Source organism: Nitrospira sp. Kam-Ns4a (assembly GCF_965152595.1).
Map to the genome: position 1 here is coordinate 2,473,438 of NZ_OZ224218.1, position 56,846 is coordinate 2,530,283.

The 56,846-nt window shown below is 67.8% G+C and carries 50 protein-coding genes and 1 tRNA gene (1 of these 51 running past the window's edge); 6 read left to right on the top strand and 45 right to left on the bottom strand.

All coding sequences use genetic code 11. From position 1 onward, the window contains the following. Positions 1–218: 218 nt before the first annotated feature. The 6 genes from ACWHYQ_RS12380 to ACWHYQ_RS12405 form a co-directional block, all read right to left on the bottom strand. On the bottom strand, positions 219–497 hold the full coding sequence (locus ACWHYQ_RS12380; RefSeq protein WP_447972432.1) for a MoaD/ThiS family protein: 279 nt from the start codon (positions 495–497) through the stop codon (positions 219–221). Positions 498–544: 47 nt separating this feature from the next. After that, on the bottom strand, positions 545–802 hold the full coding sequence (locus ACWHYQ_RS12385; protein WP_447972433.1) for a hypothetical protein: 258 nt from the start codon (positions 800–802) through the stop codon (positions 545–547). After that, positions 789–3,614 carry an FAD-binding and (Fe-S)-binding domain-containing protein gene (locus ACWHYQ_RS12390; protein WP_447972434.1) on the bottom strand — a complete coding sequence of 942 codons (2,826 nt, stop codon included), beginning with the start codon at positions 3,612–3,614 and terminating at the stop codon, positions 789–791. The genes ACWHYQ_RS12385 and ACWHYQ_RS12390 overlap by 14 nt, the downstream gene beginning before the upstream one ends. Before the next feature lie 100 nt (positions 3,615–3,714). Next, entirely contained in the window at positions 3,715–4,530 is an 816-nt protein-coding gene (scpB, locus tag ACWHYQ_RS12395) for an SMC-Scp complex subunit ScpB (protein ID WP_447972435.1), read from the bottom strand. A gap of 72 nt (positions 4,531–4,602) precedes the next feature. Continuing rightward, complete coding sequence (locus ACWHYQ_RS12400; RefSeq protein ID WP_447972436.1) at positions 4,603–5,379, bottom strand: segregation and condensation protein A; 777 nt, start codon at positions 5,377–5,379, stop codon at positions 4,603–4,605. Positions 5,380–5,473: 94 nt separating this feature from the next. Next, positions 5,474–6,583, bottom strand: a complete 1,110-nt coding sequence (locus ACWHYQ_RS12405) for a pentapeptide repeat-containing protein (protein WP_447972437.1) — start codon at positions 6,581–6,583, stop codon at positions 5,474–5,476. Between the two features lie 127 nt (positions 6,584–6,710). Between ACWHYQ_RS12405 and ACWHYQ_RS12410 the strand changes: the two genes are divergently transcribed. Beyond that, positions 6,711–7,358: a S16 family serine protease gene (locus ACWHYQ_RS12410; RefSeq protein WP_447972438.1), complete on the top strand. Its 648-nt coding sequence runs from the start codon at positions 6,711–6,713 to the stop codon at positions 7,356–7,358. 160 nt (positions 7,359–7,518) lie between these two features. On the opposite strand, the gene ACWHYQ_RS12415 is transcribed toward ACWHYQ_RS12410, so the two are convergent. Then, complete coding sequence (locus ACWHYQ_RS12415) at positions 7,519–8,016, bottom strand: hypothetical protein (RefSeq protein ID WP_447972439.1); 498 nt, start codon at positions 8,014–8,016, stop codon at positions 7,519–7,521. Between the two features lie 182 nt (positions 8,017–8,198). Beyond that, complete coding sequence (locus ACWHYQ_RS12420; protein WP_447972440.1) at positions 8,199–9,143, bottom strand: PKD domain-containing protein; 945 nt, start codon at positions 9,141–9,143, stop codon at positions 8,199–8,201. Positions 9,144–9,461: 318 nt separating this feature from the next. Between ACWHYQ_RS12420 and ACWHYQ_RS12425 the strand changes: the two genes are divergently transcribed. The 3 genes from ACWHYQ_RS12425 (at position 9,462) to ACWHYQ_RS12435 (ending at position 12,211) form a co-directional block, all read left to right on the top strand. Beyond that, complete coding sequence (locus ACWHYQ_RS12425; protein ID WP_447972441.1) at positions 9,462–9,833, top strand: cupredoxin domain-containing protein; 372 nt, start codon at positions 9,462–9,464, stop codon at positions 9,831–9,833. A gap of 142 nt (positions 9,834–9,975) precedes the next feature. Then, complete coding sequence (locus ACWHYQ_RS12430) at positions 9,976–10,689, top strand: TenA family transcriptional regulator (protein WP_447972442.1); 714 nt, start codon at positions 9,976–9,978, stop codon at positions 10,687–10,689. A gap of 37 nt (positions 10,690–10,726) precedes the next feature. Next, positions 10,727–12,211: a class I SAM-dependent methyltransferase gene (locus ACWHYQ_RS12435; RefSeq protein WP_447972443.1), complete on the top strand. Its 1,485-nt coding sequence runs from the start codon at positions 10,727–10,729 to the stop codon at positions 12,209–12,211. A gap of 98 nt (positions 12,212–12,309) precedes the next feature. On the opposite strand, the gene ACWHYQ_RS12440 is transcribed toward ACWHYQ_RS12435, so the two are convergent. The 3 genes from ACWHYQ_RS12440 to recG are packed head-to-tail and all read right to left on the bottom strand — an operon-like array spanning position 12,310 to position 16,158. Next, a complete protein-coding gene (locus tag ACWHYQ_RS12440) occupies positions 12,310–13,269 on the bottom strand; it encodes a Ppx/GppA phosphatase family protein (RefSeq protein ID WP_447972444.1) in 960 nt (319 codons plus the stop codon). Further along, the gene (locus ACWHYQ_RS12445; protein ID WP_447972445.1) at positions 13,266–13,589 is read right to left on the bottom strand and encodes a hypothetical protein; all 324 of its coding nucleotides are present in this window, start codon (positions 13,587–13,589) and stop codon (positions 13,266–13,268) included. Before ACWHYQ_RS12445 ends, ACWHYQ_RS12440 begins: the two co-directional genes overlap by 4 nt. A gap of 19 nt (positions 13,590–13,608) precedes the next feature. Continuing rightward, positions 13,609–16,158 carry an ATP-dependent DNA helicase RecG gene (gene recG, locus ACWHYQ_RS12450; RefSeq protein ID WP_447975562.1) on the bottom strand — a complete coding sequence of 850 codons (2,550 nt, stop codon included), beginning with the start codon at positions 16,156–16,158 and terminating at the stop codon, positions 13,609–13,611. A gap of 212 nt (positions 16,159–16,370) precedes the next feature. On the opposite strand from recG, the gene rpmB reads away from it, so the two are divergent. Both rpmB and ACWHYQ_RS12460 read left to right on the top strand, forming a co-directional pair. Beyond that, positions 16,371–16,562 carry a 50S ribosomal protein L28 gene (gene rpmB / locus ACWHYQ_RS12455; RefSeq protein ID WP_447972446.1) on the top strand — a complete coding sequence of 64 codons (192 nt, stop codon included), beginning with the start codon at positions 16,371–16,373 and terminating at the stop codon, positions 16,560–16,562. A gap of 296 nt (positions 16,563–16,858) precedes the next feature. Next, positions 16,859–17,296 carry an FKBP-type peptidyl-prolyl cis-trans isomerase gene (locus ACWHYQ_RS12460; protein ID WP_447972447.1) on the top strand — a complete coding sequence of 146 codons (438 nt, stop codon included), beginning with the start codon at positions 16,859–16,861 and terminating at the stop codon, positions 17,294–17,296. A gap of 113 nt (positions 17,297–17,409) precedes the next feature. Here the strand turns inward: ACWHYQ_RS12460 and ACWHYQ_RS12465 are convergent. From ACWHYQ_RS12465 to ACWHYQ_RS12630, 34 genes are all read right to left on the bottom strand, one after another. Further along, positions 17,410–17,484 (bottom strand) — tRNA-Gly (locus ACWHYQ_RS12465). A gap of 66 nt (positions 17,485–17,550) precedes the next feature. Continuing rightward, the gene (tyrS, locus tag ACWHYQ_RS12470) at positions 17,551–18,762 is read right to left on the bottom strand and encodes a tyrosine--tRNA ligase (protein WP_447975563.1); all 1,212 of its coding nucleotides are present in this window, start codon (positions 18,760–18,762) and stop codon (positions 17,551–17,553) included. 17 nt (positions 18,763–18,779) lie between these two features. Beyond that, entirely contained in the window at positions 18,780–19,244 is a 465-nt protein-coding gene (locus tag ACWHYQ_RS12475) for a ComEA family DNA-binding protein (RefSeq protein WP_447972448.1), read from the bottom strand. An 81-nt stretch (positions 19,245–19,325) separates the two neighbouring features. Beyond that, positions 19,326–20,735, bottom strand: a complete 1,410-nt coding sequence (gene lpdA / locus ACWHYQ_RS12480) for a dihydrolipoyl dehydrogenase (protein WP_447972449.1) — start codon at positions 20,733–20,735, stop codon at positions 19,326–19,328. Next, a complete protein-coding gene (gcvH, locus tag ACWHYQ_RS12485) occupies positions 20,732–21,118 on the bottom strand; it encodes a glycine cleavage system protein GcvH (protein WP_447972450.1) in 387 nt (128 codons plus the stop codon). The genes lpdA and gcvH overlap by 4 nt, the downstream gene beginning before the upstream one ends. Before the next feature lie 142 nt (positions 21,119–21,260). Then, positions 21,261–22,901: a tetratricopeptide repeat protein gene (locus ACWHYQ_RS12490; protein WP_447972451.1), complete on the bottom strand. Its 1,641-nt coding sequence runs from the start codon at positions 22,899–22,901 to the stop codon at positions 21,261–21,263. Continuing rightward, on the bottom strand, positions 22,898–23,320 hold the full coding sequence (gene ndk, locus ACWHYQ_RS12495) for a nucleoside-diphosphate kinase (RefSeq protein ID WP_447972452.1): 423 nt from the start codon (positions 23,318–23,320) through the stop codon (positions 22,898–22,900). Before ndk ends, ACWHYQ_RS12490 begins: the two co-directional genes overlap by 4 nt. 127 nt (positions 23,321–23,447) lie before the next feature. Next, on the bottom strand, positions 23,448–24,482 hold the full coding sequence (gene mtnA / locus ACWHYQ_RS12500; RefSeq protein ID WP_447975564.1) for an S-methyl-5-thioribose-1-phosphate isomerase: 1,035 nt from the start codon (positions 24,480–24,482) through the stop codon (positions 23,448–23,450). Beyond that, positions 24,479–25,738 carry a glycosyltransferase family 4 protein gene (locus ACWHYQ_RS12505; protein WP_447972453.1) on the bottom strand — a complete coding sequence of 420 codons (1,260 nt, stop codon included), beginning with the start codon at positions 25,736–25,738 and terminating at the stop codon, positions 24,479–24,481. Before ACWHYQ_RS12505 ends, mtnA begins: the two co-directional genes overlap by 4 nt. Before the next feature lie 22 nt (positions 25,739–25,760). Continuing rightward, on the bottom strand, positions 25,761–26,840 hold the full coding sequence (locus ACWHYQ_RS12510; protein ID WP_447972454.1) for a DegT/DnrJ/EryC1/StrS family aminotransferase: 1,080 nt from the start codon (positions 26,838–26,840) through the stop codon (positions 25,761–25,763). A gap of 2 nt (positions 26,841–26,842) precedes the next feature. Next, complete coding sequence (locus ACWHYQ_RS12515; protein WP_447972455.1) at positions 26,843–27,481, bottom strand: PIG-L deacetylase family protein; 639 nt, start codon at positions 27,479–27,481, stop codon at positions 26,843–26,845. Between the two features lie 73 nt (positions 27,482–27,554). Further along, positions 27,555–28,241: a WbqC family protein gene (locus ACWHYQ_RS12520; RefSeq protein ID WP_447972456.1), complete on the bottom strand. Its 687-nt coding sequence runs from the start codon at positions 28,239–28,241 to the stop codon at positions 27,555–27,557. Between the two features lie 43 nt (positions 28,242–28,284). Beyond that, positions 28,285–29,874, bottom strand: coding sequence for a PHP domain-containing protein (locus ACWHYQ_RS12525; RefSeq protein ID WP_447972457.1), 1,590 nt, complete (start codon positions 29,872–29,874; stop codon positions 28,285–28,287). A gap of 17 nt (positions 29,875–29,891) precedes the next feature. Next, a complete protein-coding gene (locus ACWHYQ_RS12530) occupies positions 29,892–31,073 on the bottom strand; it encodes a glycosyltransferase family 4 protein (protein ID WP_447972458.1) in 1,182 nt (393 codons plus the stop codon). Between the two features lie 16 nt (positions 31,074–31,089). Beyond that, entirely contained in the window at positions 31,090–32,331 is a 1,242-nt protein-coding gene (locus ACWHYQ_RS12535; protein ID WP_447972459.1) for a glycosyltransferase family 4 protein, read from the bottom strand. Positions 32,332–32,490: 159 nt separating this feature from the next. Further along, positions 32,491–34,452, bottom strand: coding sequence for an asparagine synthase (glutamine-hydrolyzing) (asnB, locus tag ACWHYQ_RS12540; RefSeq protein WP_447972460.1), 1,962 nt, complete (start codon positions 34,450–34,452; stop codon positions 32,491–32,493). A gap of 23 nt (positions 34,453–34,475) precedes the next feature. Next, positions 34,476–35,231, bottom strand: coding sequence for a glycosyltransferase family 2 protein (locus ACWHYQ_RS12545; protein ID WP_447975565.1), 756 nt, complete (start codon positions 35,229–35,231; stop codon positions 34,476–34,478). Between the two features lie 10 nt (positions 35,232–35,241). Further along, the gene (locus tag ACWHYQ_RS12550; RefSeq protein WP_447972461.1) at positions 35,242–36,876 is read right to left on the bottom strand and encodes a hypothetical protein; all 1,635 of its coding nucleotides are present in this window, start codon (positions 36,874–36,876) and stop codon (positions 35,242–35,244) included. Beyond that, a complete protein-coding gene (locus ACWHYQ_RS12555) occupies positions 36,866–38,674 on the bottom strand; it encodes a methyltransferase domain-containing protein (RefSeq protein ID WP_447972462.1) in 1,809 nt (602 codons plus the stop codon). The genes ACWHYQ_RS12550 and ACWHYQ_RS12555 overlap by 11 nt, the downstream gene beginning before the upstream one ends. Beyond that, positions 38,661–39,380, bottom strand: a complete 720-nt coding sequence (locus tag ACWHYQ_RS12560) for a methyltransferase domain-containing protein (RefSeq protein ID WP_447972463.1) — start codon at positions 39,378–39,380, stop codon at positions 38,661–38,663. Before ACWHYQ_RS12560 ends, ACWHYQ_RS12555 begins: the two co-directional genes overlap by 14 nt. Next, positions 39,377–40,489, bottom strand: a complete 1,113-nt coding sequence (locus tag ACWHYQ_RS12565; protein ID WP_447972464.1) for a glycosyltransferase family 4 protein — start codon at positions 40,487–40,489, stop codon at positions 39,377–39,379. The genes ACWHYQ_RS12560 and ACWHYQ_RS12565 overlap by 4 nt, the downstream gene beginning before the upstream one ends. Position 40,490: 1 nt before the next feature. Beyond that, positions 40,491–41,441, bottom strand: coding sequence for a class I SAM-dependent methyltransferase (locus ACWHYQ_RS12570; RefSeq protein WP_447972465.1), 951 nt, complete (start codon positions 41,439–41,441; stop codon positions 40,491–40,493). Positions 41,442–41,479: 38 nt separating this feature from the next. Continuing rightward, positions 41,480–42,196: a class I SAM-dependent methyltransferase gene (locus ACWHYQ_RS12575; protein ID WP_447972466.1), complete on the bottom strand. Its 717-nt coding sequence runs from the start codon at positions 42,194–42,196 to the stop codon at positions 41,480–41,482. Then, positions 42,193–43,344 (bottom strand): glycosyltransferase family 4 protein, encoded by a 1,152-nt coding sequence (locus tag ACWHYQ_RS12580; protein ID WP_447972467.1) that lies wholly within the window; start codon positions 43,342–43,344, stop codon positions 42,193–42,195. Before ACWHYQ_RS12580 ends, ACWHYQ_RS12575 begins: the two co-directional genes overlap by 4 nt. An 87-nt stretch (positions 43,345–43,431) precedes the next feature. Further along, complete coding sequence (locus tag ACWHYQ_RS12585) at positions 43,432–44,829, bottom strand: MBL fold metallo-hydrolase (protein ID WP_447972468.1); 1,398 nt, start codon at positions 44,827–44,829, stop codon at positions 43,432–43,434. A gap of 56 nt (positions 44,830–44,885) precedes the next feature. Continuing rightward, positions 44,886–46,763, bottom strand: coding sequence for an asparagine synthase (glutamine-hydrolyzing) (gene asnB, locus ACWHYQ_RS12590; RefSeq protein ID WP_447972469.1), 1,878 nt, complete (start codon positions 46,761–46,763; stop codon positions 44,886–44,888). After that, complete coding sequence (locus ACWHYQ_RS12595; RefSeq protein ID WP_447972470.1) at positions 46,751–47,965, bottom strand: glycosyltransferase family 4 protein; 1,215 nt, start codon at positions 47,963–47,965, stop codon at positions 46,751–46,753. Before ACWHYQ_RS12595 ends, asnB (ACWHYQ_RS12590) begins: the two co-directional genes overlap by 13 nt. 31 nt (positions 47,966–47,996) lie before the next feature. After that, the gene (locus ACWHYQ_RS12600) at positions 47,997–49,430 is read right to left on the bottom strand and encodes an oligosaccharide flippase family protein (protein WP_447972471.1); all 1,434 of its coding nucleotides are present in this window, start codon (positions 49,428–49,430) and stop codon (positions 47,997–47,999) included. Next, positions 49,427–50,086, bottom strand: a complete 660-nt coding sequence (locus ACWHYQ_RS12605) for a methyltransferase domain-containing protein (RefSeq protein WP_447972472.1) — start codon at positions 50,084–50,086, stop codon at positions 49,427–49,429. The genes ACWHYQ_RS12600 and ACWHYQ_RS12605 overlap by 4 nt, the downstream gene beginning before the upstream one ends. Then, on the bottom strand, positions 50,083–50,865 hold the full coding sequence (locus ACWHYQ_RS12610; RefSeq protein WP_447972473.1) for a class I SAM-dependent methyltransferase: 783 nt from the start codon (positions 50,863–50,865) through the stop codon (positions 50,083–50,085). Before ACWHYQ_RS12610 ends, ACWHYQ_RS12605 begins: the two co-directional genes overlap by 4 nt. Next, positions 50,849–52,552 carry an ArnT family glycosyltransferase gene (locus ACWHYQ_RS12615; RefSeq protein WP_447972474.1) on the bottom strand — a complete coding sequence of 568 codons (1,704 nt, stop codon included), beginning with the start codon at positions 52,550–52,552 and terminating at the stop codon, positions 50,849–50,851. The genes ACWHYQ_RS12610 and ACWHYQ_RS12615 overlap by 17 nt, the downstream gene beginning before the upstream one ends. Before the next feature lie 55 nt (positions 52,553–52,607). Then, entirely contained in the window at positions 52,608–54,089 is a 1,482-nt protein-coding gene (locus tag ACWHYQ_RS12620) for an O-antigen ligase family protein (protein WP_447972475.1), read from the bottom strand. Between the two features lie 101 nt (positions 54,090–54,190). Beyond that, positions 54,191–56,329: a GumC family protein gene (locus ACWHYQ_RS12625; RefSeq protein WP_447972476.1), complete on the bottom strand. Its 2,139-nt coding sequence runs from the start codon at positions 56,327–56,329 to the stop codon at positions 54,191–54,193. Between the two features lies 1 nt (position 56,330). Then, positions 56,331–56,846, bottom strand: the end of a protein-coding gene (locus ACWHYQ_RS12630) for a polysaccharide biosynthesis/export family protein (protein WP_447972477.1). It continues 681 nt past the right edge of the window; 516 of the gene's 1,197 nt are visible here — the last part of the coding sequence; the start codon falls outside the window, past its right edge; its stop codon occupies positions 56,331–56,333.

Genomic DNA, 56,846 nt, shown 5'->3' on the forward strand with positions numbered 1-56,846 from the left:
GAGGCGGATCAAGGGATCAACAAGCGGAACGTTCCCGGCGGAAGGGAAGGCCAGGCAGGTCGCTCCAGGAAAAGCCCAAACTCAGTCAGACCCAAATGGTGGTCCGATGTGTCAGGCTTCGTCCGCCGTCGCCTCGGACCTCTGCGAGCGACGACTGGTTTGCACTGTATCGTAGGAAACCCGGAAAGTCAATCCTCGACCAAAAGAATCCTCGCACCTCACGGATTGTGCCAGGTCGCTCCGTCGTAGGACGGATTGAACTGGTGGGTGAGCTTCACGACGTCGCCGTCCTGCACCTTCGAGTCCTGCGTGCCGACCTTCCGGTTCACGGTCACCAGCAGCTCCCCCTTCTCCAGGAAGGCCATCAGCGGACCGAGCCGATCTGCATGGGCCTGCAACAATCCCCTGACCGTCGTCGGTCCCGCCACCTCCAGCCGGTATTCGGACTCGTCCAGGCTCTGCCTCAGCGTTTCGCCGAAGAGCATCACGGTCACCATCGCACCTTCTCCGTTCCCGAAGACTCCGCAAATTCCCCATCACGCGGCTAACGGGATCGTTCTGAGACGGTCAGCTCCCGGTGACACCGGAAGCAGTCCGGCCGCTTCGGGTGCCGCCCCGGCAACGGCCTGCTGCCAGACGCCGCATGGCAGCGCACGCACTCCTTCTCCGACGCGACGGCGCGGTGCTCCGGCGTGTCCGGCACGGGCGGATTCTGGTCCCGGGGAGACGGGAGCATGGACACGAACAGGATCACCAACCCTGCGCCCAGGACATAGAGGAGATCCGCCTTACGAACGGTCATGGGCCCCCGGATCGCCCCCGTCGGCATCGCGGAGAAGCTGCGCGATGTGCTTGACTTCCACAGCCCCCCTCAGGCGGTCGTTGAGCTGGATCATGCAGGCCGGACAGCTCGTCGCGACGACGTCCGCGCCGCTCTCCTCGATCGCCCGCCGCTTCCGCTCGAAGATCCGCCGCGCGGTCTCGTAGTCCTTCAGGATATAGGTTCCGGCGCCGCCCGCGCAGCGATCGGCGTCCTGCATCTCGACGAACTCCACGTCCGGGAGCGAGGCCAGGAGCTGGCGCGGCTGCCGCGTGACCCCAGCCGCGCGGAGATGGCAGGACGAATGGTACGTCACCTTGCGTCGGCGGCCCTGTCCCTGTGCCGGGCCGGGTGGCTTCTGTCTCTCGGCCACGAACTCGGTAATGTGCTTGACGCGCGGAGCGAGCTGGCGGGCCGCGTCTTCCTCGGGCTGCCCAGCGAACAAAGCTGAATAGTCCTTGAGCATCAAGGTGCACGAAGCACAGCCCGTGACGACCGTCTCGTAGGGCGCCAGGGACCGGAGGTTGAACCGGGCGCCCACTTTGGCCAGCTCCCGATGACCGTAGGTCTCGATCGGTGTACCCGAGCAGCGCTGCGGCGGGAGATCCGGTTCGACGCCGTGTCGCCGGAGGAGGGCGATCACAGCATCCCCCACCCCGTCGTCCAGGTAGTTGGCCGCGCACCCGTGAAAGTACGCGACCCGGCTCCGCGGCGCCCCGTCTGGCGGCACAAACCCGGGATACCGCTCCCTGAGCAGGCGTCGGGCGAGCCGCGGTAGGACCATCTCGCGCGGCAGCCGTGCCGTCTCGGCGATGCTCCGGAACAACGGCCGGGTCAGCCGCTCCAGCCAAGCCCGCGGCCGCGGCCGGTCCCACAGCGGCTGCGTCGCCGCGGCGAGCTTGACCAACGGCTCGAACAGCCAGCGGCGGGCGTGCAGCGCGAAGAGGAGGCCCGCCGCTCGGTTCGGGTGCTCGGCCCGCCGCCGCAGGATCAGCTCGGCGACGTCCACGCCCGCGGGGCAGATCGTCCGGCATGACTTGCAATTGAGGCAGGCCTCCACGACCCGCTTGGAGTTCAGATAGCTGTACTCCCGGGCCGTGACGATCTCGAACCAGCCCCGCGAACTCATGTCTTCGGATTGGAACACGTCGTACACCGGGCAGACGGCATTGCACTTCGCGCAGGTCGCGCAGGGCTTCGCCAATCGGACGTAATCAATGTGATCCGTGAACGGCCGGTCGCTCAGCTTCACGCCCGGGTTCAGTACACCGCCGGGATCGAGGCTCCGCTTGACCTCGACGAAGAGCGCATACAGCTCCTCGCCGAACATCCGGCGGACGAACTCCGCCCGTACCCGGCCGTCCCCGTGCTCGCCGCAGATCGAGCCCCTGAAGCGCGTCAGGACCGTGTCGTGGATCTCCCGATAGCCCTCCACCATCCGGGCGAAATCCTCCGGATCGTTCAGATCGAGGAGCGGCACGATGTGCGCGTTGCCGTTGCCGATGTGGCCGAAGACCGCCACCGGCACCTGCTGATGCCGGAAAAATCCCTCGAGGTACCGGATGAGCTCGCTGATGCGCTCCGCGCGCACCACCACGTCGTCCACGTAATTGATCGGCTTCTTCTTCCCGTCATAGCGGTACAGGGTCGGGTACAGGGCCTTTCTCGCCTTCCACAGGGCCTCTCGCTGCTCCCGCTCGAACGCGATCACCGGGTCGGCCGAGAGCCGGAACCGCCGGCAGATGACCGCGACCCGCCCCGCTTGCTCGCGGATCGCGGCGCCGGTCGGCGCCTCATCCAGCTCTACCAGCAGGGTCGCGGCCGCGTCGGACGGGATGCCGTGCCGGTCCCGTCCGATCAGGTCCAACGTGTTGGCGTCCATGACCTCCAGGGCGCTCGGCTCCAACGTGAGGAGAGAGGGCACTGCCTCGCCCACGTCTTCGAGATGACGAAAATGGATGAGCGCGGTCGCGCTCGCCCGGGGCCGCTCCACGAGGCGAAGCGTCGCCTCGCTGATAACGCCCAGCGTCCCTTCGCTTCCGACGAATAATTTCGGGAGATCGAAGAGCCCGTGCTCGAGCCCGTCCATGAGGCCGAACAGGTTATACCCAGAGCTGTTCTTGGTGACGGTCGGCCGCTTCGCCCGAATCAGGTCGCGGTGCTCCTGGACCAACCTCAGCACAGTCCGCAACGCCGGGCGGGCGGTCAGCAACCGTTCCAGCGCGGGATCGCCGAGCTCGTAGCGCCGCGCCTCCACCCAACTCTCGTCGGCCAGGCAGACTCGCAGCGCGTGCACGTTGTCTTTGACCGAGCCGTACCGGAGCGTGTGCGGGCCGGAGGAGTTGTTGGCAAGCATCCCCCCCAGCTTGCACATGTCCCCGCTGGAGGGATCGGGGCCGAACAGCAATCCGTCGCCAGCCAGCCGCTTGTTCAGCTCGGCGAACACGATGCCGGGTTGCACCCGGGCCCAGCGCTCGTCCCGGTTCACCTCCAGGATTCGGTTCATTCGCGAGATGTCCAGGATGATCCCGGACCCGATGGCGGATCCCGTAAGGTTGGTTCCGGCCGCCCGCGGGGTCAGCGGGACGCCGGACCGCGCCGCGTAGGCGACCGTCGCGGCAATGTCCTGCTCGGTCTCCGCGAGCACGACCGCTTGCGGCACGATCCGGTACAGGCTCGCATCCACCGCGTAGGCGGTGCGGCTCGGCTCGTCGTCCAGAACCTTGTGGACGCCGAGCGCGCGGCGGAGATCCGCGGCGATTGCGCGCCGTTTCTCAGGGAGGAGCAACTCCATCGCCGGCCTCTACGAGCTTAGCGCCATTGTAGTCGGACGGGTGTGGGAGGAACAAGGGCGGGCAGTGGTCGGTGGCACAGGCACGGCGCGAGCGCGGGGCTCAGGCGCGCTCGACCGGTTCGGGGGACAGATCCTCCATCTCGCCATCCGCGGGGACCGCCTGGCTCCGCTCCCCGTCGGTGGCGCTCGCGGCGTCGCCTGGGCCGCTCTCCTGTGTCCCGCTGATCTGCAGGGGCTCTTCGCCGATGGGCAGGTCGGTTGGCTCGGACTGGCCCAGCTCCTTGAACTCGTGGAGCGGCGGCAACTCCGACAGATCGCGTAATCCGAAATGCTGGAGAAAATACTTGGTCGTGCCGTAGAGGATGGGACGGCCCGGCTCGTCCTTGCGGCCGACGATCCGGATGAGCTTCCGCTCCAGGAGGGTCCGCAGCACGCCGGACACCTCGACCCCGCGGATCTGCTCGATCTCAGCGCGCACGATCGGCTGCTTGTACGCGATGATGGCCAAGGATTCCAGGGCCGAGCGGGAGAGCTTGGGCGCCTGCTTGGCCCGCTCCAAGTGCTTCAGCCAGGGAGCAAGCTCTGGTCGCGTCACGAGCTGGTAGCCGCCGGCCAATTCAACAAGCTGGAGTCCTCGCCCCTCCCCGCGGTAGTCCTCCTGGAGTCCTCGCACGGCCTCCTGGAGGTCCGCCTTCGAGGCCCCTTCCAGGACGGACCGCAGCCGATCCAGGCTCACCGGCTCGTGGGAAACGAACAGCACCGCCTCGACGATCGCCTTGAGCTCCCGAAGCGCCAGGGACTCTGGCCGACTTGCTCCGTTTCCATTCCGTGTGGCACCGTTCCCGTTAGCCGAGGCTTCCGGTTCGGACGGATCCGAGATGGCCGCGCTCGTCGCTCGCTCAAGTGTCTCACTCATGGTCTGATCCTCCATGTTTCCAGGATCGAGCCCGCTCGGAGACCAGAGGCCGGCTCTCCCGTCAGGGTCAGCCTATGGTTCGACGGGCTCCACCGCGCACAAGGCCTCATCGGCCGACGGAGAAAAGGCCCGGGAGACCAGAATCGGGCCGAATAACTCCCCCTGGAAGACGCGAACCACGCCAAGCCGGACTAGCTCAAGCAGGGCCAGGAAGGTGACGATGATGTGCAGCCGTTGGGTCTGCCCCTCGAACAGCGCCTGGAACATCACGGCTTCCTTGCTGGACAGGACGTCCAGGATGGCGCTCATCCGGTCGTTCACCGTCAGGTTTTCTGGCAGAATCTCCAGCCATGGCCGGTTGGAGGTCCTCGCCAGGACGCTCTGGAGTGCGTCTACGAGATCGAACAGCGTCAGCTCCTCAAGGAGCGCCTCCTGCGAGCGGACCGGGCGCGGCTCAGGCTGCTCCCGCGCGTAGACCTGACGCCAGACCCGCTCGCGTTCGTCAAGCAGGCCGGCGGCTTCCTTGAATCGCTTGTACTCAAGCAAGCGTCGTACCAATTCATCCCGGGGATCCAACGTCTCCTCGTCATCCTCCGTGGTCTGGTCCGGCGGGAGCAGCATCCTCGACTTGATATGGATGAGCGTCGCCGCCATGACCAAAAACTCGCCGGCGACCGCGAGGTTGAGCGACTTCATAACGCTCAAGTAGTCGAGGTATTGCTGGGTGATCAGCGCGATCGGAATATCGTAGATGTTCACTTCGTTTTTCTTAATGAGGTGCAGGAGCAGATCCAGCGGCCCCTCGAACTGCTCCAGCCGCACCTGGTAGGGAATCTCCATTTGGTCCATAGGCCTTCCCCGCTCCCGCCCGAAAAGTCCCTCACTTATACCACCCTATGGGGCGGGAAGCAAGGACAATTCAATATATTGTGGGCCGCGACTCCTACTGCCGCCTCATAAAGAGCAAAAGGACGACCGTAAAGGCGAACAGCGTGGCAGCGATCGCATAGAAGACGCGGGGGTCCTGCAGCCCTCGAGGCGTGGTGGGCACCTGGCTAACCTTGGTCCGGGCGAAGCTTGGCTCGACCTCAAACATGACCTTGGAGAAATCATCCAGGGCCTGGAACTGGGCGTCGGAGAAATCTGCACGCCCGCGAAACGTAGTCCGGCGGAAGTAGGCATCCTGCTCGAAGACCGTGAACAAGAAGAACGCTTCGCGCTCGAACAGCGCCTCGGAAAAATCGAGGATGCCCCGGAAGCGACTGCCAGAGAATCCCGCGCCCATTTTGAAGTAGGCCCGTGAGAAGCCGGCATCTTTGTCGAACGTCACTTCGAGAAACTCGGCTAAGCCGTTAAAGCCAGCCCGCGTGAAGGTGGCCGTTTCAGCGAATCGGGACCGGTGAAACCGCGAATGGATCCCGAAGGCGGTCTTCTCGAAGCGAACCGGCTGATCAAAGAGCGCTTGGATGAAAAACCCCTCGCCCAGGAAGACCGCCTCGGAGAAGTCCACGGGGCCAAGGAACGCCGTGAACGACAGGTCGAGCGGGCGCTCGAACGTCGTTCCGGTCATCACGACCGGCCCGTTGACGATCAGCAGGCCGCGCCTGAGATTCGTCGTCACGAGCCCGCGAATGACTGAGTCCCGGATGGCGATCGGGCCGTTGATGACCCGGACCTCCTCCAGTCGCTCACGCTGAAGCCGCTCCCTCAGACGCAGCGAGGGGACCACACCCAGGTCCGTGGCGGCGATCGGCTGAAGCTGGTCGAGGAGCAAGTCCCCGGTGACCACGACGCCGCGGAGGTCCACCCCTTTCCCGTCCCGGAGCGCCGCGAGCACGTCCGAGGCCGAAACGGCCTGGGCGGCGCGCTCCTGGTCAGTGCAATCTTTGCCCAGATACCGCGTCAGGGCCCCGGTGCCGCGGGGCGGCACGGGCTCCAGGACACAGGTCCCTGCCGCCGGCCGAGACCAGAGGAAAAGCGCGAGTACGGCCAGCACGCAGCCCACCGCGAGCCGGGGAACCCGGCTGCAGCCTGGTCGCAGGCTGATCACCATGCTCGGACTCTATACGGCTGGCCCATCCGCAAAAGCAAGCCGGCAGGGCGATCGCCTTTACAGGACGGAGGGGAAGTTTCTACAATACGTCCCGCGACTCTCTCCCGACACAGGACCGACCCCGAAGATGGTCAGGTTGCTTTTTCTACCACTTCTTTCGTTGCTCCTGGCCTCGGTCGCGACGCTCGCCCCTACTCCGTCCCACGCGGCCAACGTGGTCGAAGTCCCGATCCTGGGAGCCATTCAGGCCAACGACCAGGGAGTCTTCACGGTCTTGGTTTTGAGCTGGGACCGGCGTCCTGCCCCCGATCCCATCGAGCTGGCTTGGGGAAACCAGCGCATGAGGATCCAGGGATCCGGACTCGAGGCCCTGGGCAACGCCTTCCGGTACGCCCTGAACCGTGTCCCGGTTGCGCGCACCGGCACGATCTCGATTTACGGCGCCGCCTACGCGCCGGTCGGCAGCGAGGGACCAAGCGCCGGCGCCGTGATGGCCGTCGGTTTCATCGCCGTGCTGAGAGGAGACGCGATCCGGCGCGGAATCGCCTTGACCGGGACGCTCGACGCCAGCGGACGAATCGGCCCGGTCGGTGCGATCCCGGACAAGATCCGGTCCGCGGCGCGGGAAGGCTATCGGACCGTCCTCATCCCCGAAGGGCAGTTCTTCGATCCCCAGTGGAACCTTCAGAGCCTCTCCCTGGAGCTGAATGTCACGGTCACGGAGGTGGGTACGATCGAGGAAGCCTATGAGCTCATGACCGGGAAGCGGTTGTAAACAGCCTGTTGCGAGCCTTTTCTCTGGAACGCGGGATCCACGCGGACCGGATCATCGGCCCCTCAGGCAAGGCCGAGTGTCCTTCCGGCTACTGATCACGACGAGGCGCAGGGAGTGATCACCACGTGGGAAGCGGCGCGGTGCTCCGCCTGTCAACCCCCTAGGAGGGGTACTCGTCATCGTCGTTCGCCAGTTCCTCGGGCTTGTCCAGATAGTCTTCGTCCTCCTCTTCCTCGTCAATAGACAACTCGTCGTCGGCCATGTCCTCCGACATGTCATCCACCAAGTCCTCATCTTTCGGAAGCCCGAGATCCTCTTCCAGCAGGTCCTCGGGCTTGACCTTCGGCTTGGCCTCGGCAGCCGGCGTCACCTTGGATTCGGGTGCCGTCATGGGCTCCGGGCTTTCCGGCTTCTTCACCCTCTCCGCCGGTTGCTTGGGGGCCTTCTTGGCTGTCCGCCCGGCCACGCGCTTCTTGGAGGATGGCTTCCGGGATGCCTTCGGCTTGCCCAGGGAGCGCTTGGGCTTGGCCCTCGCCTTAGCCGCAGCCTTTTTCTTAGGGGCAACCTTCGCCGCCTTCTGACCCTGTTTGGCCCTGCGCGAAGCCTTTGCTGAGGATTTGGCCCCCTGTTTCTTCGACTGTTTCCGCTTCTTCGCCATCGTCCTCCTCCCTTAGATGGATTCGTCCCGGGCGCAGCCTGAGGCCTCCACGGCGTCCCCATCTAGCACGAATCGGTCGCCTCTTGCAACCGGAAGAGCGAGGGTGACGCCAACCCTAACCGCAGGGGCGCAATTCGAAGGCAGGTGCGACCCAAAGCTGGGGCGGGAACGGCGCCGCTCTCTCAGGGCTCCACCCAGACGTTGACGTAGGCGGGCAAACTGTCGGCGCCCCGGACCGTGTCGGGTCCTCGCATGTCCGTGACGCGTAGCCGGAAGCGAAGCAGGCGTCTGCTTGACACCTTGGGTGCGACAAAGGTGGCCTTGGGGGAATCCTGGTCCAGCAGCGACACCTTGTGGCCCAGCACCTGCGTCCACTCGTACTTGAGGGGATCCCCGTCCGGATCCCGACTGCGGAGGCCGTTGAGGATGACCTTGGCTCCCCCCTTGACGATCAGGTCTTCGCCGGCGTCGGCGATCGGAGACTGGTTGGGATCGGCCTCTCCCTTCACGACCACATCAAGCCGACCCTGTTTGCCGCGATTGGATACCGTGAGGTGAGCGCGCCCGTTGCCGACTACGCGCACGAGCCCATCCGGATAGACCTGGACCACGCGCTCGTCCGATGAGTGATACGTGCTCCCCGCGGACGCTCCGCCGAGCCGGCGGGTCACGCCGTCCGCAAACTGCCCGACGACAGGCAGCTCGAGGACCTTGCCGATGGTATCCAGTCGCCACGGCTTCTCCACCTCGAACTCGATCCCGACGAGCGGCACACCCGGATCCACCTGCACGACGATCTCGTCGAATTCGACCCTCCCTGCCAGCCGACCGCTCGACACTTCTCCGACTGCCAGCAGACGCATCGCCCCGATCGCCTCCACGGGGACTTTGAGCGTCCCTCCATAGGGAGCCGATCCTGCTGCCGAGGCCACCAGGGCAGGCATGGCCTGCTGCAGGGGAGCCGGTTCCTCTCCCTGACGGTACCAGTAATACTGGACCTGACGCATCCCGACTTCTGTCCCGAGGTCAACCGTGACGGTCAGCTCCTGGCCAGATCGGAGCACGGCCCCCGCCGCAGGAGACGTGATCGTAAAAGCCCCGGCCGGCCCCGCCAGCACACCTATCATCCCCAGCATCGCGGCCGCGCCGGACCCGAAGGCCGCCCGGCGCCTACACCGTCCCGAACCTGTTCCGCCAGTCACCGCAGGACCTCGCTCCGTGATCAGACCCCGGGCAAGTATACCAGCGCTCCTCGGTCGATGCGAAGGTTCTCCGGACCTGCCCCCTTCGACCAGATCCCATCCCCACCTTGACTTCAAAGGAACGGGGCTTACCTATGAAGCAACATGCCCAGTCGGAAGCCTGCTTGAATCCTTTTCCCCCTCGGCAGGCTCAACAGGGAAAGAGAGAGTCGGTTGGAAACTATGACAGAGGCAAGGACTGCGGTGAGACGGTTCGGCATTGCGGTCGCACTCGCTCTGCTTTCGCCCGTCACCTTGCCCGGCCTAGCGACACAGCCGGCGTTCAACATTACCATTGAGAGCGGCTCGCCTTACTATCAGCCGGCAGCGGCGAAGGTGGTGACCGGCACTCCGATCCAGTGGACGAACCCCACCGCCTCCTACCACACGATCACCCACGACGGATGCGTCGCGGGCGGACCTTGCCTGTTCGATTCCGGCTCGGTGCCGCCGGATGGCAGCTACACCCTGCCCGGACTTCCCCCGGGACTGTATCCCTATCACTGCCGCCTCCATCCGATCATGCGCGGCGTCTTGACCGTGGTCGAGGTATCCACCTCCGCTGAGAAGACCTAGTCCGCATCCCCGCTTCGCTCCATCAGCCTGTTTCGATCCCCGCGTCGGTGGCCGGCCGCAAACGGTTCCGTGCGCACCTTGCCTCGCGATGCACAATTTGTGTACCCTGGCTGCGAACACATCAGCACGCGAGGAGAGGGCCATGACCGCTCCGCCGTCCGCCCCATTGCAATCCTTGGTTGAGGAGCTTCAGCGCCACCCGGTGAACACAAACGCCTTCTTCCAGGCCTTCGCGGCACAGCGCCTGACGATGTCCCAATTGCGCGTGTTCCTCCGCCAATATCAGTACTTCTGCAACCGGTTCGTCAAACTGCTGGAGGGGCTGCTGTACCACACGCCCTTAGAGCAGGTGGAGATGCGAAGCCGGCTCATCCAGACCCTCCATTCCGAGTTGGGAAGCGGATGCGTCGAGCGCGCGCACATCTCGCTGCTCAACCGCTTTGCTCGGGCCGCGGGACTGACCGAAGACGATCTCACCCGAACTGTGCCCGTGGCGGAAGTGCAACGCTACCTGGACCTGCTCAGCCGCCTCTTCACCCAATCGAGCTACCTGGTCGCCTTGGGGGCCGAAATGGCGGTCGAGATTACCGCCGGCGCGGAATTCCGCTTCTTTGAGCCGACCCTCAAGAAATACTATCACTTTGCTCCGGATGAGATAGAATTTTTTACGCTTCACCTCTCGGAAGAAGACTGCCACAGCGCCTGGCTGATCGAGGCGGTCCAGCGGACCGCCAGGACGCAGGCGGATCTGGATCTCGTCGCGGCGGGGGCCAGGGAGACGGCCGACGGGTGGCTCGCGTTCTGGAACGGCATCTACCGGGAAGTCTTCGCCCGGCACCCCGCTCCGGTGACCTGATGCATCGGCGCGGGCGGCGCAAGCCGCGTGAGGGAACATGGATCGGACATCCGTCCAGGTAGATCGGCTCGAGCTCACCGAGGAGACCCTCAAGCTCCGGGCCTGGCGCATGCCGGATATGGTGGTCTACCAGCATCGGCCGGACGAATGGTGGCTGACGCCGCTGGACGACAACCTCCCGATCATCCGTCTCAACGAAGTCGGCATCCAATTGCTCACCTCGATAGACGGGCGCTCGACAGTCGGGACGCTCCTCAGCCGGTTCGGCAAGTGGGTCTGTGGGCCCGACGGGGAGACCGGGCGCTGGCACCTGGAGCGCTGGGCCCTCCCGCGCTATGCGCTCTGCTACTATGGGACCGAGCCTCCGACCGGAGACCGCCACGGTGCCCGGTGGGACTTGCTCCTGCAGCAGATCCGCGAGGGGTGGCACGAAAACGCGCCGACGGAAGACGAAACCCATCTTTCGGAATTTCACCTGCGCGACATCGCCACGCAGGAGGGTCATTTCGACACGATCGAGACGACGGTCTCGCACCTGTTTCGGGAGCCGAGCGAGGCCCTTCAGGGCCTCACGTACGGGCGGCTCCTCGCCAAGCACCTGCGCCGTCTAGGCTGGCTGACCCCGAAGCCCAGGGTCATCCTCGAAGTCGGGGGCGGACTGGGCTACGTTGCCTACGAGATAGGGAAGGAGCTGACGCCGTCGGAGCGGCAAGGCATCCGGTACGTCTTTGTGGACTTGACCCGGCCGTTTCTCGGCTCCCAGCTCACGCTCGCTAGCCAAGCCGGGTGGGACAGCCGCGCGGTCCAGGCCAACGCGGAGTGGCTCCCGTTGCGCGACGCCAGCGTGGATCTCGTGATTGACAACGAGAACCTGGCCGACATGACGCCGGTGCAGCTCACGCCGGAGGAGGTTCGCGCCCAGCGCGGCGCGACGCCCCTGCATCAGGAAGCCATCGACTGGATCCGTCGCATCCGATTGCCCCTGGACCCGGAGCTGCCGTCACAGTTTGTGTTCAACCTCGGCCCGGTCCGGTTCCTGGCGGAGCTGTGGCGGGTGCTGGCGCCTGGCGGACGGGCGATCCTGATCGAGTTCGGCGTCGAGGAAGGGTGGCCGGCCCCCGTGAAGCTCCCCGGACACACGGAGTACGAGGTCCAGTACACCCATCTTCGGCACGCGGCACGGTGGCTCGGCTTCCAGGCCCAACTGTTCGCCCTGCCCAAGTTCCTGGTCATCCGTCCCGACACGCGTCTCCTCTGCACGGGCGCGGCCTACACGATCCAGCGGTTCTGTGCGGCGCTGGGCAAGCCCTTCCCGATCCGCGCCTACACGGAACAGGAGCTGGCCCGGACGCTCGGCGACATGTTGCCGAAGCTCCTCGGCTGCCACTACCACGAGATCATCGATCCCGCCTGGTTCGGTCTGTGGGATTTCAAAGTGCTGTTGCTGGAGAAGCCTGGCGGGGCGCCCCGCCCGACCTTCCGCGAGTCGAAGGGATTCCGCTGGTACTCGCAGGGACGATAAGTGCGGTGACGAGTGATGGGTCATGCGTGGTGGGTAATAGGGATCAGGGAGCCCCGGCCACTTCCTCGTCTTGGCCCATCACCTTCACTCATCGCTGATCACAGTCCCTGCAGGCGGGCAGCCAGATTCAGGACGATCCCCTCCCGCAAGCCGTAGTCGCTGACCAGGCACGTGGTGGCGCCGAAGGCCTCCATGACTCCTCGCAGGATCAGGGTCCCGGCGACGATCACGTCTTCTCGGCCCGGCTCCAGACCGGGCAGCCCGCGACGCTCCTCACTGCGGCGGCGCAGCAGGTCCTGTTCCAGCGCACGGACTGCGTCCAGCTCCAGCCGATAGTTGTGAATCCGGGCGGGCTCGTACGCCGGCAGCCGCTGGACCATGGCGGCCAGCGTGGTGATCGTTCCGGCGGTGCCCACGAGGGTCGCGCCGTCCAGCTCCTTGAAGTCCGACCGGACGGCCTCGACCGAACGCGCGATACTTTCGACCGCCGCCCGCACCTCCTCGGGTGAAGGCGGATCCTGCCGCAAGCGATGCTCGGTGAGCCGGACAACTCCGAGGTTCACGGAGCGGACCAGCGGCGCCTGCCCGGGACGGTCGAAGATGAACTCGGTGCTCCCGCCGCCGATGTCCAACCCCAGAATCGCCCCGATGCCGCGGGGAAGCCCGGACCGAATGCCCAGCATGGTACGCCGGGCTTCTTCCTCCCCGTCGATCACCTCGACCGCGAAACCGGTCTCCCGCCGGACGCACGCGAGGAACGCTTCCTGGTTGACGGCGTCACGGACCGCGCTCGTCGCGACCGCGGCCTCGGCCTCAACCTTGCAGCCCCTGATCACCTCCCGCCAGTCCCGAAGCGTCTCGATCACCCGTGCCATGGCTGCCGGACGCAATGTCCGGTCACGCGCCACGCCTTCCCCCAGGCGCAGGATCCGCCGCTCGGTGTGGAGTTCCTCCAACCGCCGCCCAGGCGCGACCCTCGCCACGAGCAGCCGGCACGTGAGCGTGCCGATATCCACCCCGGCCAGCACCATGCTCGCACCCCGCTCCCGTCGGCTCACTGCCCGCTCCGCATCTCGTCCATTTCCTTGACCAGCTTGGCCCGCTCCGCCTGCAGCACGCGGACCCTGTCCACGGCCTGGACGATCGCGGGGTCGGCGATTACCCGCTCGGCGGGCTCTCCGCGTTCGTGCAGCTCGACCGCCCGTTCGCCGATGTCCCGGCAGAGATCCCCGATCCGCTGATCGAGCTTCCGGAGGTCCAGGCGGAGCCGGAGCAGCTCCGCTTCGATCAGGGCGCGCGTGGCGACCTGCGCCGTCCCGTAGCGGAGCCCGGCCCAGCCCGCCTTGAGATCGTGCTTGATCCGCTGCAGCAGCCGCATCCTCGCGCCCTGCCAAGGTTCAGCTCACCGACCCGAGCTCCAGCTTGGCCTGCCACCGCCGCAGCATGGCGTCGCGCAATGGCCGATGCTCGGGCCTGGCGAGCGCCGGGTCCGCCTCGACCAGCGCGAAGGCCTCCTGCCGCGCCAGCTCGAGCAGCCCGCCGTCCCGCACCAGGTTCGCCGCGCGAAACTCGGGCGCGCCCCACTGGCGTACGCCGAAGAATTCGCCCGGCCCTCGAATCCGGAGATCCTCTTCCGCGATCGCGAACCCGTCCGTCGAGGCGAGGAGCGCCTCCAGCCGCCGCCGCGCCGGCTGCGCGACGGCCTCGGCCGTGCGGGCCGGGCTGCCAGCGGGCACCGTCCCCGGTCCTCCGCGTCCCGACGCGAGGAGCAGGCAATAGGATTGGCCCCTGCCCCGTCCGACTCGTCCGCGAAGCTGATGGAGCTGCGCCAATCCGAACCGTTCCGCATGCTCCACGAGCATGACCGTGGCGTTCGGCACGTCCACCCCCACCTCCACGACGGTCGTCGCCACCAAGATCTGGATCTGCCCGGCCTTGAAGGCCGCCATCGTCCGCTCCTTCTCGTCCGTCTTGAGGCGCCCGTGCAACAGGCCCACACGGTACGCGCGGAACTCCTCCGCCTGCAACCGCTCGGCGGCCTGGATGGCCGCCTGGAGATCCACCTTCTCGGATTCTTCGACCAGCGGATAGACGATGTACCCCTGCCGGCCGGCACGGAGCTCGTTCTCCAGCAAGCGATAGGCCCGCCGCCGCTCCGACTCCCGAAAGAGCAGCGTCCGGACCGGCAGGCGCCCCGGCGGCAGCGCATCAATGACCGAGACATCCAGGTCCCCGTAGACGGTCATCGCGAGCGTGCGAGGAATCGGCGTCGCTGTCATCACCAGGACATCGGGATGGTACCCCTTCTCCAGCAGGGTCTTCCGCTGGAGCACGCCGAACTTGTGCTGCTCGTCAATCACCGCGAGGCCGAGCCTGGTGAACTGGACGCCCCTTTGAATGAGCGCGTGCGTGCCGATCACGACCTGCGCGGCGCCGGATTCGATGCGCCGCAACGCTTCAGCCCGCGCCTTGACGCTGCCGCCGCTCTTCAACAGGGCTGCCTCTATCCCAAGCCTGCGGAGCAAGTCCCGGAGGGTGAGATAGTGCTGCTCTGCGAGGATCTCGGTGGGCACCATCAGGGCCGCCTGATAGCCCGACCCGCAGGCGATCACGATCGCGTGCAGTGCCACCACGGTCTTGCCGCATCCCACGTCGCCCTGGAGCAGGCGGTTCATCGGGCGCGGTGCCGCCATGTCCCGGCGGATCTCCTCCAGCACCCGCGCCTGCGCGCGGGTCAGGCTGAAAGGCAACACCTCCCGCAGCCGCCGGAGCAGCGGCGTGTCCACGTCGAATCGAATCCCCTTCACCTCCTCCTTCACCCCCCGCTGCCGGAGGGCCAGGCCCACCTGGAGGAGCAGAAATTCTTCGAAGGCCAGCCGGCGGCGTGCCGGGGACGTCCCGCGGTCGAGGGCCTCCCGGTCCGTCTCCGGGCTGGGGAAATGGACTTCGGTCATCGCGGTGGCGATGGGGAGCAGGCTGTGCCGGCGCCGGACCGCCGCCGGGAGCACCTCCTCGAGGCTGCTGGCATACTGGTCCAACAATCCCTTGATCACGCTCCGGATCAGCCGCGAGGTCAGCCCTCGGGTCTCATGATAGATCGGCACCACCCGCCCGACGTGCAGCGGGGCCTCGTCCGATTCCCCCACCAGCTCGTACTGCGGGGCGTCCATGCGCAGGTCGGTCCAGCCCTTTCGGCCCGCGGTCACCCTGCCGCTCAGCATCACTCGGGCCTCCGGCTTCAGCAGCTTCTCCAGGTAAGGCTGGTTGAAGAACACGGCCTTCAACCGCCCCGTGCCATCCTCGACCGTCACTTCGAGCAAGGTGAGCCCACGCCGCGCGGTCCGGCGCACCTCGCATCGCCGAACCAGCCCGCAGACCGTCGCGTGGGTCCCTGGCGCGAGCCGGCCGATAGCAGAGACCACCGACCGGTCCTCATAGCGCCAGGGCAAGAACCAGAGCGCGTCCTCCACAGTCCGCACTCCGACCCGCTCCAGGAGCGCGGCCCGCTTGGGGCCTACCCCCTTGGCAAAACGGATCGGAAGATTCCAGAGTTCCGCCGCCGGAGCCGGCCCGCCGGAGGGTTCCCTTAGGGCCTCGGAGCGGGAGGGCACCGGGCCTGTCGGTGCCCCCGTTCCGAACCACAGGCTGTCCGACGTGCCGTCTTTCACGGCGCGGGCGAGCCGATCCAGGATCGCACGAGCCTTGGCCAGCCGGAGCTGGCGCTCCTCGCCATCCACCCCGTCGTCGTAGTCCACGAACAACTGTCGGAGCACCAGGAGGTCCGTTTCGATCCGAGGCGGATAGACCGCCCGGGCCAGGGCCTGCACGACCTGACCGGATACGAACGTCCCCAGATTCTTGACCGTGGCCCGGCGCGCATAGGCATCCCGGCTCGCGAATTCGATGGGGCGGGTCAGCACGTCAAGGAGACGGCGAAGCTGATCCATGATCGCCAAGGCAGGCTGCGCGCTGAAGAGACAATGAGCGCGGAGCGATGACCGCTGTGCCGAGGCAGGCGCCATCCAGCGGCCCAGCTCTCCTATTCAACAACGTCCAGCGCCCCTCGTTCAGCGTGACGCTGAGGCTTGTCAGGCCGGCCGGCCTTATGGTAGCATACGCCGCTTTCGTGAACCAATCGTCGGGACCGACGAGGAGAACCGTGGCGTACGTGTGCGATCTTTGCGGCAAAGGCCACCAGACTGGCCATAACGTCAGTCACGCAAACAACAAGACCAAGCGGATCTTCAGCCCGAATCTCCAGCGAGTGAAGGCGTTGGTGAACGGCGCGGCGCGGCACATCCGCGTGTGCACGCGCTGCCTGCGCTCAGGCTTGGTGAAGAAAGCGGTCTAGCGCGCGCCCCCGGCTCATCGGGTCCTTCCCTTGCCGACAGAATCCCTCGGTGGCGGCCCCTGGCGCGGGTCAGCCGCCGGCCCACCGAACCGGCTTGCATTTTCGGCCAGCCGGTCGCTAAGAGGAACGATGCTGGTTCCATCCCGATCGTCCCGCCCCGAGGTCAGGCCCAACCCGCCTCGATCTGCTCCGCCGATCGCCAGCATGCGCGTGGCCTGTCCTGCGTGCGCGCCGCTGAAGCGCCCGCGCCCCTATCAGCCTCGCCGTCACCATCAAGCCAGGAAAGGAGCGTTCCCATGATGCCGCGAGTCAAGGTCGGAGACACGGTCCGGATCCACTACACAGGCAAGCTCGCGGACGGCACCGTCTTTGACTCGTCGCGGGACGGAGAGCCCTTCGAATTCACCACCGGGCAGGGCACGGTCATTCCGGGGTTCGAGCGCGCCCTCCTGGGGATGAGTCCTGGCCAGTGCAAGACGGAGACCATCCCGTCACACGACGCCTACGGGCCGTATCAGGACAACCTCGTGGCCGTCTTGGACACGACGGAGTTCCTGGACCGCGGGATCACCCCGAAAGTCGGCATGCAACTTGAGGTCCGCCAGCCCGACGGGCAAAAGATCCCGGTGCTCGTCACCGAGGTCTCCACGACCCAGGTCAAGCTGGACGCGAACCATCCGCTTGCCGGGCAGGATCTGGTCTTCGAGATCGAGCTGGTGGAAATCGTGGGGTAGCGACGACGAAGAAGGGACGAACTGGACACCCGGGACGACCAGCGGCCGCGAAGGTACGGCTCCCGCGGCGGGTCAATTGAGCACCGCCGCGGGACCTCCGCTACGCTCCGGGATGGAGCGGGTGACGGGATTTGAACCCGCGACCGACGGCTTGGGAAGCCGCTGCGCTACCACTGCGCTACACCCGCTCCCCGTGGATCCGAACACGAAGGAGAGCCGCATCCTACGCCGGCCCACGAAGGCAAGTCAAGGGCTCAGCGGCCCTCCCCTTCCTGCCGGAACTCGACCAGCGCGAATTTCCGTCGGCCGACCCGCAACCGGTACTGGCATCCCGACTCCAGCGCCAGGCTCGCCTGGGGATCTGTGCGCTTTTCCTCGTTGATCTCGACCCCGCCCTGCACGATCAGCCGTCGCGCCTCGCTCTTGCTCGGCACCAACTTCGTCCTTGCCACCAGCTCCACGAGCCCTATGGCGGGCGCCGCCGGGTCGGCTACGTCTGCGGCGGTCAGGACCACCCGCGCGTCCGGATGGGTCGGAAACTCCCGCTCCCGGAAGCGCTGCTGAAAATCGGCCTTGGCCTCACGGGCCGCCTCCACACCGTGGTAGCGGGCGACGATCTGCTCGGCCAGCGCCACTTTGGCCTCCATCGGGTGCTGGGCCTGGACCCGGCCCAAGTCCTCCGTCGTGAGCAGCTCGTAGTACCGGAGCATCAACTGGTCGCTGATGGACATGAGCTTGCCGAACATGTCCGCCGGTCGGTCTTCGAGGGCGATGTAGTTGCCGAAGCTTTTGCTCATCTTCCGGACCCCGTCCGTCCCCTCGAGCAACGGCATCGTGAGCACGACCTGCGGCTCCTGTCCGAAGTCCCGCTGGAGGTCTCGCCCGACGAGCAGGTTGAACTTCTGGTCGGTCCCGCCCAATTCGACGTCCGCCTTCAGCACGACTGAATCGTAGCCCTGGATCAAGGGATACAGGAACTCGTGGAGGCTGATCGGCTTCTGGTCGTGGTAGCGCTTGTGGAAGTCTTCCCGCTCCAGCATGCGCGCCACCTTGTAATGGGCGCTGAGCTGGATCAGCTCCTCCGCCTTCATAGCCCCCATCCAGCGGCTGTTGAACTCGACGAGGGTCTTCGCCGGGTCGAGGATCTTGAAGATCTGCCGCTGATAGGTCTTCGCGTTCTCCCGCACCTGTTCGCGGGTCAGCGCCACACGGGTCTCGGAGACGCCCGTCGGATCGCCGATCATCCCGGTGAAGTCCCCGACCAGGAAGATCACCTGATGGCCGAGGTCCTGGAAATGCTTCAGCTTATGGATCAACACCGTGTGCCCCAGGTGGAGATCCGGAGCGGTCGGATCGAAGCCAGCCTTGACCCGGAGCGGGCGCCGCTCCTTGAGCGCGCGGCTCAGCTTGGCCTCCAGCTCGCTTGGCTGGATCACCTCCACGACGCCGCGGAGGATCAATTCCATTTGCCGGGACAGCTCGTTCACGGGTGCTCCGGGCTCCGCCGGGGAAGGGGCGTCCGGGGCGGCACCGGGGAACGCGGCTCCCCACCCGCCGCACCGATGGTCACGAGTGGCCGCAACCGCTCAAATCGGCTCCGCCCGATTCCCTTCACGTCGCGCAACTGCTCCACGGTCCGAAAGGGCCCGTGCACGGCGCGCCATTCGACGATGCGCCGGGCCAGGATCGCACCGACTCCGGGCAGCGCCTCCAGCTCCTCGACGGAGGCGTAATTCAAATCCAGCCTGGCGGAGGCGGCCGTCCGGGTCGGGCGATCCGCTCCGTTCCGCGCTCCAACCGGCGGGACGACCGGCCCCGGTGCAGCCTCGATCGGATCCGGCCCGTCCGGCTCTGGTGCGGAACCCGGCCCTGTCGGCCAGCCCATCCACAGCACGGCCGAGGCTGCGCCGATCAGCATCATAGCCTTGCCCAGCAGCGAGCGGATCATAGGAAGAGCGTTTCAGGGGTCGGCCGCCAGCTTGCAGGTTCGCTTCAGGCTGACCGCTGACGGCCCATCGCCGACTCCCCCTCAGGGCTTCTTTCGTGCCAGATGGATCGCCAGGCCTTCCACGTCCTCGGCCGCTTCCAGCAGGCCCTCGGAGAGGGTCGGATGGGCGTGGATCAGCTCAGCCACCTGACCGGCGGTCGCACCGAGCTGCAGGGCGAGAGCCGCTTCATGGATTAGGTCCGCCGCGTGGGCCCCGACGATGTGCGCGCCGAGGAGACGGCCGGTCTTGCCGTCGGCGATCAGCTTGAACATCCCCGTGGTCTCCCCCGTGGCCTGGGCCTTGCCCAAGGCGGTGTACCGGAATCGGCCCACCGTCACGTCGGAGGCGCGGCCCTGCTCCCGCGCCTGCTGTTCGGTCAACCCGACGCGGCCGATTTCCGGCAGGGTGAAGATCCCAGCGGGAATCACATCGTACCGGATGCGTCGTTGCCCGCCCGTTGCGTTCTCGGCCGCGACCTTCCCTTGCGCCGACGCCACGTGGGCGAGCATCGCCTGACCGACCACGTCGCCGATCGCATACACGCCCGGCACGTTTGTCTCCATCCGCTCGTTCACCTGGATCTCGCCGCGCGGCCCCACCTGGACGCCGGCCTTCTCCAACCCAATGCCCTTGGAATGGAAACCCCGGCCGACCGAGACCAGCACCGTCTCGACGGTGAGGGAATCGCCGCCCGCGAGCGTCGCCGTCACCGCACTGCCGTCGCGCGCCACCCGCTCGACCGTCGTGCCGGTCCGGATGTCCACCCCGCGCTTCTTCAGCTCCCGCTCCATGAAAGTCGCGATCTCCTCGTCCTCTTGGGGCAGGATGCGCGGCATCAGCTCCACCATCGTCACCCGCGCGCCGAGGCCGCTGAACAGCGACGCGAACTCGCAGCCCTCGACGCCGGCGCCGACGATCAGCAGGCGGGCCGGCACAGCCGTGAGGTCGAGCGCCTCCTTGCTGGTGATGATGGAGCGCCCGTCCACGGGAACGCGCGGCAGATTCGGCCAGGAGGAGCCGGTCGCCAGGATCACCGCATCGGCCTCGATCCGGGTCTCCGTCCCGTCGCGGGCGACCACCCGGAGCCGGCGCTCGTCCAGCAGCTCGCCCCGGCCGTCCAGGTGCTCGATCCCCCAGGCCTTGAACAGCGTACCGATCCCCTTGACCAGGCCGGCCACCACGCGGTTCTTCCGGGCGACCATGGCCGCCAGATCGAAGCCCAGGGGCCCCGCGACGCGGAGCCCCAGGTCTCCCGCCGCCTTCAGCCGGTCGCCCAGGTCCACGACGCTCAGCAGCGCCTTGCTGGGAATGCAGCCCCAGTTCAGGCAGACCCCGCCGAGCGCCTGCTCCTCCACGACCGTCACGCGGGCGCCGAGCTGGGCCGCCCGGATCGCCGCCACGTAGCCGCCGGGGCCGGCGCCCAGAATGGCGATGCGCCGTGCCGGACTCATTGCTTCTGGGAGGCCAGGAACTCCTGGTACTGGGAGGCGGTCATGAGCTGCTCCACCTGAGCCGGAGCCGACAGCTCAATCACCGCAATCCAACCCTTCTCGTAGGGGTCGCGGTTGATGAGTTCGGGGTGGGCCGTCAACTCTTCGTTCACCTTGACGATCCGTCCGCTGACGGGCGTGTACAGGCTGGAAGTCGTTTTGGTGGATTCGATCTCGCCGATCGGCTGCCCGGCGGTCACCGTCGCTCCGACCTTGGGCATATCCACGTAGACGATATCGCCAAGGGCGTCCTGCGCGAAGTCGCTGATCCCCAGCGTGGCCTGCGTCCCTTCCACTCGAATCCATTCATGCTCTTTATGAAACCGAAGATTCGTCGGCACCATGCTCTCCTCGCTTGAAACTCGGCGGCCAGTGGTCAGCGTTCGGCGAGCAACCTGGCAAGCCGACGGATCGGTACCGTGCGCATGGCTCGCGGCTGAAGGCTTCGGAAATGCCGTGCGATCGTAGTGCAGCCGACCCGGTTTGTCAAGGAACCGCGCGACCCCGGGCCGCATAGAGCAGGCCGACGCCCGGGGGCAGCGTGCCCCGATCGGCCGCCACCGTCAACCGCGGCGACATCGGCGCACGATCCCCCTCGGAGAGTAGCCTCGTGACCCACACCCGGTCCGCTTCCCCGATCAATGCGACCGCCCGATTGGCCAACTCGGACCCCGCGCTGGATCCGGCGGCCCCGTTCCGCTTCTCGTCCACTGCGGGCGCGATGACGTAGAAGTCCAAGCCACTGCGTTTGGCTTCCAGCAGATCCTCTCCGTAGCGCACGAGCGCGGCAGCCGGATCCACGGCCGCCTCGGGATGCACCTCCAGGCCGACTTTCAGGCGAGGCGACCGGACCTGAACGGCGCGCGCCACGCGGGCCGTCACCGCGAGCGACTCGCGCATCTTCCAGCCCGTCCACCGCCAGAACTCGGGCGGTGCCCCGCGCAGGTCCGGCTCGGCACCGGTTCCCTGCCGGCCTGGCCGCGGCGTCGGCTTGGCCGGGCGTGCGAACAATCGGGCGGGATCCAGCTTCACGCCGAACTCGCGCTCGAAGCCGCCGAGCCCGAAGGGGCTGAGCCCGTCCGTCGGACCGAGTGGGGCGTCGGCCCGGAACAGCAGGCCGTCCACGCCGGTCGCCGCCAGATCGGTCAGGAGCCCGATCAGGTACTCCTGAACGGCCGGATGGAACAGATCGAGGGTCAAAGGAGTCGGCCGGAGCGCCTGCGCGGCGGGATCATAGCGCCGGTCCGCCCAGCCGAGCCCGGCATCCACCCAGAGCATCCGCCGCAACGTCAGGGCCGCCACCACGGCCAGGCCGTGCCGGTGGGCGCTCGCCACGAGTGGCCCCAAGGCGTCCTCGAGCACCGGCGCCCAGGCCGTGTGGAAATAGACGCCAGCCCGCTCCGTCGCGCCGATGCTCGCGTGGTCCGGTCGAGAACGGCGGGAGCCGTCCGCGCTCGTGCCCGCCTCGACCACGAGCGTCGTCACGCCCGTACGCCGGACCTCCTCCAGCCAGCGGTCCTGATCCGGCTGGTCGCCGAGCCGGTGCGCGGGGACGGCAAGCGCAACCACGTTCCGGAGGCTGACCGCCGGTACCCCGAGGACACCCTCTAGTTCCAGCACGTGCCGCGCGGCCGCCACTCGCTCCGCTCGGCCGGCCATCGTGTCGGTCTCGGTCGTCTGGAGGAACGCCCGATACTCGGCCACGGCGGCAGCCAGCTCGCCGAGGCGCTCGTACGACTGCGCCAGCCACCAATGCGCCTCCGCGTCGACGGGCTGGTCCGCCCCGGCCTCGAGGAGGCGACGGAGCTGCCGGGCGGCTGCGGCGTACCGGCCCTCGTCGTAAGCGGCGCGGGCCTCCTGAAGCAGCCTGGACCGGACGTCGCGGGCCGGCTCCGTCTCGGACAACAGCGCCGGGGGGCCCTGCGGCCGACCGGCCGGCGCGGCCGACGCCGGCGCCTGCGGCGCCGCGCAGCCTGTTCCCAGGAGCACGGCCAGCAGGACCGGAGGAAGGCGAGGAAGCAACCGCTGATCGCCGGCGAGGATACGCGGCCGTCGGCACGACGGGCCAGACCGCACAGTCCGGCGCGCCGAGGGGGAGGAGCCGAGCGAGGCGCTCCGACCGATCACCGCACGGTCAACTCCATCTCGGAGAAGAAATAGCCGATCTCGAACCTGGCGGTCTCCGGCGAATCGGAGCCATGCACGGCGTTGGCTTCGATCGAGGTGCCGTACACCGCCCGGATCGTGTCCCGATCGGCCTTCGCCGGATCAGTGGCGCCCATAAGGTCGCGGTGCCGCTTGATCGCACCGTCGCCCTCCAGGACCAGCACGACGATCGGGCCCGAGGCCATGAACCGGGTCAAGCTGTCGAAGAACGGCCGCTGCCGATGCACCGCGTAGAATCCTTCGGCCGCCGCCTTGGAGAGCTGCAGCATGCGCATCGCGATCGGCTCGAGCCCGGCGGCTTCGTACCGCCGGATGATGTCGCCGATCGCGTGCTTCTTCACCGCATCCGGTTTGATGATGGCAAGTGTCCGTTCGGCCATGGTCTGTCACTGGCTCCTTTGACGAGGTCGGATGAACGCGAGACGCGAACGGACGCATTCTAGAGGAAGACCGGCGGCGGTTGCAAGGAACGCGACCCCGAGCCGCGGCGCCGCGGCCCACTCCGGATCAGGACCGGCACTGCTGGGCCAACTCGCTCGGCTTGCACACGCCGCGTTCGGTGATGATCGCCGTGACGTAGGCAGCGGGGGTGACGTCGAAGGCGGGGTTCAGCACGTCCACGTCGGCTGGCGCGATCGGCGGGCCGCCGCAGATCGCCGTGACCTCCTCCGGCCGGCGCTGCTCGATCGGGATGTGGTCGCCCGACGGCGTCGCCAAATCAACCGTGGAGTGCGGCGCGGCGACGTAGAAGGGGATGCCGTGCGCCTTGGCCAGCACAGCCACCGAATAGGTGCCGATCTTATTGGCCACGTCCCCGTTGGCGGCGATCCGGTCCGCTCCGACGAGGCAGAGATCCACACGCCCCTGCCGCATCAGCGCGCCAGCCATGTTGTCGGTGATCAACGTCACGGGAATCCCGTCTTGCTTCAGCTCCCAGGCCGTCAGGCGCGCACCCTGGAGGACCGGCCGCGTCTCGTCCGCCAGCACCCGGATCCGCTTGCCTTGCTCCCAGGCGGCGCGGACGACGCCCAGCGCGGTGCCATACCCGGCTGTCGCCAGGGCGCCCGCATTGCAGTGAGTCAGGATTGTCTGGCCGTCCCGGACGAGCGCCGCGCCGTGCGCGCCGATCGCGCGGTTCATCGCGATGTCTTCGTCCAGGATCCGCTGGGACTCCTCGACCAAACGCCGCGCGAGCACGTCCAGCGGCTGGCCGCGCAGACCGGCCAGAGTCCGCTTCATCCGCTCGATCGCCCAGAACAGGTTGACCGCGGTCGGCCGGGTCGCGGCCAGGTGGTCGCAGATCTCCAGCACGGCCTTCGCGAAGCTGTCGTAGTCAGTCGCGTGCACCGCCTGGGCGCCCAACGCCACCCCCATCGCGGCCGTCACCCCGATAGCCGGGGCGCCGCGTACCCGCAGCTCCCGAATCGCGCGCGCGACGTCCCGGTAGTCGCGGCAGTCGAGGTACTCCACGCAGCCCGGGAGCCGGCTCTGGTCCAGGATGCGCACGGTCCCTTCGTGCCACTGCACGGTCGACACCATCAGCCGTCCTCCGGCAACTCCTGTGCCCCGTGGCCCGCGCGCCCGTCCCCTGCGGTAGGCAACGGCCCGTCCTGGATGGCGGAACCTTCCGCCGGGAACCGGTCCGGGCGGGCCTGTCGGTATTCCGGGCGCCCCCGATGCTCCAGGATCGTGAGAATCGTGACGATCAGTGCCGCCTGGGCCAGCAACATGAGCGCCTCCGCCAGGCCGGCTTTCCGGAGGACCATGGCCGCCAGCCCCAGGCAGACGGTCAGCGCAAAGATCATCGCGACACTGGCCCGCCGGCTCCCCAGCACGCGCTCGAGCCGGTGGTGCAGGTGATCCTTCCCCACGTAGTCAATCCATTCCTTGAGGGAGCTGACCTTGCCGGTCGCGATCCGCTCGGCCGTGATATGGATCATATCGTAGATCAGGACCCCGAAAATCAAGAGCGGGTTCGAAAAGGAGACCAGCGGATCCTCGTCGGCCCAGTTCCCCTTGACCGCCAGGCAGGCAAGCGTAAAGCCCAGAAACGTGGAGCCGCCGTCCCCTAGAAAGATCAGGGCCGGCTCCCGGTTGCGGAAATTGTACGGGAAGAATCCTAGACAGGCCCCCAGGATCGCAATCGCCACCCAGCCGAGCCCGGGCTGGTCGGTCTGAAAGGCCACCGATCCCAAAAACAAGGCGATGAGGACCGCGAGGCCCGTGGCCAGGCCGTCCATCCCGTCGAAGAAGTTCAACGCGTTGGTGATGCCGACGAGCCACAGAACGGTCAGGAGCGCATTGGCTATGTCGCCTACCGGCCCCGCCGGCACCAGCGTGAGCAGGATACCAGAATGGATCACGAGCCACGCACCGCCGAGCTGCGCGGCGAGTTTGACCCACGCCGGAAGTTCCCAGATGTCGTCCGCGAAGCCGACGAGCAGCATCAGGGTGCCGGCGATCAGGACCGCCACCATCCACCCGCTCAGGATGGCGTTCACCAGCAACGACGTGACGAACCCCAGGTAGATCGCGAGGCCGCCGACCCGCGGGGTCGGGAGCCGGTGAATTTTCCGTGTCGAGGGCTGGTCCACGAGCCCCCACCGGCGCCCGAGCCAGATCGCGGCTGGAGTCGCGGCGAAGGTCGTGGTGCACGAGATGAGCAGGATATAGGCCCATCGCTGTCCTTCTGAGACGAACCAGTCCCGCGTCGGCGGGGCCAGCAGGACGCCGAGCAAGCCGAGCCCGACGAGACCGGCCGGGACCGGCCATCGGGGTTGAGGAAGCTCTGCGCCCATCAGCCACCCTTTCGGATTGCGGTCAGCCCAGTTCGTCCCGGACGGCCTGGATCGTCCGCTCGACCTCCTTGTCCGTCAGGGACGGATAAATCGGGATCGAGAGCGCGGTCGCGAAGGCCATCTCGCTCGCGGGGTATCCCTCCAGGCCAAGGTACTGGTGAATCGGCCTGAAGACCGGGCGCCGGCAGTGCACGCCCCGGCGCGCCAATCGGGCGATCGCATCATCCACCCGATGCGGGGACCGGTCGGGCCCGCCCAGCCTGACCACGTAGCGGTAGAAGACGTGGCTGCGCCCCTCCGGCACGTGGGGCAGGATCAGGCCCGTGCCCGCCAGCGCCGCCGAGTAGCGCGAGGCGAGCGCGGCGCGCTGCTCGAGAAAGCCCCGGAGCTGCCCCAGTTGGACCAGGCCTAGCGCCGCCTGCAGCTCGGTCATCTTCCGGTTCCAGGCGGCGGGATCCAGCCGCGGCGCCTCGTCATAGTCCCGGAGCGCCCGGACCCGCTCCAGCACCGCGGGGTCGTTGGACAGCAGCATGCCCCCCTCGCCTGTGCAGAGCAGCTTGGTCGCGTAGAAGGAGCAGACGGTCATGACCCCGACCGTGCCCACGGCCCGCCCGCGCTCGACCGCTCCGAGCGTCTGGGCGCAGTCCTCGATCAGCGGCACCCCGAGGTCCTGGAGCGCGGTCAGGTCCGCCGGCAGCCCGAAGGGATGCGGCACGAGGATCGCGCGGGTGCGCGAGGTCAAGGCCTGGCTCACCTCCGCAGGATCAATGGCAAAGGTCGCGAGGTCAATGTCCACCACCCGCGGCAGCGCCCCCACCCGCGTCACCGCAAGCCACAAGGCGGCGCAGGTGTAGCTCGGGAGCACGACCTCGTCCCCCGACTCGACGCCGAGGGCGAGCAGCGCCGCTTCCAGCGCGGCGCTGCCCGAGCTGAGCGCCACACCGCCGCGCAACCCCAGGAACGCCGCCAGGCCCTGCTCGAACTGCTCCACCCGCGGTCCCTGGGCGAGCTGCCCGGACCGGACGACCGCCGCCACGGCCCGCGCCTCTTCCGGCCCGAGCGTTGGCCGGGAATGGGGAATGCTGGGACGTGCGGCCGCCATGCCTAGATGGTGAGGAACAGGCGGAGGGGGATGAAGCCCTCCGCGCTCTTCACCCGACCCTGGATCCCGCGGAAGTGCGCGGCCGAGCGGACAATATCAACGATCGTCAAGCCTTCGATATTCGTCTTGCGCACCTGGGAGGCGTGCGCCTCGAGGGCCGCGACCTTGTCTTTGAGCACCGGGTCAATGTCCACGAAGACCGTCGGTGAGAAATTCTGGGTCGTCGGGCCTTCGTAGAAGAGCACGTTGCGCGCGTACCGGGTGGCCGTCACCGTGCAGGTGGCGACGTGGCGGTGGTCCTGGTGGGTGTCGTCGTGATAATGGACAAAGATAACATGGGGATCCACGCGGCGCACCACGCTTTCGATCCGCTGGATCAGGCCCCGGTCCAGCGGCACCTTCGTATCGGGGTAGCCGCCCCAGAAGATCCGCTCCGCGCCGAGGATCCGGGCCGCCCGCCCCTGTTCCCGCCGGCGAATGCCCCGGCTGGCCCCCAGCTCGCCCGCAGTCAGCACCATCAGGAACACCCGGTGCCCGTGCTGCGCGTAGCGCACGAGGGTTCCGCCGCAACCCGCTTCGATGTCGTCTGGATGGGCGCCCAGCGCGAGCACGCGAAGCCGTTGCCCCTCGTCGGTCGGCATCCCAACCTCCCCGCAGTCGGTGGCAAGCAGCCCGTCGCTTCGACTGATTTCGCTGCTCGCTCCTTGCTGCCAGCTAGTTCCCACGCGCCTCCCGCAGTCGCTGGAGCGCGGTGTCTCCACACATAAACAACAGGTCGATTGCCGCCATCCCCGGTACAAACGGCTCGTAACATTGGGGATAGACTGGATGCCGGAACGCCTGGAACTCCAGCGCCAGGCCGCTGGCCCGGAAGCGCTGGACATCCATGTACCCGGCGGCGCCGGCGCCGGCGAGATAGCGAGTGGCGCCGACCGCGCGGCAGATGTCAATGAGGCGGTCGGTCGGTTCGCACCGGAGGACCATGGCCGACGACAAGCGCAACGGGGTCGCAATCCCGAAGGCCTCGAGCAACCACCGCAACACCGCGAGGTTCAGCTCGGCGAGCCGCTCCCAAGGACGGTCATAGATGGCCTTAAGGTCGCCCAGGTACCGATCCCGGAACGGCGCCCGGCTGTAATGCATGGCGAGCGCCCGGAGATGCTTCCCGCGCCAATCCACGGACTCGTTGACCCGCACCGCGTCCAGACGTTGGCCGAACTTCTGCAAGACGGGAACCGTCAGCCATTGCCAACCCTCGGCCGTCCGGATGCGGTTCCGGTTCTGCCACTCGCCCTTCTTGAATTGCACGCTGTCCAGTATCACAAAGAGGTCGGCACGATCAATCTTGTCGAGGTACCCGAGCCACGGCATGAACTGGGGCTGGTGAATGGCGACGAGCATGAGCCTCCGCGGCAGCGTCAAACCGGTCTCTGCACAGGAGAGATTAGGATAATCTTTGTAAGCGGCCTTGTGAACCCCCCACAAACACCGGGTTGCTGAGGAGTTCGGCGCCTTCGGTCTCGACAAAGACCCGATAGAACCGTCCCTGGCCCGAGGTCGGCGCCCCATCCGTGAAGGTCTGGTCGAACGGCGTCAGGCCGTCGACCTGCGCCAGCACCTGGCCGGACCGGACCAGCGTCACCCGGATCGGATGGGCCCCGCCGTCGGTGGCTGAAACCGCGACGTGCACGGACAGATCCCGCGCTCCCTGCGGAGACAGCCATTCGCCGGATTCGGCCCACCGGATCCCTCCGTCGCATGCCACCTGGAACCGGTCCAGCCTGAGCCCGAGGCCCCGCCGATATTGCCCGACCGCGTAGAGGCGCCCCGCGTGGAGCGCTTCGAGCAATCCGGCGACGGACCGCTCGCGGACCCAGAGGACAGTCAGGACTTGGTCAAGCTCCCGCGTATCCCGATTCAACCCGTGAAAGGCGAGTTCGCCGACGGCGAAGGGCGGCGGTGCCCGCCGACCGTTCACGTACAGGCCCAGTATCTGGTCCCAGAGGCCGCCCGGATCGGTGACCGTGCGCGTGTCCTGGTAAATGCCGCCGAAGGCCGTATAGCCGCTCGTTTCTATGAGCGCCTCGGGATAGGGGTCCGTCTTGATCGTCACTGGGCCCAGCGGGCCGTAGGAGACGACGTGGAAGTCCCGAGCCTCCGGCATGGACCAGACCGTGACGCCGCCCCTGGCCGTCACCTCGTCAATGAGCGCCTGGTAGGGCCGCTCCCCGAGCCGATCATCGTAGGCGCTGAACCGCGGCGTGCCGGGCGGCCAGGCGTTCCACAGGAGGAAGCCGCCCAGGGCGGCCAGCAGCAAAGCCGCGCCGCGGTGCCGCGTGGCCTGCCGGGACAGGGGTCGGCCGCCCAGCACCGTCCGGTCGGGTCGGCGGAACCAGAGCCAGGCGGCCGGCGCGAAGAGGAGCGCCGGCACGAGGGTCGCCGCCGCCTCCCAGCCGTCGCGGTAGGAGCCGGGGTTGCCGTTGGCCGGCAGCGCCCGGTACTCCGCGGCGCGGGCCAGCCCGAGGACCAGCACGTTCTTCTGCGCGTTGTGCATGGTGAGGGTGCCGTCAAGCAGCGACCCGGTCCAGAAATAGTGCGGCATGACCTCGACGCCGGGGACGAACAGGACGCGCGGGTGGCGCGCCTGGGCCGCCGCCACATCGGCCAGGAACCGCTCCAGCCCGTACTCGAGGACGGACGGCAGCGAGACGGTCCCCTTGAGCACCCCGCGCAGCGGCGGGAGCCCGTATTCGTAGCGCAGCACGAAGTTCTCGGTCAGGACCACCGCATCGAGCCCGGCCCGCTCCGCCTGCGCCGCCAGCTCGTCCAGCGTGAGGTCGCCCGTGCTGATCGTGCTGTGCACGTGGAAGGCGGCCGCCAGCGGCTGATACTCATGATGCGTGAGGGATGACGGATGACGGGTGGGACCTGGAGATCGAGGGTTGAAATCCTGGGCGTAGGCAGCGAGCCCGCTCAGACAGACGAGGCAGGTCAGCAGCCACCCGATCCGCATCTTCTCCCTCCCCTGATTCATCCCTTCTCACCCATCACTCAGCACAGGGCCTCTTTCAGGGCCTCCTCGTAGACCTGCTCGACAGCCCTGGCCATGGCCGCCGCCCCAAACCGCTCGCCGATCGCCCGGGCTGCCGCCTCGCCGAGCGCGCGCGCTCGATCCGGATGGCGCAGGAGGTCGTCCAGCGCCGCGGCGAGCGCCGCGGGATCGCCAGGCGGCACGAGCCGTCCGGTCCTCCCGTCTTCCACGATCGCCGGCACGCCCCCCACCCGACTGGCGATCACCGGGCGTCCCGCGGCCATGGCCTCGACGAGGGCGCGCCCCATGCCCTCGTTCAAGGAGGGGAGGACGAACAGGTCCATCGCGGCCAGGCACGCAGGGACATCGTCCCGATGGCCGAGGAAATGGACGCGGTCCCGGAGGCCGAGTCGCTCGACCAGCCGCTCCAGCTCGCCCCGGAGCGCGCCGCTTCCGACCAGGAGCAGGTGCAGCCGGTCGTGCGCCCGGTGGAGGCGCGCCGCCGCTTCGATCAGCACGCGGTGCCCCTTGACCGGCGTCAGCCAGCCCACCGACCCGACCACGATCGCCTCCGGGGGGAGCGCCACACCTCGAGGCGGCCGTCGGGGCGCGGCGGTCGCGCGACGAAAGCGGTCCAGCTCGATCCCGCTGGGGATCACCGCAAAGCGGTCCGGGCAGCCCACCTTGCGCGCCAGATGCTCGTCCCGCTCCGCTTCCGTCAAGGCGATCAGCCAGGTCGTCCGCCGGGCGAGCAGCCGCTCGATCACCAGGAAGGCCTGGGAAGCTGCCCGGCCGAAGTGGCCGTAAAACACGTGCCCGTGCGGCGTATGCACCACGACGGGCACGCCCGCCAGCCAGGCGGCGAGCCGTCCCACCACGCCGGCCTTCGACGTGTGCGTGTGAACGATCGCCGGGCGCTCCTGTCGAAAGAGCGCCGTGAGCCGCCAGAGTGTCTGGAGATCCTTGACCGGATGAATCGCGCGCGTGAGGCTGGGCACGACCTGCCAGCGAATCCCGGCCTGCTTAAGCCTCCGATAGTTCTCCTCCGCCGCGGCGTCGCCGCCCTGGTCGCTCCACCGGCCGGGCCGGCCGGCCACCACGAGCGGCTCATAGCGGGTCCGGTCATGGCCGAGGACCGTCAGCAGAGTGTTCTGGGCGGCTCCGCCTCGGTCCAGCCGCGTGATGACATGGCAGACCTTCATGTCCGCGAAGCCACCGTCATGCCCCGGCTGTGCTCAGGCCAGCCACTGAGCCCTGTCCCTTCCCGACCGCTTCACCCAGGATCGCCTCGACCCGCTCGCAATGCCGCGCCCACGTGTACTCCGCCTCGACGAGAGCCCGGCCTTTCTCCGAAAGGCGAGCCTGCTCGCCCGGGAGATCCCGGAAGCGACAGAGGAGGCGCCGGATCCCCTTCGCCAGCGCCTCCGCATCCGTCCCTTCCGCGACGAGCCCCGGATCCACGCGGGCCAACACTTCCGGGATCGCCCCGACCGGAGTTCCGAACACCGGTGTCCCGCAGGCCAGCGCTTCCACCGTCACGAGCCCGAATCCCTCCAACTCTTGGGTTGGCAGCACGACCAGGTCCGCCGCCTGGTAATACCCGGGCAGGGCCTCCTCGGGTACGAACCCCAGTAACCGCACGCGATCCTGCAGGCCCAGCTCGCCCACGAGCGCCTCAAGGGTCCGGCGCAGGGGCCCTTCCCCGCCGATCAGCAGCAGGCAATCGCGCCCCTCCGGTCCGAGGGCGGCGACCGCCCGGACCAGCACCTCAAGCCCCATCCGGGGAACCAGATTGCGGACGGTGAACAGCAGGACCTTGCCCGGCGGCAAGCCGAGCCGCCGCCGAACCTCGACCGGATCGTCGGGCGGCTGGAAGCGCGCCGGATCAGCCGCCCCGGGGACGATCCGGATTCGGTTCTCGGCGATCCCGTGGACGGCGACCACCCGCTCCTGCATGAACCGGCTCAACACCAGCACGGGCACGCACCGCCGGACGACTGCCCGCTCGCACCAGAGCCGGAAGCGCAGGTTCATCACCCGTCTGGCCCGCTCAAGCGCGGTCGCGCCCGGTTGCGAGCGGGTCCGGTACTCCTCATGCGCTAAGGAGTGACAGACATAGATCCAGGCGCGCGCCTGCGCGCGTCGGTGCAGCAAGGCACCCAGTCCGGCCAGGGACTGATGGATGACGACGGCATCCACCGTCCGCCGATCGGTCGCACGGTCAAAAGCCTGGCGGGAGCGCCCAAGCGAGGACAGCACGAACGCCGGCTCGCTCCGGCGCGACACGCCGTAGCGGTATTCCGGCACGTCGCCGACGAGCACCTCCGGGCGCGGGTCTCCTTCGGGCGCGCGGGCAACGAGGCGCACCGCGTGGCCGCGGGCGCGCAGCCCCAGAGCCTGTTCCCGCAGGACCCGCTCCGCCCCGCCGATCACCGCCGCGGCGGACACCTCTGCCAGCATGACGATCTTCATAGACTTAGCAAGGAGCCAGCAGCCGAGAGCGAAGCGCCGGGAACCGTCATTCCGGCGAACGCCGAACTCCAGGACCTCCATGCCGGCTACCGCCGGCATGACGATGCCACGAACTTGTGGGACATCCCACGAGCGATCCGCGCTTCGCTAGGAGCTGTTCGCTCGGTCCCGGAGCCACAGCTCAAGGACCAGCAGGGCGTAGAGCTGGTCCGCGAAGTTCCGCCGGCCGGCCTGATGCTCCCGCACCAGCCACCGGACGTACTCGGGCCTGACATAGCCGCGCCGCTTCACGGCATCCTCCGCCAGCAGATCCCCGACCATCTCGCGCAGATCCTCGCGCAGCCAGCGCGCGAGCGGCACCATGAACCCATACTTCGCCCTGGACAGGATCGCAGGCGGCAGGACGCGGCCCAAGGCCCGGCGCATGAAGCCCTTGAGCTGCCACCCCGCATACCGGATCTCTGGCGGAAGCCCAAGGGCGAAGGCCAGGAGCAGGTGGTCGCAGAACGGCACCCGCAGCTCGAGCGAATGGGCCATACTCAGCCGGTCGCCCATCCGGAGCAGGTCGTCCGGGAGATAGGTCTCGAGATCGAGGCCCATGGCGCGGTCGGACGGGTCCGGGGCGGGCCAGCGCTCGAAGCGCGCGCCGTACTCCCCGATCCAGTCCAGGATCCCGCTCTCGGCCCGCAACTCGGATGTGAAGGCATCCGGTCCCCACTCCGGAGGCAGGAAGGTGATCCACCGGCAGTACTGCTCGCTCACCGGCCGATCCCCGTGTCGGAGAAACCGCTTGAGCCGGCCGAGCTGGTCCCGGCTGCCGGATCCCTCCGGGAGCGCCGGGGCGACGTGCCGAGCGAGCCAGGCCCGGAGCGGCCGCGGGAGCCGGGCGTATCGCTGCGCCGCCCGCGCTCCGAGGTACCGGGGATAGCCGCCGAACAGCTCGTCGCCGCCGATGCCGGAGAGCGCCACGGTCACGGAACGACGGGCCACCTCGGAGACCAGGTAGGTCGGAATCGCGGAGGCGTCGGCGAAGGGCTCCCCCATCGCCGCCACGATCCGGGGCAGGAGCGCTGCCGCGTTCGGCGACAGGCGTTCCTCATGGTGCAGGGTGCCGAACCGCTCGGCCAAGAGCCGCGCGGCGTCCAGCTCGTCGTAGGAGCGGTCGGCCGCTGCGCCGTACCCGATCGAGAAGCTCCGGATCGGCCCGTTGGTGACCCGCCGCATCATCGCCAAAATCGAGCCGGAGTCGAGCCCGCCGGAGAGCAGAAGCCCCAAGGGCACGTCGCTCACGAGATGCACCCGCACCGTGTCCGCCAACCGCTCCAGAAACTGCTCCGCCAAATCGAGGGGCGACGCGGCCGGCGGGCGACGCGCCGCCCTCCAGGCGGCCGCCGGGTCATAGTAGCGGCGGGTCTCGATCCGCCCCCTCGAGACCGTCAGCAGCTCGCCTGGCTGGACCTGCCGCACGCCCCGATAGACCGTGCCGGGCCCGGGCACATAGAGGAGCGAGAGGTACTGGGCGACGGCCCGGGGCTCGATCGCCGCCCCCGGCACAGCCTCCAGCAGCGACGGGAGCTCCGAGGCGAAGGCCAGGCCATCCGATCCGCCGCCTCGTCCCGGCCGGATCGCGTAGTAGAGCGGCTTGATTCCCAACCGGTCTCGCACAAGGAGGAGCGTGTCGCGTTCGCGGTCCCAGAGGGCGTAGGCGAACATCCCGCGCAGTCGCTGGACGCCGTCCTCCCCCTCCTCCTCGTAGAGGTGGACCAGCACCTCCGTGTCGCAGTCCGTCGCGAACCGGTGCCCTTTCGCGACCAGTTCATCGCGGAGCTCGCGGTAGTTGTAAATTTCGCCGTTCTGGACGACCCAGACCGTGCCGCTCCTCCGACCGCGCTCAGAGCCGGCCCCGAGCTTGCCGCGGGGGCAGGTCTCATTGGAGATCGGCTGGTGCCCACCCACCGGATCAATCACGCGCAGGCGCTGCGCGCCGAGCAGCAGGCCCGGCTCGAGATGTCGCCCACTCTCGTCCGGCCCGCGGTGGACCAGCCGACGCAACATCCGGTCCAGCTCGGCCTCGGTCCCCTCGCCCAGGATGCCGCAGATCCCGCACATGCCAGTGATCAGCCCTCAGCGGTTCAGTCGAACCAGGTGTAGCGCAGAATGCACCAGAGGCCCCGCACGCCGTCTTTCCAGGTGATCTTCTTCCCCTCGGCGTAGGTCCGACCGTAATAGGAGATCGGCACCTCGTAGATGCGGCAGCCCAGCCGGGCCACCTTGGCCGTCACCTCTTGCTCGAACCCGAACCGGTCTTCCTTCAAGTCGAGTTGCGCGAGGATCTCGCGGCGAAACACCTTGTAGCAGGTCCAGACGTCGGTGAGGTTGACGTTCGTGACCATGTTCGAGAGCGTCGTCAGGACCGTGTTTGCCACGTAGTGCCAGTAGAGGAGCACCCGGTGCGGCCCCCCCAGGAACCGCGAGCCGTAGACGACGTCGGCCACGCCGCGCTCGATGGGATCGAGCAGCGCTGCGTAGTTCTGCGGGTCGTATTCCAGGTCCGCGTCTTGGATCAGCACCAGGGCGCCGTGGGCCTCCTGGAAGCCGCGGCGCAGGGCCGCGCCCTTGCCCCGATTCCGGGGCTGAAAGCAAACGGTGATGTTGTCCACGCGGAGCGCCCCCCCCTCATCCAGGGCCAGTACCGGGGGCTCGGCGGACCGGGCCTTCGCCACCGCTTCGAGAAAGGTCCTGGTCCCGTCCGTCGAGCCATCGTCCACGACGATGATCTCCTTGTCCACCGCGACCGCCTGCACCCGGCGCAGGATCTCCGCGATCGTCGCGCGCTCGTTATAGACAGGAATGACGACGGACAGCCTGGGTGGGGACGATCGGGACATCATCGGCACCTCACAGGTGGACACGTTTGTACATGGAGAGATACGGCTCCGGCAGGAACTCATCGGGTCGGACCGGGCGGGTCAGACCCCACAACACCCGCTGGCCGGCGATCCGCGAGTCCTCGAACCCGATCCCCTGCCGGCGGAGATAGTTCGCCAAGATCTCCCCCAGCGGCTCTCCCTCCGCGTAGATATAAAAGGGCGACGGTGCCGCCTCGACAGCCCTCGTGTAGGCGGGGTACCGGTCGTCCACAAGGGGTCCCGCCAGCGGCGACACACGAACGGCTTCCTGCGTCTCCACCACCAGCGGGTAGGCCAGCTCGAAGCCGGCATACCCGAGCCGCAGGCCGTTCGACTCCAGGAATTGCGCCAAGCCCGGGACCGGGTTCGGAAGCGTGAGCGGCTGCACGACGGTCAAGACGACCCCGGCGGCCGCCAGATACAGCCCGAGGCCGGCCAGCAGGCCCAGGCGAACCTGGTGGACGAGCCGGCTCCCGCCCCCCGTCCTCCACCGGCCGGCGAGCAGGAACGCGGCGAGCGGGACCAGCAAGGCCATGTACCGCGATCTGGTGCTCCCCAGAACGACCACCAGGAAGGCGGAGAGCAGGAGCCAGGCCAGGAGGCTCCCCTCCTGGGAGGCCCCCCACGTGCGCCAACCCAGCCGGTTCGCCTTACGCACCGCCGCCACCGCGGACGCGGCGACGAGGATAAGGAACGCGACAACAGCCGGATAGCTCAGTGTGGCGAGAACCGGATAGTCCCGAAGACTGTACCCGCCGATGGCCACCAACAGGTTCGACCCGACGGTCACCGGATCTACCTTGTGCCGGAGCCCCCGCAGGACGATCTCCAGCCAGGAGAGGCCCTCCACTTCGCTCCGGGAGGAGACGTCCAAGAAAAACCCGACGAATTGCCGGAGCGTCGCGAACGGGTGCACGATATTGTGGAGCAGGAGCGGCCCCATGCCCAGGAGCGCGCAGGCCAGGACCAGGCCCAGTCGCCTCCCGGTCGGCAAGGCCCCGCGGAGCCACAGCAGGAACGGCACCGGGAGCGCCAGGCTGAGGATCAGCGAATGCATCCAGACCCCCGCTCCAGCGACGAACGCCCATCCGCATAGCAACGCGGTCTGTCTCGGGCCGGAGAGCGCCCCGGGCGCGGTGAGCAGCCGCACGGTCAACGCCATGAGCAGGGCCGCCAACAAGTACAGCATCCCATAGTTCGGCTGGTCCATCTGCCACCGGATCGCCGCCGGAGAGACGGCCAGCAGCCCGACGACCAGACAGGCCCGGGACGGCCCCCACAGGCGGTGGGCGGTCCAGCCGACCAGGACCAGCGTCGCCGCCGCATAGAGGAGCAACGTCAACTTGAAGGTCTTCGCGGACACGCCCAGCCAGCCGAAGGCCACCGCGGCGACCATCGCATCCAGGCTCCCCATGTAATGCTGGCCGTAAAACATCAGCGGGAAGCCCGCCCCGTTCAGGATGTGCAGCCCCATGAGCGCCACGACCCCGTCGTCCCCGCTCAACAGGTAGCCCCAGTTCATGACGTGCCGCCATCGCAGCGCGACCCCCGCGGCCACCAAGCCAGCGAGCGCGACCAGGCCTCCTGCGCTCGCCGGGCTTCCCGCCGAGCGCTCACTGACCATCGGCTGCCGAGCCCTTCACGGCCATGATCTCGAGGGAGGGTGCCCAGGCAACGGCGTCGAGCCCACAGGCCCGCAGGACCCGGACTGCCGCGCCGATCATGGCCTTGACGGGCCTGCGCGCCCAGCCGGCCCAGGAGCCGCCGTCCCCGTAGGGATCTCCCGCAGCGGGGAGCGCGACCCGGACCGCTATGGGAACGAAGCCCAGCCGGGGCAGGTGGTACAAGAAGGCCCGACGGCTGAACCCGTAGAGGTGAAAGACTGGGAAGCCGGACAGGCCCATCCATGCCGAAAGCCGCATGAGCCTGGCGTGGAAGGGGCCGTTGGGGACCCGGATGTAGAGCACCCCGTCCTTCCTCAGCACGCGCCGGGCTTCCGCGAGCGCGCCGAATGGATCGCGAAGATGGTCCAGAACGTTGACCATCGTCACCGCATCCGCCTGGTCGTCCGCGAGCGGACAGGGGGGCCAGGCCAGCTCGTAGACCTCGAGCCCCTGCACCCGCGCATAGGCCACGGCCTCAGCGGAAGGATCGAACCCGATGCCCTTCCATCCCGCCGCCCGGCCGGCGCGCAACAAGGCTCCGCCCCCGCAGCCGACATCCACCAGCAGGCCCTTGGCGGGGCGCAACTCGCCCAGCCACTCGATCACATGCGCATGGATATTCTCCCGCTCCGGCCCCGTCTGCTCAGCCTGGAACTGGCCCCAATAGTCGGTCGCATACCACCGGCGCAGTTCCTCTGGCGACGGCAGCGGATCCCTGGCCAGGAGCCCGCACTGCCGACAGCGGAGCGCCTGCCCCTCTCGTCCCAGCCGCACCGGGGATGCCTCGGCACGCCGGCAGGGACAGCTCCGCGCATCGCTCGCAGCGCGCAGCCAGCCAGCAGCGAACCCGGCTGCGTACCAGACCTGACACAGGAGCCAGGTCCACTGTCCGGCCAGCCCGGCGCGGAACAGCCGGCCGCCATAGCGGAGGGTGCGGCGCCAGAATGGGACCTGCAAGGTGAAGACTCCGTGCTCAGCCGGCGTTTCGATAACCCACTGCGGGTAGTGTCGGTTCACAAAGGCGGCCTGCCGGCCGTTGCGGAAGCACTGCCGCAGCAGCGTCCCCCAGGAGCCAGGCGGGAGATGGTGGTAGATGACCCCTGGCACGACGACCACGCGCTTGCCCGCCTCGCGGACCCGCTGTCGTAAGTAGGGGTCGAGGCCCCGCGGGATCAGCTCGTTCTCGCCCCCGAGCGCTCGGAACTCCGCCGTTCGCATCATCAGGCAGGGATGCTCGGCCAGGTCCGACTCCGTGATCTCGCGCACCGGCTCCCAGGAGCGCCGCGGAATCTCGCGCATCGCGCGCCGCACGAACGCCGGGGCGTCCTCCGGCACGACGTTGTTGCCGCCGGCGATCCCGATCTCCGGGTGCGCCTCCAGCACGGCGATGAGTTTGCCGAAGGTGTCGGGATCGGGCAGCGACGTATCGTCGTCGAGCGTCAGCAGGTAGCGCCCCCGCGCGAGGGCCGCCCCGACGTTGATCGCCCGCCCCTGCCGGGGGTCGCCGCGGACCACGATTACCTCATAGGCCTCGCACCGCTGCGCGGAGATCTCTCGCAGGAGCTTGGCGAAGTAGCCCCCCCGCTGGGCGTCCACGGTCGGAATCACGACGGAGAGCCGGACAATCCCGTCTGCCGGGCCTTCCTGCCAGACTTCCCCCGGGGAGGGCTCTGGGTGGGCATGGCGGACGAAGGGGCGGGGCACCGTCGCAGCCGGCCGCCACGAGGCTGCCTGAACGCGTGTATCAAGATCGCGCATCGGGTTGCTCCCCCGCTTCCGATCCCTCGGGTTTCACGGCGATGAGGGCGAAGCCCGAGGCGGCATGCCAGGCCATCGGATGCCGCTCCAAGACGATATCCAGCCAGGAGAGCGGAACGACCAGCCAGCCGAAGACCCTGAGGCCCACCCGGTACAAGACGCCGTTGCCCAGGCTGAAAAGCATGGCCAGCGTTTCCTGAAGCTGCCAGGCCAGCGCGGATGCCGGGCCCGCCACGACCTGGCAGGCCTCGAGCTGAAAGCCGCGCAGGAGCTGCCGGAGGCCCTGGCTTGTCCAGCGGGTGTAGTCGTCTGGTGCGGCATGGACGGTCTGGATGAAGGGCGTCTCGACGAACAAGCGTGCCCCGGGCTTCATGATTCGCCGAAGCTCCCGCACCGCGGCCTCCGGATCCCGAACGTGCTCCAGCACCCCGGTGCAGACCACCGTGTCCACGCTCACGTCCTTGACCGGAAGCCGCAGCAGGTCCCCGCGTACATCCACTTCCTCGCCTGGCAGGAGATCGAAGTTGAACGTCCGCACGGCGAACCGCCGGGAAGCAGACCCGATGTTGATCCGGACTCCCTTCGGGACCCGGTCGGCTTCCTCATGGAGAAACCGCGCGGCCCGGCTCCGGCTGGCCGACGATTGCCAGGTGGGATGCGGGGGCGCCAACCAGGCCCGCGCGCGCACAAATGGCTCGCCCTTCATGCCGACACAAGTTCCCGGTACAGCGCTAGGACTTGCTGGGCCGCCCGCTCCCACGAAAGCTCCCGCGCCCGCGCCAGCCCCTCCGCGATGAGCTGGGCCCGGCGGCCCCCGTCGTCCAGCAAGCTCCGGATGCCATCCGCAATGGCCTCGACCGACTCCGGGTCCACCAGCACCGCCGCCTTCCCCACCACCTCCGGCAGGGAGGTGCGGTCGGCGGTAACCAACGGGACCCCGGCTGCCATGGCCTCGAGCGCCGGGAGCCCGAACCCCTCGCCGAGGCTGGGGTAGAGGGCCAGCACGGCCCCGTGCAACACCAGGGGCAGGTCGTCGTCCGACAGGGAGCCGACCAGGACCACACCCGGCACGTCGCCGCCGAGCAACGCCTGAATTGGCTCCCGGGGCCCGACGACCACGAGGGGCAGCTCCGGGGCGGCCCGGCGCGCGGCGGCGACCGTCCGCATCAGGTTCTTGCGCGGCTCCGGCGTGCCGACCAGGAACACCAGATAGGGCCGATCCAGCCCCAGCCGGGCCTTCGTCTCGGCCAGCCGGGGGTCGTCGGCAGCCACGAAGAAATGCGGCTCGACCCCTTCGTAGATCACGCGAATCTGATCCTCCGGCACGCCCATCAATTCGATCAAATCCCGCCGGGTATGCTCAGAGACCGCCACCACGACATCCGCCCGCGCCAAGGCAATGGGCAACTCCACCCGGTGGCCCCACTCGTTGAGGGACCGATCCCAAAAGTACTCCGGATGCCGCAGGAAGTTCAGGTCGTGCACGGTCAGCACGCGCTTGGCAGTCCGCGCCGGAGGCAGGACGAAGTGGGTGCCGTGAAAGACGTCCAGCGGGCCGGCGAGGGTCTCCACAGGTGGCCAGCCCAGCCGGTCCCAGCAGGCTTGGAGCAGGCGCCGGGGCACACGCAGGCGGACATCGCGCACGGCCGCGCCGCCGTGCCGCCAGGGTGCATGCGCGGCGCGGAAGTCGGTGCTGACCAGGACGAACTCGTCCGACGGGGCGGCCGCCACCATCGCCGACACCAGGGCCCGAATGTACCGGGCGATGCCGCCGTAGGGGAAACTGGCCTGATAGATGTCGATCCCGATTCTCACGTTAGGAGTCGGCCGCACCTGGCGAGATGGTCGCCCGAAAGGCATTCAAGGTCCGGTCAGCCGCCAGCACTCGGAAACCCAGACGCCCCAGGGTCTCGATGACCTCGTCGAACCGCATCGGATTATCGTAGCGGGCAAAAAAGGCGTCCAGCGTGTCGAGCTTTCCCCACTCGATGAGCTGCTCGTCCGTCAGCGGATGAAAGCCCTTGTAGTCATAGACGGGCAGGACAAAGTCCAGGAGCTGCTTGGTCTTCCCCGGCAGAAACGGCTTGAGCCGCCAGCGCAGGCGCAGAATCGGCTCGGCGTACCGCTCCAGGAAGTCGAGAAACGACTCGTAGGTCCACATCCGCTGGATGATGGGGCGGAACAGATACTTGGCATCGAGCCGGCCGAGCCGTCCCGGCGCGTAGATGTCGAAGGCGACGACCCCTCCCGGCGCAACCCATTTCCCCAACTCGGCGATCGCCCGGACCGGATCCGGCGTATGCTGCAACACCCCGCGACAGAAGACCAGGTCGAAACGCCTCGCCATCGGGGGCATCGCGAGCAGGTCGGCCTGGGCCGGCACGAGGTTCCTAGCGCCCAGCGCAGCGTTGACGAAGATCGCCTCCGAGAGATCCACGGCCACGACGAGACCGGCGTATTTGACGAAGTATTCCGTGAAGCGGCCGGCACCCGCGCCGATCTCCAGGACGGTCTTGCCGGCAAGCCGCTCAACCGGTTCCCCGATCAGCGCCTCCAGGTACGCGCGCGAGATGGTGGTCCCGTTGACCGAGTCAAGTTGGACGTCGCGGAACCGGGCCCATTGCTTCCCGAAGTTCGCCGCGTAGTGCGGGCCCGGCACGAAGGACGGCACCGCGCAGTCGCACCCGGTCAGCCGCCCCTTCACAACAGCCACCGCGCGCGGCTCCGCCCTGAAGATATCGCGGAAGTCCGGTGGTCGGTCCATCATCGCCGCGCCTCAACCTCCTGGCCGTCGCGCCTGTCCCGTTATGGGGACGCCACGGCGACCAACCGCGTGTGCCACGTGCCCGGCAAGCGGCATCCGGGCATCTCGATGAAATAGAGCAGCCGCAGCAGCCGGTACCAGGCCCACCGCACCGCTCGATAGGCCAGGTGCCGGGGCGTGAACTTGAGCGGCCACCGTTCCGCGACGAACCGGACTTCGCGAAACCCGGCCATCATGAGCACCTGACGCAGGCTCAGCTCCGTGAACACCAGCTCGTGCGTAAAGTCGTTGTACCGCACGTAGGCCGTCGTCAGCCCAGCCGCGTTCGGTACGTTCACGACGAGCACGCCTCCCGGGCGCAGCCCCTGCTTGAGCGTGCGGAGGAACGCCACCGTCCGGGGCTTGGGAATGTGCTCCAGGACGTCGTTGAGCGTAATGGCTGCGTAGTGCCCGGCCCGCTGGGCCAAAAAGGCTTCCGCCTCCGCGACATGGACGGGGAGCGCCACGTGCTTTCTCGCTTCGGCTGCCTGCTGCGGGGACAGTTCCAGCCCCTCGGCCCGCCGGTATCCCTTCAGCTCCAGGAACTTCAAGAAATGCCCGCCGCCGCAGCCGACATCCAGGATGGGCGCCTCTCGGTCCTGGGGCAGACAGTCGTAATAGTATTCCTCGTACCCCCGCGCAGTCAGATCGAAATCCAGCCCGCGATGCAACTCGCCGAAAAACGTCTCGCCGTACCGATCGAACTGATCCTCGCTCATCGTCCCGCTTCCTGCACCAGAGCTAGCACCTCACGCAGACGCAACGCGGCCCGTTCCCACGTGTGCCGGCCGGCCTGCTTCACCCCCTTCTCGGCCAACTCCGCCCGGCCGGCGTCGTCGCCGACGATGCGGACCAGGGCCGCGGCCCACGCCTCGACGTCGCCTGGCGGCACCAGCACCGCCGCGTCTTCCACCACCTCCCGCACCGAGGGAATGTCGGAGGCCACGACTGGCGTGGCGCAGGCCATCGCCTCCAGGGGCGTCGCGCACCAGCCTTCGTAAAAGCTCGGGTGCACCAGGGCCAGGGCGGCGTTGTACAACTGGACCAGCGTGTCGTCTTCCTGCCCCACCGGCCCGAGGAAATGGACCAGGGGCTGCAACCCCGACCCGGCGACGAATGCCCGGGCCCGCTCGATCTCCCGTTCGAACGGGCCGGCCAGGACCAGATCAACCCCTGTGATGTGCCGGCGTGCCGCCGCAAAGGCCTGCAACAACCCCATGATGTTCTTGTGTCGGCCGACGACCCCGACGTACAGCAGGAAGGGCCGCGTCACCCCGAAGCGCCTGGCCACGGCCGCCCGGCAGGCCGCTCGATCCAAGGGTGTGAAGACGGGGTCCACGCCGTGCGTCACGACATGGATGCGCTCCGGCCGCAGATCGGTGAGGCGCAGCAGGTCCTGCCTGGTGCTCTCCGAAACAGCCAGAAAATGATCCGCGCGCCGGCACGCATAGGCGTAGGCCTGACACAGCACCCGAACCTTGTCCGGCTCGCAGAGCTCGGGAATGGCCAGGTAGGCCACGCCCCGGATCGTACAGAGCACCGGCGCCTGCCGGGCCGGCGGGAAGTACAGATCGGGCGCGTAGCACACGTCCACCGAGCCGAGCCAGGACTCGACCGCTGGGACGCCGAGGTGGCTCCACAGCGGAAGGAGCCCCCGCATCGGAAGCCGGGAGACCCGCTCCGACCAGCCACGTCCGTTCGGAAACGTGAGCCGGCCCGGCGTCCTGCCGCTGCGGTCGAAATAGAGCAACACCCAGTCATCCTGGGGACACAGTCGGATCAGGTGCTGGATGAGATTACGCGTGTGCCGCCGGCCGGCCCGCTCCCCGTGCAGCACCATCGTCGCATCAATCCCGATCCGTGCCATGCTCCTCACGAAAGGGCGAACAGCCAATGGCCAAGAGCCTTGAGCAGCGTGCCATCTGCCGTGAGCGATTGTCTCGGTCCCACCGGATCAGATTCTCCTGACCAATCCGCCATACACACGCTTGGCGGATCGGTAGAAAAGGGAATCCTCCGGCAGGGATGACCGCAGCCAGTTCGCCGGCTTCGCCAGCAGCCTCTCCGCATGGACTTTGACCTTGTGCCGAAAGAAGTCGAGCGGCGCCCGTTGCCGGTACGAGCGGAAATAGGCCCGGAGCTCCTCACGGGTCCGGGCCTGACCGTTGTCGGCGTACTTCGCGACGTAGGGCGAGAAGTCCGGGTAGAGGCCACCTGTGCCCCAGGATCCGTGGAGGGTGGTTTTCATGAAGTTGCCGATCAAGAGGTCGTCGAAGACGTGCGCCTCGATGGCGCACAGGAGCGAATGCCGCGGCACCTCGAACGTAATCCCCTTGTGGAAGCCGCGTGACCGCAATTCGATGATGTGGTCGGTCCCGCCGACCCGGAAGTTCACATAGTCCATCGCCCGGCCCAGGTGCGCAATGGACTGGAAATACGTCCGCAGCCGGTCCACGTCCCGGCGGTCCAGCGGGTCCGACCACACGTCCCCGAAGACCGCCGGGTCGAGGCAGCGATCCGGACATTCCGGCGGTCGGATCTCCTCCACCCGATCCCGCTCACAGTCGTAGCGGATGAACGCGGGGAGGAGCTCCGCCGTCCGGGAGTTGAACCCCTTGGCATAGTCGTCCAGCCGGGTGACATACTCGTTGGCCCACAGGCTGTCCCGGCGTTGGTACTTGTGCAGGGAGCTGAACGGGACGAAGAACCGAGTGCCGAAGTAGTCGGTCAGCCCCGCAATGTAGCGCCCGGGAGGCTCCTTCTTGGCCGCCTCCGGCAGGATCCGGTGGCCCGCCTCGTCAAAGAAATTGATCATGTCCGCATCGCCATACCCCGAGATGGCGAGCAGGAAGGAGACCTTGGACTGCCGGACCAGCTTGCGGACGAAGTAGCCCCAGCCACGGTCGGTCGCATCGTTCGTGTTGACGAGGAGGACCCCTCCCAGCTCGATGAGCAGGACCGCGTCTTGATTGTAATCGGGCACGCACAGGACCCGGAGGCCGCGCGACAATTGGATCCACGTCCGGTCCGGCATCACGTGGACCGTCAATCCTTGGGCCTCGAGGTCCCGGCGGATCCGCCCTCCGTAATGATCGGGTAAGAGGATCTGCTTGCCGCGCAGACGCTCAAGCGACGCGGCGCTGAGGTGGTCCGGATGGCCGTGCGACACCCAGACGAAGCGGCACGAGAGAATCGCCTGCATCTGCTCGTCGGGGATCTCGTGCGAGAGCGACCAGCTTCCGAAGTAGGCCGGGCCCAGGATCCAGGGGTCTGTGACGAGCACCGGCCGCCCCTCGTCGTAGCAGATCAGGGAGGCATTGCCGATTGTCTCAAACCCGCAGGTGAGGCTCATGGTGCCCTTTCCGCTCACGCGAAGAGCGAACAGCTCATGGTTCGAAGCCCGGGCTGCTAGCTATCGGCCATTCGCGACTCGCTGCTGTTCATCCGCCGCAGCCACCCCTCCAGCACCAGGAGCGCATAGAGATCGTACCGGGGCTCCGCCGAGGGAGCTCGCCGCCGCAGCGCCACGATGGCCTGTGCGTCCATCCACCGCGTCACGTGGCTGCCGGGCCCCAGGCACTCCGCGTCGAACCGCGCCAGCAATCCGTCGCGGAACCAGCGGTCCAGCGGTGGGGAGAAGCCCTGCTTGGGGCGGTCCAGCACGCCGGGCGGCAGCCTGGGCCGGACCACCTCGCGCAAGAGGCGCTTCCCCTCCACCGGCCAGGGGCTGACCAGCCACTCCGGCCTGAGCGACAGGGCGAACTCGACGAGGCGATGGTCCAGGAACGGCACGCGCACCTCGAGGCCGTGGGCCATGCTCATGCGGTCCACCTTGGTCAGCATGTCGTCGGCGAGCGGCGTCGCGAGATCCAGCCAGAGTGCCCGGTGCACGGGATGCCAGCCGTCGGTCACCTGCAGGGCTGGGCCGGGCAGGAGCCGCAGCGCCGGCTCTCCCCCGCTCGCCCGCTCTGGACCGAAGAGCGCCAGGCGGTCTTCGGCGGACGTGATTTCCCGCTCCCGGACAAACCGCTCGGCGTCGGGCAAGGCAGCCAGTTCCAGCATGTCCGGCAGAGCGCGCCGGCGCCCCGCGCGCCAGGGGGGCATCCGACGGAGCCAGCGGGCCAGCCCCCCTGCCCCCGGCAGGGCCGCCTGCAGCGCCGCGACCCGGTAGCGGCCCGTGTAGCCGCCGAACACTTCATCCCCGCCATCCCCTGACAGGACCACCTTTGCCATCGGCCGGGCCGCTTGGCAGAGGGCGAAGGTCGGCAAGGCCGACGCGTCGGCAAGCGGCTCGTCCATCGAGGCCAGCGCCTGGGCGAAGAGGTCCGACGGATCCGGACGCAGCGTGACCTCATGGTAGCGCGTGCCCAGGTGGTCGGCCACCCGCCTGGCGATCGGGGCTTCGTCCAGACCCGTGTCGGGAAAGGAGACGCAGAAGGTGTCCAGCTTGCCGTGACGCTGGGCAAAGGCGGTGACGGTGGAGGAGTCCACGCCGCCGGAGAGAAAGGCGGCCACCGGCACATCGGCGACAAGATGGGATCGAACGGCCGAGTCCAACAGGCCGGCGAGCGCCTCCCGGGCTTCCTGCCTCGATCCCCGCCACGCGGTCCGCTTCGGGATCCAGTAGATCCGTCGCTCCGATTGCCCTCCATGCCACACCAGCCGCTCCGCCGGCAGCAGCTTCCGCGCTCCTTTGAGGATGGTCCTCGGCGCCGGGACATAGGACAGTGCCATGTACTCGTAGAGCGCCTGCGGGTCGATCTCGGCCCCGACCATCCCGCCCCGCACCAACGCAATCAGCTCGGAGGCGAAGGCCAGCCCGCCGTCGGTCTCGACCACGTACAGCGGCTTGATCCCGAACCGGTCCCGCGCCAACAGCAACCGGCGGCGCGACGCGTCCCAGAGGGCGAAGGCGAACATGCCGTCCAGAGACGACAGACAGTCGTCGCCGTAGTCCTCGTAGAGATGCAAGATGACCTCGGAGTCGGAGGCGCTCCGGAACCCATGGCCCCGCTGCTGCAGGTTCGCGCGAAGCTCGCGGTAGTTGTAGATCTCCCCGTTGACGACGAGGTGCAGGGACCCGTCTTCGTTCACCATCGGCTGTCGGCCCGTCTCTCGGAGATCAATGATGGCGAGCCGCGTATGGGCTAAGGCGACGCCGTCCAGCGCCACGACGCCCTGCCCGTCCGGCCCGCGGTGGCGCAGCGCGAGCGCCATGCGCCTGACCTGATCCTCCAGCAAGGCGGCGGGCTTCCCCGGCGCCACGATCCCGGCTATTCCGCACATGACCGGCCTGGCCCCCGTCGACCCACCACCGATTCCTCCGCCAACCGTTGCTCGATGAACCGCATGGTCTCCTCCGCCGCCTGCCGCCAGCTCCGATACCTCCGCACATAGTCCCGCCCCTCCCGCCCCAGGCGGGCCCGCAGCGGCGCCTCCGCGAGGAGGGTCCGCCATGCCCGCTCCATGGCCGGCGGGTCCTCGGGAGGGACGACAAGGACCCGCTCCTTCAGCAGCGCGTAGCTCGCTGTGTCGGGCAGGTCCGTCGCCACGACCGGCAGCCCCGCCGCCATGTAATCCCAGAGCTTCAGCGTAATGCAGCCGTTGCGCTGGCGGATGTTCTCCCGCGCCAGCGGCAGGAGGCCAATGTCCGCTGCCTGAAAGTAGCGGGCCACGTCCTCGTAAGGAACCTGTCCCGGCATGATGACCCGGCTGGCCAGTCCGAACGACCGGCTTCGCGCCCGCAACCGCTCCCAGGGAGGCCCTTGGCCGACGAGCACCAGCACCGGCCGAGGATCGGCGGCGGCCAACCCGGCGAAGGCCTCCAGCACGGTATCCAAGTCGTGGTGGGGATGGAAGCTGCCGGCAAAGAGCAGGATCGGCACGCCCGCCGGGAGGCCGAGCTGCTGGCGCGCCGCTGGCTTGTCGCCCGGGGCAAAATGCTCGACGTTGGTCCCCAGCTCCTGCACGGCCACATGGCTCGCAGGGATGCCGTAGGAGGTCCGGATCCGCTCCGCGGTGCCGACGGTGCTCGCCAGGATCCCGGTCGCACTCCGGTAGAGCGCGCGCTGGCTTCGCTCGATGGCGCGCAGCTCGCGCGCCGAGGCGCCGGTGAGGCGGAGATCGTCGAGCAGCCACCCGTTGACCTCGACGAAGAGCGGCACCCGGAGCCACCGGGCGAGCCGGGCCAGGAACGGGTGATAGGGCATCTCACGAGCGTAGAGGAGGTCGAAGGGGGCCTCCCGGTGGAGGCGCCACAGGCGCCAGGCGCTCTCCAGGGAGAAGACCTGTTGCCGCCGCCGATCAAATCCCCACCACCGGACCCAGACGTGGCGGACCTGGCCCCAGGTCTGCGGGCGCAGGGGACGGGGCAGGATCATCGTCACCGCATGCCCCAGGGCCGCCAGTTGCTCCGCCACCTCGCGGGTGTGCACGAGGCAGGCATTGGCCACATCCGTCTCGACCAGCGCGAGATAGGCGATCCGCACGGCGCCTCTGCTCCACTTCGTATCCAGCAGACTAGGGGTTCCCCCGAAGGGCGTCCCGCACCATTATAAGCAACCTGGCGTGGCGCCACCAGAGATAGGCGCCCCACAGCCCGATCCAGAGCATCAGACTGAGCAGCGCGCTCAGCCCGGCGAGCCGCGCCAGCCACCAGGCCAGCGCGGCCAGCAGCGCCGTGACGAGGCAGGGCTCCCACGACCGTGCCGCGATCCTCGCCACAACCGGCGCAACTCGTTGGGCCCCATAGAGGTGCCCCAGCAGGCTGAGACTGTAGACGACCACGAGACACCAGGCCGCCCCGACCATGCCCCACTGGGCGGTCATGGGGACGATCAAGAGTCCGAAGCAGGCGGCCTCTCCCACCTTGATGCGGGACAGATAGGCGGTCCTGCCGCCCGCGAGAACGAGGATGCCGCAGGCGGCCGCCAGGGCGCGCAGCGATTCCGCCGCCACCAGCACGGCGAACGGGGCGACGGCCGGCCGCCACTGGACCCCGAGGACCCCCAGCAGGATCTCTTCAGGAAAGAGGACCAGCCCGACGGAGATCGGCAACAGGACCAGGAGCAGGACGCCCCACACCCGGGCGAAGGCGTCGGCCAACACCGGCCCCTGCGCCGTCAAGCGGGCGTAGGCGGGAAAGACGGCTTTGCTGATGACCTCGCCCAGGCCACGGGTCAGCGTCTCCGCGATGCCAAACGCGACCTGATACTGGCCCAGCTCCCCGACCCCCCGGAGCTTACCGACCGTGATGTCGTCTCCCCGGGTCACCAGGTACCCGAGCAGCCCGCCGACGTACAGGTGCCGCCCGAACTCCCAGTAGGCGAGGGCCGCGGCCCGATCCACCATCCACCCGGGACGAAACCCGTGCAGGGACCACACCTGCACCGCCGCGACGGCCTGCCCGGCCAGGAGCCCCAAGAGCAGGGCCCAGGCGGAGCCCGACCAGAGGGCCAGGGCCACAGCGGACAGGGTCCCGACGGTCTCGCGGGTCACGTCGAGCAGAACCCGCTGCCGGAAGCGCAGCTCTCGCAGCAACAGGGCGGACGGCACCGCCGGCACGACCGCCAACAGGAAGCTGACGGCGCCGACCCGCAGCAGCGGCTCCGCGTCGGGTCGGCCAAAGAGGCCAGCCACCCACGGGGACGCGAGTTGGAGCAAGAGGAACAGCGCCGCCCCCCGCAGTATCTGGAGCGTCCAGGCGGTATGGACGAACCGGGCCGGCAGGTCGGCGCGCTGGATGAGGGCGCTCTCCAGGCCCAATTCGGTCAGCGTCAGGCCGGCGAAGAGGGTGAGCGTCACGACCCCGACCAGGCCGAAATCCTCGGGCGTCAGGAGCCGCGCCAACACGAGCGTCCGAAGGACCGCGATGCCCTGCTGGCCGACAAACCCGGCCCCGACCCAGAGGCCGCCCGCGATCACGGCGCGTCCAGACAGAACCTCGTGGTTCACTTGCGGGCCACCACCCAGGTGACGATTGGGTAGGTCGGATCATTGTACAGCGCGATCCGGTGGAGCGGATGGTCGGGCTGCTCGGGAACCAGGTGGTGCCCGACCCCCATGAACATGAGCACCAATGCCGACCGGTTCCCCCATCCGCCGCACTCGAGGATCTCGGCGCCGCGCACGAGACCGGCCATGGCCTCCGGCGTGAACCGCCACAGATCCACCGGATGGCGATGGACGGGGTTCAAAAAACAGCTCGTGTGGACGAGCAGGCCGCCCGGCGCCAGGACCCGCAGCGTCTCGCCGACGGCCCTGGCTGGGTCCCGCACGTGCTCGAGCACCTGGTCGGACACGACCGCGCCGAACGTCCCGTCGGGATAGGGCAAGGCCTGCATGTCCACGTCCGGATAGTCGGTCTGGACGACCTCCTGCCCGTCTCCGCTCAGCATCTCGACGATGGGCCCGCACCCGCTGATGGACAGGATGCGTCCCGGGCAAGGATGCTGGCGCAGGACCTCCCGCAACCGACGATACATGGCGAAGCGCGTCAGATGGTGTGCCGTGCGGCGCCGATCCAGGAGGAATCCGAAGCTCGGCTCGTGTAACCACCAATAGGTGTAGAGCAGCAGCGTCAGGAAGCGCCGAGGCAGCGGCGACATCATGGCGCGCCACCCGACCGTAGGAGATACAGCCGGTAGTAGGGGAACCGGCGGATGCCCGGCAGTCTGCCCAGCCACCGGTTGCAGGACTCCCGGTACAGTAGATTCATCGCCCGCTCGAGCCAGGCCAACGGACCCCGCCACATCGGCAGGAGGAACCCAACCCCTTCCGTCTCGAGGATCGTCAAGCCGTGAGACGCCAGCCGAGCTTCGAAGCGCGCCCAGGTCTCGAAGCGGTGCGGGAACCCCCGAATCGGGACTGACGAGAGCTCGCGCACATGCTCGTGCTCGTCGCAATAGACCGGTTGCCGCGTCCGGCGCATCTGCCACCAACTCCGCAGCGTGACCGAGGGCAGCGTGAGGAGGAGATAGCCGTCCCGGGTCAAGCAGCGGGTGAATTCCCGAAGCGCACGGTCGAGATCGGGCACATGCTCTAGGGTCTCGACACAGGCGATGCCGTGCAGGGATCCGTCGGCGACGGGAATCGCCGTGACCGATCCACGCATCAGGAGATGGTAGCCGCGCGATTGCGCCCTCGTCAGCCGAGCCCCATCCCAATCCAGCCCCACGAGCGTCTTCCGTCGAGCCAGCAATGTCCCCAGGTGACCCTCGCCGCAGGCCGCATCCAGCCAGACCGGTCCGGGCAGCGTGGCGATCCTGGCCGCGACCCGTTCCAGCAGGACCATGGGCCATGGCCAGATGGGCCGCATGGCCGGGTTGTAGCGGGCCCGATCGTACCGGCTGGCCAGAGCGGAGCCGGGCGACTCAGGATCTGCCGTCACCGCCTCCCTCGACGAGATACACGCCGGCGCCCGGCTCGCCGGAAAAGGCTCGCACCAATCGTCCTCGCGCCAGTTCTTCGAAGACCCACGCCGGCACGTGGGTGCGCCAGCGCCGGGCCTGCTCCTGCGCCTCTGTCGGACGCCAGACGAGCACATGTGGCCGGGGCCACGGCGCCTCAACCGGGTCAGCCCAGTAAAAGGGCCGCTCCACCTCCCCCGGTCCTTTCCACATCCCCACGCGGGGCCCGTCCTCGAACCGGTGCAGATACGGCAACACCTGGGCGGTCAGCGGATCGGTCAGAATCGGCAGGTCGGCCCGCCACGGGACCGACAGGGCGTCGTCGCGAAGTGCGTCGTTGCGCGCCTGTTCCGCTGGATACTCGAAGATCCGGTAGCCAGCCCAGTTGGCGACCAGCGCCAGCACCAGAACGGCCGGCAGCAGGAGCCGCCGCCGGTCGGGCCAGGCCAGGAGCAGGAGCCCGGTCACCAGGGCCGCCGCGGCGCCCGCCACCACCGGGGCGTAGCGCTGCACCGCGCCGATCGTCAGCAGCCCGATCGCCGCCGCCACCGCTAGCCCTGTTCCGAGCTGGGCACGACGGGAGAGCCGCGTGGCGGTCGGCCGGGCGCAGACCCCCGCGGCCAGCAGCGCAGCGGGGAGGATCACGGGACTCCCGAAACGCAGGTCGAGATGAACCGGCACCCACTGCGTCAGCGTCGTCGAGCAATGGCTCAGGATGAGGAGAGGTGCGGCGACGGCGAGGCCAAGATGCCGGCCGATGCACGCCGTCCGGTCGTCCCGGTCGGGCCCCCCGTCCAGGACCGCTGCCACGACAACGGGCAGGGTTGCGAAGAGATATCCTTCGATGGAGGCGCGGACGATCGAAAGTCCCGAGACACGGAGCACAAAATCCGTTCCGGTCAACGACCGCAGCCAGGGAGCCCCCGGGATATTGTACCCGCCTTGGGCGGCGTCGAGGACATAGAGCGGTGAGCCGGTTTGCCACCAGAGGTATCCGAGATACGGCAGGGCGAGGGACAGGCAGCCCAGGAGCCAGATCGCCCACGGAAACGATGCCAAGGTGCCGCGGCGCCAGGCGAGCACGGCGAACCCCAGCAGGGTCAGCAGGATCATCGGCGCCGTGCTCTCCCGGGTCGCGACCGCCCAGGCGCAGGCCACCCCGGAGATCCAGGCCCAGGGTCGCCGCCGGGTGGTCCGGTCCGAGACGACCAGGGTCCAGCTGACCACGAAGAGGCCATAGAGCCAGCCTGCTGGGACATCCGGCATGCCGATCGAGCCGGAGCGGTAGAGAATCGGGTGGAATCCGCTGAAGAGCGCCGCCCAGATCCAGGCCGTGCCGCCGTACAGCCGGCGCGCCGCATAGGCGGCAAAGCCAATCGTGGCCAGGCTGCACACGACCGTGAAGGCAAGGGTCGTCCAATCGCGGATCCCGAAGACGGCATACAGGGCCGCCAACGGTGCCAGAAAGCCGAGCCGATAGGGATGGTTGTTGAGGCTGAACGTCGGCTGCCCGCGGAGCCACTCCGCGGCGAGCCGCGAATAGAGAACATCGTCTCCGTGCAGGATCACGCCGTGAAAGGCCAGGGTCAACCCGCTCGCCGCCCCGCTGAGCACGACCAGAGGCACGACCCATCGCAGGAGAGAAGAGGCCGTCACCTGGTGCGGCATCGGAGTCCAGGACAGAGGGTTGGGGGATAGCGGTCGGTTGCAGGCGCCACGAGCGTCAGAGCCGGTGGGTTCCACGGCCGATCCCGAGGCCGGGTCTCAGCCCCTGCAGCGCAGGGATGGCTGCCGGCTGCTCGGCGCGCTCCGATTCCGGTTCCGGCTCTTCGAGTGGCAGCATCTGCATTTTGACGACCAGCGCGGCAAAGAGCCAGAACGGCTCCATGATCCTGACGATGATGAAGGTGTTCGAGCCGACCGAATGGATCAGCAGCGCGAGGAAGCCTAAGAGGAACCCGAGCGCGATTCCCCGCTCATAGGCATCCTTCGCCTCGGCATAGCCGCGCCACCCGACGCGGAAGATCGCCCACATCAGCAGAACAAACGTCGCCAGCCCAAGGAGGCCGGTTTCCATGACGATGCGCGGGATCATGGCGTCCATGAACCGCTTGGCGCCCGTGACACCCGCGCCAAACAGGGGGGATTCCTTCAGACTGTTCATGGCATCCTTCCAGGAGCGCAGACGGTCCGACGTGGAGGTGTCCACCCGCAGGCCGCCGACCCGGATCTGGCCCACCTCCGTCGGCGCTTGCGTGAACGTGAAGAACACCCGCTCCTTCACCGCCTGGGGCACCCACCAGGGACTGGCCACGATCACCAGGAGGATCAGCGAAAACAGCAGCGGCCGCCGGTAACTCGTTTTCAAGGCCACGACAAGCAGCACCACGGTCGCCGCCAGGAAGGAGGACCGCGACAGGGTGGCCAGGAGCGCAAGCACGCCCAGCACGAGCGTCGTGATGTAGGGCCAGCGCTTCGGCGTAGAGTCGGGCGTCAGCAGCAACCCCGTGACGATGCAGCCCATGAACACCAGGTAGCCGCCCAACGTGTTGGGCTCGCCTTCCTCCCCCTCGAAGGGGGCGGAGGCCCGCTCGCCGCTGGGAATCTGGCCAATCGCGATCAGGCTCACGATGAAGCAGGTGATAAGACTCGCTGTGATCAGCCCCCTGGCCATCGTTCTGGTCCGGACGATGTTGATGACCATGAAGTAGAGAAAGAAGTACTCGAAGTACTTGAGGTTGAAGAAAAAGCCCGGCAGCGGCCGGACGCGGCCGACCAGCACGCCCACAAGCGTCGCCAGGCCGCAGGCCGCGACGTAGAGAAAGATCGGGCCATTGAGCGGCGTGTACCTGAAAGGAGGTTCGTCCTTCCGAATGGCGGCCTTCACAAGCCAGATCAGGCCGACCACGACCAACAACAGGTCGTCCAGACGGAGCGTCATCCCGTGCCCCACCTTGATTGCCTTCCCGCCGGCGGCCGCCCCCTGGAATTCACCACCGAAGACGAATTCGGGGCCGAGGAGCATGGAATAGACGAGCAGGTAGAGGCTGAGCGGCGGGGAGAGGAAGGCGGTGATCATGAGGGCGGTGCCCGCGACGGTCCCGACCAACAGGGCCGACTTGCCGACAGTGATCCCGATGCCGAGCCCGACAGCCAGCAGCAGGACGAGCACCATTTCCACGGGCCCGATGCGGACGGTGTCCATAGCAGCAGCGAATAACTAATAGCGAACAGCGAACAGCCGGTAGCCCCTAGCCCCAGCAAGAAGCACCTTGTTCGGAGCTGCTTGCTGTTCGCTAGTCGCCCTCACTTATAGTGGTACCGATACATCTCGTAGTCGGGCGTCAGCTCGGCGCTGACGTTGCTGAGCACGATCCCGATCAGCAACCCCTTGGCGTTCTCCAGCAGGGTCTTCGCGCGCCGCAGCGCGTTGCGCCCGACCTTCCCGACCTGATAGACCATGATGACACCGTCCACCTTGGAGCCGACCGTCACGCCGTCTGTGACCGGCAGGATCGGCGGGCAGTCGAAAATTGTGATGTCATATTCCTTCCTGGCCATCTCGATCAGATCGAGGAGGCGCGGGGAATTCAGGAACTCCGAGGGGTTGTCCGGACGCTTGCCCGAGGGCAGCACATTGAGATTGTCGATGCCAGGCGCGTTGACCACCTGGTCCACCCCCAGTTTGCCCAGCATCAGATCCGTCACCGTGCGGATCGCCTCCAAGGGGGGCACCGTGCCGAGGAGGACATCGCTGAGCCCCGGGGATTGCTCGAGCCCCAGCCGTTCGTGCACCGAGGGCTTGCGAAGGTCCCCATCCACCAGCAGCACGCGCTTGCCGTCCTGGGCGAGGGCGATCGCGAGGTTCACCGCGCTCGTCGTCTTGCCTTCTTGAGCCCCGGCGCTGACGAAGGCCAGCACCCGGTTGCCCTGCAGGCCCCCGGCAAATTGGATGTTCGTGCGGAGCGACCGGTAGCCCTCGGCCAGGGGCGACTGGGGATCGAACAGCGCGACCAGGTGGCAGTAGAGATCCAGGGTCTCCTTGTCCAGTTTTTCCTTAAACTGCGCCTGGATCTCCCGCTCGATCTCCTTCCGGTCCACACGCGGAATGACGCCCAGGACGGGCACCTTGAGATAGGACTCGACCTCCTCGATGGTCCCGATGGACGTATCGAACGATTCCTTGAGAAACGCGGCCACGAGCCCGACCATTGTGCCCATCAGGATCCCCAGGAACGCGTTCAGCGGCAGGTTGGGGGCATTGGTGGGCCGGGTCGGGGCCAGAGCCGGCTCGATAATTGTCACCTCTTCGATTTGCTCGGCGCCGCGGATCAGGAATTCCTGGTGCTTGGCCTTGAGCGCTGCGTACAGGTTACTGTTGATCATCACATCGCGCTCCAGCCGGGAGAGCTGGATCGCCGCCTGCGGCAGGCTCAGGTACCGTTCCTTGTAGCGTCCGATGGACTCCTGGATCGCCTTCTCCCGCGAGTTGAACGTGGCCAGCTTCGTCTCCAGCTCGCGGATCATCTCCTGCTTGACGTTGAGGATCTTCTTGTCGAGGTCCTGGACCAGGGCGTGCTTCGGGGTATAGTGAATCAGGAGGTTGTCCCGCTCCTGGGACAGGTCGGACAGGCGCTTGTTCAACGTGCTGATCAGCGCCTCGACCTCGTCGGAATAGACCCGGGTGGCCTCGGCAGCCGAGGAGCCCTCCTTGCGGAGCGACTCGAGCTGACCGATGATCTCTTTCTTGACTCGCTGGAGCTGCTCGAGTTCGGCCTCCAGCTTGTTGTACTGATCGAGCGCCTGCCTCGCCTCTTCGGTGACGAAGACCTGCCCCTCCTGTTCCTTGAACTCCCGCAGCCGCTGCTCGGATTCATGCAGGCTCGCTTCGAGCGTCTTGAGTTGCGCCTCAACGAACCGTTTCGCCTCGATGACCTGCCGGTTGCGGTTGTAGATGTTCTCCTCGCGATAGGCTTCGGCGGTGAGCGTCGCGTAGCGCTCGGCGAGCCGGGGATCGGCCGCCGTCGCGGTGATCCTCAGGATGTTGGTGGTCCCCTCCTGCGCGGCTTCAATGTGGCTCTGGATGCCGTAGATGATGTCCAGATATTCGGGATTGGCCCGGACGTCCTTGGGATCCAGGTCCTTGTCAATGAGCCCCAACATCTTCGCGACCCGCTCCATGACCGGGAAGCTGCGGATCACCTCCGCCTGGGTGCCGATGTCGCTGCCTTCCGAGACAGCAACAGTCTCCTGAAGCAGCCCCGAGGCGGTGGTGGAGCGTTCGTACTTGACGCGCGAGGAGGCCTTGTAGATAGGGGCGGGACCGACGACATAGGGCATGACGGCCGTGAAGACGGCCACCAGCACGATGGTGAAGATGATGATTGCCTTCCGGCGGCGGACGATCAGCCAGAAGTCAACCAGGTTGAGATCGTACTGGGCCATATCATTTCAAGAAGGCAAGGGATACGGCAGGGTCCGGCTCATCGCCTCTCGCCGCGTGTCCCTCACTCCGCGGCTGGGGCTTCGCCGCACCGCTTGCCGCGGCGAAGCCGGGCAACCGTCGGTCCGCCGCCTTAATTGCCTGGTCAAGCAGGCGGTCGAATAGTGGCTTGACGAGCCCTTTGGTCCAGGGATGCGCATTGAGGAACGACGCGATTCGCTCGCCATGGGTCCTGTACAGGTCGGCGAAGAGCTGGCCGTACCAGTGGTCCGAGAACGGCCCCCAGATGTACCAGCGCAGCACATGGGGCTGCCAGGCCTCGTCCCCGTAGAGCGCGCGGGCAATCCAACAAGTCCCCCCACCGCCGACCGCAACACCTGGAGCCTGTTGCGGCCCAGCGAACAGGTCTGCGAGCGCCTTGTTGATGAAAACCACGTTCGACCCGATGATGAGCGCATTCAGGATGGGCGCCACGACCTTGGAATAATAGGCGCTCCAGTCTCCCATCCTGGACCTCGG

What these genes read in the sequence shown, in the direction of transcription:
- ACWHYQ_RS12380 (WP_447972432.1), bottom strand. Translation starts at nt 497, where the DNA reads ATGGTGACCGTGATGCTCTTCGGCGAAACGCTGAGGCAGAGCCTGGAC.
- ACWHYQ_RS12385 (WP_447972433.1), bottom strand. Translation starts at nt 802, where the DNA reads ATGACCGTTCGTAAGGCGGATCTCCTCTATGTCCTGGGCGCAGGGTTG.
- ACWHYQ_RS12390 (WP_447972434.1), bottom strand. Translation starts at nt 3,614, where the DNA reads ATGGAGTTGCTCCTCCCTGAGAAACGGCGCGCAATCGCCGCGGATCTC.
- scpB (WP_447972435.1), bottom strand. Translation starts at nt 4,530, where the DNA reads ATGAGTGAGACACTTGAGCGAGCGACGAGCGCGGCCATCTCGGATCCG.
- ACWHYQ_RS12400 (WP_447972436.1), bottom strand. Translation starts at nt 5,379, where the DNA reads ATGGACCAAATGGAGATTCCCTACCAGGTGCGGCTGGAGCAGTTCGAG.
- ACWHYQ_RS12405 (WP_447972437.1), bottom strand. Translation starts at nt 6,583, where the DNA reads ATGGTGATCAGCCTGCGACCAGGCTGCAGCCGGGTTCCCCGGCTCGCG.
- ACWHYQ_RS12410 (WP_447972438.1), top strand. Translation starts at nt 6,711, where the DNA reads ATGGTCAGGTTGCTTTTTCTACCACTTCTTTCGTTGCTCCTGGCCTCG.
- ACWHYQ_RS12415 (WP_447972439.1), bottom strand. Translation starts at nt 8,016, where the DNA reads ATGGCGAAGAAGCGGAAACAGTCGAAGAAACAGGGGGCCAAATCCTCA.
- ACWHYQ_RS12420 (WP_447972440.1), bottom strand. Translation starts at nt 9,143, where the DNA reads ATGATAGGTGTGCTGGCGGGGCCGGCCGGGGCTTTTACGATCACGTCT.
- ACWHYQ_RS12430 (WP_447972442.1), top strand. Translation starts at nt 9,976, where the DNA reads ATGACCGCTCCGCCGTCCGCCCCATTGCAATCCTTGGTTGAGGAGCTT.
- ACWHYQ_RS12435 (WP_447972443.1), top strand. Translation starts at nt 10,727, where the DNA reads ATGGATCGGACATCCGTCCAGGTAGATCGGCTCGAGCTCACCGAGGAG.
- ACWHYQ_RS12445 (WP_447972445.1), bottom strand. Translation starts at nt 13,589, where the DNA reads ATGCGGCTGCTGCAGCGGATCAAGCACGATCTCAAGGCGGGCTGGGCC.
- recG (WP_447975562.1), bottom strand. Translation starts at nt 16,158, where the DNA reads ATGGATCAGCTTCGCCGTCTCCTTGACGTGCTGACCCGCCCCATCGAA.
- ACWHYQ_RS12460 (WP_447972447.1), top strand. Translation starts at nt 16,859, where the DNA reads ATGATGCCGCGAGTCAAGGTCGGAGACACGGTCCGGATCCACTACACA.
- tyrS (WP_447975563.1), bottom strand. Translation starts at nt 18,762, where the DNA reads ATGGAATTGATCCTCCGCGGCGTCGTGGAGGTGATCCAGCCAAGCGAG.
- ACWHYQ_RS12475 (WP_447972448.1), bottom strand. Translation starts at nt 19,244, where the DNA reads ATGATCCGCTCGCTGCTGGGCAAGGCTATGATGCTGATCGGCGCAGCC.
- lpdA (WP_447972449.1), bottom strand. Translation starts at nt 20,735, where the DNA reads ATGAGTCCGGCACGGCGCATCGCCATTCTGGGCGCCGGCCCCGGCGGC.
- gcvH (WP_447972450.1), bottom strand. Translation starts at nt 21,118, where the DNA reads ATGGTGCCGACGAATCTTCGGTTTCATAAAGAGCATGAATGGATTCGA.
- ndk (WP_447972452.1), bottom strand. Translation starts at nt 23,320, where the DNA reads ATGGCCGAACGGACACTTGCCATCATCAAACCGGATGCGGTGAAGAAG.
- ACWHYQ_RS12505 (WP_447972453.1), bottom strand. Translation starts at nt 25,738, where the DNA reads ATGGGCGCAGAGCTTCCTCAACCCCGATGGCCGGTCCCGGCCGGTCTC.
- ACWHYQ_RS12510 (WP_447972454.1), bottom strand. Translation starts at nt 26,840, where the DNA reads ATGGCGGCCGCACGTCCCAGCATTCCCCATTCCCGGCCAACGCTCGGG.
- ACWHYQ_RS12515 (WP_447972455.1), bottom strand. Translation starts at nt 27,481, where the DNA reads ATGCCGACCGACGAGGGGCAACGGCTTCGCGTGCTCGCGCTGGGCGCC.
- ACWHYQ_RS12520 (WP_447972456.1), bottom strand. Translation starts at nt 28,241, where the DNA reads ATGCTCGTCGCCATTCACCAGCCCCAGTTCATGCCGTGGCTCGGGTAC.
- ACWHYQ_RS12525 (WP_447972457.1), bottom strand. Translation starts at nt 29,874, where the DNA reads ATGAATCAGGGGAGGGAGAAGATGCGGATCGGGTGGCTGCTGACCTGC.
- ACWHYQ_RS12530 (WP_447972458.1), bottom strand. Translation starts at nt 31,073, where the DNA reads ATGAAGGTCTGCCATGTCATCACGCGGCTGGACCGAGGCGGAGCCGCC.
- ACWHYQ_RS12535 (WP_447972459.1), bottom strand. Translation starts at nt 32,331, where the DNA reads ATGCTGGCAGAGGTGTCCGCCGCGGCGGTGATCGGCGGGGCGGAGCGG.
- asnB (WP_447972460.1), bottom strand. Translation starts at nt 34,452, where the DNA reads ATGTGCGGGATCTGCGGCATCCTGGGCGAGGGGACCGAGGCCGAGCTG.
- ACWHYQ_RS12545 (WP_447975565.1), bottom strand. Translation starts at nt 35,231, where the DNA reads ATGTCCCGATCGTCCCCACCCAGGCTGTCCGTCGTCATTCCTGTCTAT.
- ACWHYQ_RS12550 (WP_447972461.1), bottom strand. Translation starts at nt 36,876, where the DNA reads ATGGTCAGTGAGCGCTCGGCGGGAAGCCCGGCGAGCGCAGGAGGCCTG.
- ACWHYQ_RS12555 (WP_447972462.1), bottom strand. Translation starts at nt 38,674, where the DNA reads ATGCGCGATCTTGATACACGCGTTCAGGCAGCCTCGTGGCGGCCGGCT.
- ACWHYQ_RS12560 (WP_447972463.1), bottom strand. Translation starts at nt 39,380, where the DNA reads ATGAAGGGCGAGCCATTTGTGCGCGCGCGGGCCTGGTTGGCGCCCCCG.
- ACWHYQ_RS12570 (WP_447972465.1), bottom strand. Translation starts at nt 41,441, where the DNA reads ATGATGGACCGACCACCGGACTTCCGCGATATCTTCAGGGCGGAGCCG.
- ACWHYQ_RS12575 (WP_447972466.1), bottom strand. Translation starts at nt 42,196, where the DNA reads ATGAGCGAGGATCAGTTCGATCGGTACGGCGAGACGTTTTTCGGCGAG.
- ACWHYQ_RS12580 (WP_447972467.1), bottom strand. Translation starts at nt 43,344, where the DNA reads ATGGCACGGATCGGGATTGATGCGACGATGGTGCTGCACGGGGAGCGG.
- ACWHYQ_RS12585 (WP_447972468.1), bottom strand. Translation starts at nt 44,829, where the DNA reads ATGAGCCTCACCTGCGGGTTTGAGACAATCGGCAATGCCTCCCTGATC.
- asnB (WP_447972469.1), bottom strand. Translation starts at nt 46,763, where the DNA reads ATGTGCGGAATAGCCGGGATCGTGGCGCCGGGGAAGCCCGCCGCCTTG.
- ACWHYQ_RS12605 (WP_447972472.1), bottom strand. Translation starts at nt 50,086, where the DNA reads ATGATGTCGCCGCTGCCTCGGCGCTTCCTGACGCTGCTGCTCTACACC.
- ACWHYQ_RS12615 (WP_447972474.1), bottom strand. Translation starts at nt 52,552, where the DNA reads ATGCCGCACCAGGTGACGGCCTCTTCTCTCCTGCGATGGGTCGTGCCT.
- ACWHYQ_RS12620 (WP_447972475.1), bottom strand. Translation starts at nt 54,089, where the DNA reads ATGGACACCGTCCGCATCGGGCCCGTGGAAATGGTGCTCGTCCTGCTG.
- ACWHYQ_RS12625 (WP_447972476.1), bottom strand. Translation starts at nt 56,329, where the DNA reads ATGGCCCAGTACGATCTCAACCTGGTTGACTTCTGGCTGATCGTCCGC.